Below are 55,827 nucleotides of genomic sequence, written 5' to 3'. Positions count from 1 at the left end.
CTGTTGCGATTGGGTACATTGCCCCAGATCGCGGGACCGACAGTCTGCTCCCTCGGGCCGAACAGCGTGTCGACGGTGAGGTCGAGGTCGTCGACTCGCCGAGGCGCGCGCCCCGGCAGCGGATACGGGTCGATGGGCGCCGGCGGACGCAGTCTCGGCCAGCCCGGGCCGGCCAAGTCGTCATCTCGTGGACCGGTCATCGTCCCGTCCCCTCTCCGCCCGTCCGGTCGGGAACCGGAGTCTTCGGGCTCTGGATCCGCAGCAGGCCCCGGTGCCGCGCCGTGTCGCCAGGGGTGTTCTCGACCGTGCGCGCCGGTCGGCTCCTGCGTAGAACCCGACGCCGATGCAGTGCTCTGATGCGGCGCGGTCCCCTCCTCCCATTCTGCGCCCTGATCGGTCGATTCGTCCCGCCCCGAAGCCGTCGAAGTACCGTCGTCACGGCTGTTTCGCAGCACGGTGACGGCGATCGAGTCGGCGAGGCGCTTCGCGTACAGGGTGTAAGGGCCCGACAGGGCGCGCAGCGCCGCGAGTTCGATCCGGGCCAGCGGCAGCGTCTCCGGGCTGAGCGTGAGAACCCCGTCGGGTTCCGCGGGGCCGAGCAGGGCGAGCGGGTCCAGGCCGCTGGCCGTGTGTCCGCCGTAGTGCACCGCGACGACCTGCAGCACCCGTGCGGTCTCGTCCCGCGTCAGCGCGGAGATCAGGACGTCGCGCACGCCCGCGCGGAAGTCCAGCCAGGTGCCGCCCGCCGGATCGTCGGTGCGTGAGACGAGGGGGCTGGTGATCACCTCGGCGAGGTGATGGGGCCGGGACTGAGGGAGCAGCGTGCTCTGCACCCGACGGGCCAGCGCCAGTTCGAGCGGAGCCGCGGCCAGCTGCGTGGCCAGCCGGAAGGAGAGCGACTCGGCCGAGTTCCGGAAGCGAAGCACCAGGTCCCACGCCGAGCTCGAAGCAGGCTCGTCCGTCGCCTCCCGGACCGCCCGTGCCCCGTCCGCGGACAAGAGCACGGCCTTCACCCAGGCATCCGGCGGCGCGGTGACCAGCTTCGCCCACCAGCCGATCCATCGGGCGTTGAGCTCGAGTACCGGCACCGGGAATTCCGGCCGGAGGCCGGGCTGCGCGAACGGGTCGTGATCGCGGTCCGCCTCACGGACTGCGAGACGAGAGTTGGGAGCGGCCGCTCGCGGCGACCGGACCAGTCCGCTGTACGGATCGAGGGTGCCGCGCCTCCAATACCGCTGTGGATACGGGTTGATCACCGCCAGCGGCCCGGACCGGCCCCACAACTGCAGCAGTCGGGTCATCTGGTCCCCGCGCCACACGCCGCCGCGCCCGTCGGTGAACACCAGAATGATCTGCCGCCCTGCGGGGTCGATCAGCTCCGCTGGATGCCGTATCGAGCCTCCCGGTCCCGCGCGCAGCAGCGGAGGACGGCCGTTCGAGCCGGAATGCAGCCGGAACTCCCGGTACCCACGGAACGAACCGTGCCGCTGAACCAGTTCGCGGAAGGCAGCCAGGGACGGCTGCCACACGTCCATGGTCGGGTCTGCGTCGGCGACCAGTGCCAGCGAAAGCCAACGACCGCGGCCCGGCCGCAGCTCGGGCAGCCACAGGCCGTCTTCGGCGGCCCGCTCCGCCGTGGCCTCCTCGTCCAGCTCGCAATCGGCCGTCGTGAGAACCCGGTGTTTGAAAGGCCTCAGCGCACGCTCGATCGCGCGGCTCCCCGCCAGAGCCGCCAAGCCGCGCGGCGCCGGTCCGGCGGCGGCCGAGACGGCCGAGCGGGACTCCGGATGCAGTACACGAAGGGGCCCGGCCGCGCGGGACCCTCCCTCGGTTCCGGACCTCTCCACGTTTCCCGCCACGTCCCCGGCCGACGGAGCGGCGGCTCGGCTCGCCGGAGGGACCGGGGCGTCGCGCGGGACCGCCGGGCGAGCGGGCTCATCGAGGCCGACTCCGACCACCGCTGCGAGCCACAGCGCGTCGCCAATCGCGATCCAATCGGGCGTTCCGCATTCCGCAGGTGCCCGGATCCGACTGGGGGGCCCGGTCACGGTGGCCACTGCGAGGCCAGGACATGCAGAACACTGTCGATGAGAGACTGCTGCGCTTCGAGATCCTCTGCATAGGCGCCTGCGGTGATCAGGTGCAGAGCGTTGAGCAACTGATCGCGGGCCAAGGGTCCGCGCTGTGCACGGGCCAGGAAGTCCTGGATCAGCGCCCCTGGGTCCGTGGCCAACTGCGGGAACTGGGCGTGCACCATGGCTGCCAGGTCGTCGGCGTCCGGAGGCGGCAGCTCGAGCGGCAGGCAGCGACGCAGGAACGCGGGCGGGAACTCTCGCTCCCCGTTGCTGGTGATCACGATCACCGGGAACGCGAGGCATTGCACCCGACCGCTGTCGATCCGGGCGACACGGTCGGGATCGTCCGTGTACACCTCCACGACAGGGTGCCGCTGCCGGGCGCGCACGAGTTCCGGAATGGAGTATTCACCGTCTTCGAAGATGTGCAGCAGGTCGTTCGGCAGGTCGATGTCGCTCTTGTCCAGCTCGTCGATCAGCAGCATGCGAGGTCGGACGTGCGGCAGCAGTGCCGTGCCGAGCGGGCCGAGGCGGACGAAGTCCCCGAGCCCGGCCCCGGGCGGCCCGTCTTGCGCAACTGGCTGAGCCGAGTTCGCGGACGCCACCGAGCGGTGTTCGGCGCGCGCCGAGGCGGCGTCCTGGGCCCGTCCGATCGCGTCGTAGTCGTAGAGCCCGGACTTCAGGGTGCCGCGACTGGTGACCGCCCAGGTCAGTACTCTGCCCAGGCCCAGTTCGCGGGCGATGCGATAGGCGAGGCTGGACTTGCCCGCCCCGGGTGGCCCGGTGACCAGCAGTGGTCGGCGAAGCCGCAGCGCCGCGTTGACCATGTCGCACTCGTTCCGGCCGGCCGGCCGGCCCCACCACGGGGCCGGTCGGCCGAGTTTGCGGTCGGCACCGTCGTCATCCGGATCAGGAGGCGGCTGCGCGGGCCCGCCGCGGAACATGCGCCACGGCGGCGGATCCGGCAGTTCGACGATCCGCCCCTGCTCGGGCGGCACACCGTCGCCGCGGTAGATCCACCAGGCCGGCCCGGCTCCGGCATGCTCCTGGCCGCTTTCCGGCCCGCTCACAGCCCCACCCCGTCGAGATTCACCAGTCGGTTCGGATCGTCCCACAACACGGCCAGATGCCTCCCGAGACTGGCGGCTCCGTCCGGCTCGGCGCTTGCGGCCTGCCTGCGCAGCTGTCGCAGAGACGAGAGCAAGGTGGCCGGGGGAGTCTCCGCCAGCATGCGCAGCGCTTCGCGTGCCGCGGGATCGGCCACTCCTCGCCTGTCCCAGAGGATCACGGGCACTCCCGCGCTCAGCGCCGAGACCAGCTCGCGCCGCGCGGTCGGCGCCCCAGGCGAGGAGCTCAGCACAACCATGGTGATGTCGGGGCTGAACCGGAGATCCGTGTTCCAGCGGTCTAAGTCGGTGGCGTCCGCCGCACCCCAAAGAACCTGCGGGGGCGCGTCGCCGTGCCAGAGCCGGTCCCAGCGGGCGCGCCACACACGATGCCGGTCTTCTGCCCTCATCCGGTCGAGATTGCGCAGCACGACCTCGTAGTCAGCGCACAGGGGTGCTGCCATGTCCGAGCCCCGGCGGGTGCTCCACCACTCGACCGCCAGGTTCAGCAATTCGGTCGGCAGCACGAATTCGACCGCGATCGGCGCCACGCTGTGCTTCCATACGCATTCCGCGCGCTCGATGAAACCTTCCAGTACAGGTTCCAGGGAACTGAACCACGTCTCGACACTCTCATCGCCGGGAATCGGGTTCCAAGGCCCGGAACCGGCCTGGATCCAGTAGTCGGCGACGCAGCGGCGCACGTCGATGCCGTCCGGCACGATCCGGATCAGCAGGCCGGGCCTGGCCGCGTCCGATTCGGCCGGCGGCGATTCACGCCCACGTCGCAGACGTAGCGGCTCGGCGGCCTGCAGCCGCTCGGCGAGAAAGTCCGCCCACCAGCGCAGCTTGCTCGCATACCGGTCGTCGGCGTCACGGGCGGCCTCCTCGAGCAATGCGACAGCGGGCGGCAGTCCGTCGTCGGCGTTCAGACCGCATAAGTGGTCGAACGCCTCACCCACCGTGCGCAGCCTCGCGGTCGGCGGCTGAACCAGAAGTCCGGCCGAACGGTGCCACAGATCATGCGGATCGAGGCCGGGGACGCTGTCGAGCAGCCTGACGATGTCGTCGCGCTCGGGGTCGGGAACCAATGCGAGCACGCCGCTACCCAAACCGGTGCGCCACACCGGGAACGGCCGGCACAGCCCCAGCAGTTCCTGGGTGTAGAGAGCCGCCATCATCGCCGAGTACGGATGCCAACGGTCGTTCTTGCCGCTGTTCTCGCAGTAGTCCGTGATACCGCGCACCATGAACCACTGCACGCCGCGCAGCCGCGCGCTGACCGCGATGCCGCAACCCTCCATCTCGACGCCCAGCAACCGGTGGCGCTCCGCCAACTCGTCTCGGCGCCGCTCGTCGCGCAGGAGCACGTCACCGGATCCGATCACGCCGTAGTGGACCTTCGGACGGCCCGGCACGTGTCCGCTCAGCTCAGGGTCCGGGTGCTCGGCGAGGTGGCCGCCGACAGTGAGCAGGTCGGTGTCCGCGGGAGGGCGGCCGAAACGGGCCAGCGGCCGTCCGGTCGGAGCGAGGGACAGCTCGCTCCACGAAGGCCGATCGTCGCGCTCGTCCTCGAACTCGCGCTGGCGCAGTTCGTTGCACGCGCGCAGCAGGTCTATCGAAACCCCATCGACCGGTCGGCGGACCGTTTCGCTGCCGTCGATCTGGCGGACGTGCCCGAAGTCGACGATACCCTCGGTGGCCACGACGACGTCGCCAAGCCGCACATGCTGTTCGGGCCGCCGTGGCGAGGGGATGCCACCGGCTATCCCGATCATGAGGACGCAGCGCACGCTCTGAAACGTGCGCAGCAGGTCGGTGCAGGTGGCAGCAGCGTTGCGGGTGTTGTCCTGAGGCATGGTGACCAGGGCGACTCGGTGCGGACGCGCCGTATCGCTGCTGCGCAGGTAGCCGACCCGGTACCGGTTCGGATCCTCGTCGATCGACACGATCTCCTGATGCATGATCAGGGTACTGACGGCGGCTCCCTCCACCGGCAGCGCGACGATGATTCCGATCGTGACGTTCTCTCGGAGTGAACGCAGCGATGAGCCGCCTGTCGGCGCGGGGGATATCGGCATCGTACCTCGTCGCTGTGGCGAACATTGCGGTTCGACGGTGGGTGTTACCTCGGAGAATCATGCTGCGGATGTTCTCGTGCACTGCTTCAGCCGTGCCAGTCTACTGCGATGCTCTGCGATCGGAAACCGTCCGGAGCCGGTTCGGCCTGCAGGTTCTCTGCAGAGAGCCTCTTGGACAGATTGATCAACACGAGCCACCAGGTGTTCATGAACGGCCCCAGCTTCCGGCCCGACAAGCGGCCCGAAGGACACCGTCGCGAAGGACGTAGCCCCCACCGCCAAGTAGAGGCAGCCGTCGAGCCGCCCGCTGACCAGGGCGGCTACAGTTCCCTCCATGACGGAACAGGGCAGACTCGACCTGATCCTCGCGACCGTCGCCGAGACGGCCGACTGCGAGGTCATGCCGCTTACCAGCGAGACCTTTCAGCCCGCCCGCGAGGAGGTCGAGCCCGCCGATCTGCACGAGCTGCGCAGATCGAGCGGCGGCCTGAGGCTCCATGCCAGCGGCGGCCATCCGTGGACAGTGACATCAACACCGGTGCCGGCCGGACCGGTGCTCCTGAGCGCGGCCGTCGCAGATCAAGTACGCGCGGAATCACCCGACGACCTCACGAACACCTGCCACGTGATCGCCACCGACAAGCCCGGCACGAGCACCGGCTTCAACATCGTCATCGACCTACATCACACCCGAGCGGGGCGCTGCTATCTGACAGCCTGGGACTCCTTCGGAATCGTCGGAGACATGCCCATAGTCGCTCACGGCGTGACAGGGCTGCTGGACTGGCTCCTCTCGCTCGGCGGAGCCAACCCGGCCGAGCGATTGCCGAACCTCGGCGACGCCTACGACGACTGGCAACGCTCCTCAGCGGCTTCCGTGAGTCGGGGTCATTCCGTGGGCCAACCCGGGTCAATTACGTAAGCGCCCACAGACTCGCTTGAGCTTGAGGCCCGAGGCCGTCAGTCGTCGTATTGGCGTACCACGCGGGCGGTAAGCTCGGCGCTGGCGAGCATGTATGTGACGTCGGGCGGAACTCGCTTGAGGTTGAAGTAGACGACGTCCATGGGCGAGACCTCGTACTCGCCCCCGTCGTAGCCGGTGGTCACCAGCATGTAGTTCGGGCCCCGAGAGTCTTGCCGCAGCCTCCAGTACGCGCCGTATCTGCGGACGAGGACCTCGGCGACGTACGCGGCGATCATCGTGTGCAGGTAGAGCCAGTCGTCCTCCTCGAAGCTGTCGTAGTCCTGATCGGCGACGAACCGGTTGAGAAAGGGCAGGAAGGCGAGTGGATCCGCAGCCAGGTCCAGGCCGCCCGCACCGAGTGCATCCATGAACTCGGCAAGCCCGACCTGCCGCTGCCGCTCCCAAGATTCCAACTCGGCCTCGTGCTGAGGCATGACCGCAACTCCGCTCTACTGGCTGGATGAAGATGATATTGGCCTTGCCGAGGTAATCGCGAAGCTCCTGGGACGGCCCGGCTCCCTGGAACTCCGAGCGAGGGTCGAAGCCGCTGTCCGCGTTGCGCAACGCGACATCCTTGTGTATCTGCACTTTTATTTGCGAGCCGAGCGGCACCTCGACCTTCACCGACTCGAACTTGCCACGGGCCACCTCGATAGGCCTGTATTGCTAATACATCTTCACTTCGACAGCGAGGGTGCCACCGCCCGGCAGATCGACAGAACAGTCGACCTTGCGAGTGGTCGGCTCTGCTATCGGGAAGTCGGGGTCGGAGTTCGCCGGCACCGGATGACTGCGCTCGTCTTCACCGCTGTAACGCTGCCTGGCAATGACCTCCGAGTTATGGCCGGTCACGCCGATGCGCACGGGATCTCCATTCAGAACATACGAGCCGCGACCCTACACGCTTGCTTGGGAGAAGCACGACGGCAAACCCAAACCGTCAACCTGTTCTTCCGGTGGGGCGACGACAGGTATCCGCGATCGCGACTCTACAACGAGCTGATCTGGCGGCCGGCTCTCGTCAGCGCCGGCCTGGCCCGCACCCACCATGGATAACTGCGGTCGGCTGCGCTATGCCAACGACCGGCGCGACGTCATGCACGCGCTCCGGCACTACTACGCCGGCGTACTCCTGGCCGACGGCGTCTCGATTCGAGAGCTCGCCGAGTATCTGGGCCACTCAGATCCCCGATTCACACTCCGCACGTACATCCACATGCTCCCGGACTCACACGAGCGCGCCATCAAAGCGATCAACGCCCGGCATCTCCGGCCGCAGCCGGTGGCCAACCGCGGCGACGCCTGGCGTTTCGTCCATTCAACGAGCACTGCGTTGGTTCTCGGGATTCGCACACCGGTCCGGAAAAGGGCTGTTTGCGCAACTTCACGCCGCGCGTCTGGGGAAGCGGACGGCCGAATTCGTCCCGAGGATACCGTGGGCGCCGGACGTCCTCGAGTCGCACGGGAAGGCAAAAAGCAGCTATCATCCCTCATGAAAATTAAGTGCTTGTTACAAAGCAACGATGATTATTGAGGCAGTTGGGACCGTCCGCTAGACGGTGGTCCCGGTCCGTCCCTGTCCGCGCTCTCACGAAACAGGGACGGAACAGGACCCAAAATGAGGGCAGATGAACCCACCACTGGGTAGCAAGCTATATGGCTTGCAAGGCTCTGATCAGCGGATATACCGGCCGGTGATGGCCCTGGCGATGACGAGGCGCTGGATCTCGCTGGTGCCCTCGAAGATGGTGTAGATCTTGGCATCGCGGTACATGCGCTCGACGGGGTGTTCGCGGCTGTAGCCGGCGCCGCCGAGGATCTGGACGGCTTTCTCGGTGGCGGTGACGGCGAGTTCGCCGGCGCGGAGTTTGGACATGGAGCCTTGGGCGGCGTCGAAGGGCTTGCCGTTGCGGCCCATCCAGGCGGCGGACCAGATCAGCAGCCTGACCATCTCGATCTCGGTGCGCAGGTCGGCGAGGGCGAAGGCGATGGCCTGGTTCTCGACGATGGGGCGGCCGAAGGCTTCGCGGTCGCCGGCGTATTCGAGGGCGTATTCGTATGCGGCGCGGGCGATGCCGAGGGCTTGGGCGCCGACGGTGGGGCGGCTGACCTCGAAGGTGGCCATCGCGGCCTGCTGGGCCCGGCCCTGCTCCTGGGCGCGGGCGGCGGCGGGCTGGTCGCCGGCCAGACGCTCTCTTGCCTTGGCGAGGCGGCGGTCGAGGCGCTCCTTGCCGCCGAGGAGGCAGTGGCCGGGTACGCGGACGTCGTCGAGGAAGACGTCGGCGGTGTGGGAGGCGCGCAGGCCGAGCTTCTTTATCTTGCGGCTGGCCGCGATCCCCTTCGTGCCCGGCGGGACGACGAAGGCGGCTTGGCCGCGGGCGCCGAGTTCGGGCTCGACGCTGGCGACCACGACGTGGACATCGGCGATGCCGCCGTTGGTGATCCAGGCCTTCTGGCCGCCGATCACCCATTCGTCCTTCGCCTCGTCGTAGCGTGCGCGGGTACGCAGGGCACTGACATCGGAGCCGGCTTGCGGCTCGGAGACGCAGAAGGCTGCGACCTTCGGGTCGTCCTGGTCGCCGAAGCACTGCGGCACCCATTCGGCGAGCTGCTCGGGGGTGCCGGCGGCGAAGATGCCGGCTACGGCGAGGGAGGTGCCGAACAGGGCCATGCCGATGCCGGCGTCGCCCCAGAACAGCTCCTCGTTGGCGATCTGGAGGGACAGGCCGCTCGGGTCGCCGAAGAGTTCGGCCAGCGATTCGAAGCCGTAGAGGCCGATCTTGGCCGCTTCCTTGATCACTGGCCAGGGGGTCTCCTCGCGCTCGTCCCACTCGGCCGCGGCCGGGCGGACCACGTCGCGGGCGAAGCCGTGCACCCACTCGCGCAGCTCCCGCTGCTCCTCGGTCAGTTCCAGCGAGAATCCGGACACTGCGATTCCTCTCAGGCCTTGGGGATGTCGAACAGGCGGGTCAGGCCGGCGGCCAGGCCCACGTCGCCGCCGATCCTGATCTTGCGCAGGACGAACATGGTGACCGGGTTCCCGTTGCCCGAGACCAGTTTGAGGAACTCGGCGTCGGTCAGGGCGAGGGTCACCCGCGGTTCGGCGGCCGAGGCGCCCTCGGTGGCGGTGCACCGGCCGGCGTCGATGGCGGTCTCGAACACGGCGGTGCCGTCCGCGGCCGAGCCCTCGACCTGCCACCGAATCAGTGCCCTGAGTGAGCCGGCGGCGTCCGGGCGGAACAGCCGCTGCATCCGGACGAAGATCTCGCGCAGCGCGCGCAGGCGCAGCTCGCCCTGGAACTCGGCCGCGATCTGCCGGCCGGACAGGCCCTTGACCAGCCGGGCGAACTCTTGCGGGCTCACGGCGGAGAAGTCCAGCCCGGCGAGCGCGGCGGCGGTCGGGGACTCCGACATGCCCAACTCCTGACTCTAGAGTAAGTTTACTGGTGAGTAAGTTACTCGGCGCGGCACTAAGGTGACAAGGGTGAACGAGGAGCGGACCCGAAGGCGGCTGCCCCGCGAGGAGCGGGAGCAGCAGATCATGGATTGCGCGATCCGGGTCTTCGCACAGCGAGGCTACAGCGCCGCCTCGGTGGACGAGATCGCGGAGCTGGCGGGGGTCTCCAAACCGCTGGTCTACCTGTATCTGGAGTCGAAGGAAGGGCTCTTCCTCGCCTGTCTGCGCCGGGAGGAGCGGCGGCTGGTGGCCGCCTTCCAGGGCGCGGCGACCGAGGTGGGCACCTCCGAGCTGCGGCTGTCGGCGGGGCTGCGCGCGTTCTTCGGCTTCGTCGCGGACCACAAGGACAGTTGGGCGGTGCTGCACCGGCAGGCGCCCGGGCTCGGCGAGAGCATCGCCGCCGAGATCACCCGCGCCCGCCGGTCCGTACTCACCGAGGTGCGCACGCTGGTGCGCGAGGGCATCGAGCTCGGCGGCGGGTCGGTGCGCCTCGGCGAGACGGACGCCGACTTCGTCGCGCACGCGCTGGTCGGCGCGGCGGACTCGCTCACCGACTGGATGAAGCGGCATCCCGACGAGAGCCCGGATCGGGTGACGCTGCGGCTGATGGGCATGGTGTGGGTCGGCATGCGGCAGGTGCTCGGCGGCGAGGTGTGGGCTCCGCCGGGGAGCGGGTTCGAGGACGTGGCGGGCGCGGCCTGACCGACGGCCGGCCGTCCGTCAGATCGGGGCCAGGTCTCCGTGCAGGTGGCGGCGGCCGCTGTCGGCGGAGGCCAGGCTGAAGTCGCGGATGCCGGTCATCCGCGTGGCGTGGAAGAGCACGGTACTCGGCAGCGGGACGGCGGCGTGGAACTCGACGCGCAGCCGGAAGCGGTCCGGCGGGTCGGGTTCGGCGAGCGCGGCGAGGCAGCGCGCGGCGGTCCACATGCCGTGCGCGATCGGGTGCCGGTAGCCGAAGGGGCGGGCGGTGGCCGGATACAGGTGGATCGGGTTGCGGTCGCCGGAGATCGCCGCGTAGGCGCGGCCGAGATCGGCGGGCAGCGGCCAGCGTTCAGCGTCGGACGGTGGCGGCACCACAGGGTACTGTCTCGCTGTGGACGCGTCCGGCGCCGGGCTCTTCTCCCGCCGCAGGTACGTGCTCGTGGCGCGCCAGACGATCCGGCCGTCGCCCGCGTCGTGCGCCTCGGCCAGCACGTCGAACGCGGCGCCCTTGGGGTGCTCGCGCGGCTTCTCGATCCAGACCCGGTACCCGAGCCGCTGGTCCTCGCTCATCGGCTCGAGTTGCTCGATCTCGTTGGCCAGGTGGATCAAACCGAGCACCGGGAACGGGAATCGGCGCCGCGTCATCAGCGCCATGGCCAGGGGGAACGCCGTCAGATGCGGGAAGGTCGCGGGCACCGGGCCGTCCGGCGCGAACCCGCACAGCCGCCGGTAGCGGGCCAGCGCGGCCACGTCCACGGCGACGGCGGCGCGTTCCATCCCGGCCTGCACCCAGGCGCCGGCCGGGCGTTTGGGAAACAGAGCTCTCACATACGAGCCGGTCAGGGAAGAGCTCATGTCAGGCTCCGAGCAGGGACTGGCCGCACACGCGCAGCGTCTGACCGTTGATATGCCCGCTGCCGGGCGCGGCGAGGAATGCGACGGCCTCGGCCACGTCGATCGGCTGGCCGCCCTGTCGCAGGCTATTGAGCCTTCGGCCCGCCTCGCGGACGAACAGCGGGACGGCGGCGGTCATCTGGGTCTCGATGAAGCCGGGCGCGACGGCGTTGACGGTGCCGCCGAGCTGGTCCGCGGCCCGGGGTGCGAGCGCTTCGACCAGGCCGATCAAGCCGGCTTTGCCAGCGGCGTAGTTGGTCTGACCGGCCGCGCCGGCGATGCCGTTGATCGACGACGTGCACACGATCCGGCCGCCGGGGCTCAGTAGTGCGCCGGCCGGTTCGAGCAGCGCCGCCGTGAGGTTCTCCACCGCACGCAGGTTGACGTCGAGCACGGTGTCCCACTGCGCGCGTTCCATCCTCCCGAGCGTCTTGTCCCTGGTCACTCCCGCGTTGTGGACGAACACGTCGATGCCGCCGAGGTTCTGCCGATCGAGCCTCGCCGCGAGGGTGTCGGCGGCCGTGGGCGAGGTGATGTCGAGTTCCAGCGCCTCGCCGCGCACGTTCGCGGCCACGTCGGTGAGTGCGGCGGACTGCCCGGGCACGTCGACGCAGAGGACGAATGCTCCGTCGCGGGCGAGGGTCTGGGCGATGACGGCGCCGATGCCGCGCGCGGCGCCGGTGACCACGGCCGTGCGCCCGGCCAGTGGCTTGCCCCAGCTCCACGTGGGGTCGAGGGCCGTGGGGTGGCCGTCGGAGCCGCTCGCGGGGACTGTGCCGATCTTGAGCGCCTGGCCGGAGACGTAGGCGGAGCGGGCGGAGAGCAGGAAGCGTACCGCGGACTCGATCGAATCGTGCGCTTCCGGGGTGACCTGCAGGAGATTCGCAGTCGCGCCGCGTCGCAGTTCTTTGCCGACCGAGCGGAGAAAGCCCTCGATCGCCTTCTGAGCCACGGCTTCCCGGGGTGTGGCCGCAGTCGCGGGCGGTGTACCGAGAATCAGGACTCGTCCACACTGGCGCAGGCTACGTATACGCGGATGGAAGAACTCGTAGAGCTCGGACAGTTGCGCGGTGTCGGTGATCCCGGTGGCGTCGAACACGAGCGAGCCTGGCGAGAACACGGAGGACGGGGCGGGAGTCTCTGCTTGCGCGCTTTCGAGCACGGCGGCTAGTTCCTTGCCGAGCCGCCCGGCACCGCCGGTTAGCACTGGGCCGAGACACGCGGGCTCGCCGGGCTGGAATCTGCGCAGGATCTCGGGACGGGGCAGGCCGAGCCGCCGCGCCGCGAGCCCGCCCACCGTCCCGCTCGTGAACTTCTGGTAGCGGTCGGCCATGGATTTTCTCCTTACTGATGGGTAAGTTGACTCCAGGGTAAGTACCCCACGACCCCCGCCACAAGGAGCCTGCGCCGATGACCGCCTCCGAGCCCGCTCCGACCGCGCGCCGCGTGGCCGTCCTCGGCGGCAGCCGGATCCCGTTCGCCCGCGCCGACGGGCCGTACGCGACGGCGTCGACCCAAGACCTGCTCGGCGCCGCGCTGGACGGGCTCGTGCGCCGGTTCGCGTTGGCCGGCACGGTGGTGGGCGAGGTGGCCGCGGGCGCGGTGCTCAAGCACAGCCGGGATTTCAACCTCGCCCGCGAGGTCGTGCTCGGCAGCGCACTCGACCCGCGCACCCCGGCATACGACCTGCAGCAGGCCTGCGGCACCGGGCTCGAGGCGGTCATCCTGGTGGCCAACAAGATCGCGCTCGGGCAGATCGAGTGCGGGATCGCCGGAGGCGTGGACAGCGCGAGCGACGCGCCGCTGGGCCTGAACGACGACCTTCGCAGGGTCCTGCTCTCGGCGCGGCGGGCCCGCGGCACCGGGGCGCGATTGCGCGCGCTCGGCGGGCTGCGCCCGGGCCAGGTCGTGCCGGAGATCCCCCGGATCGCCGAGCCGCGCACCAGCCTGTCCATGGGTGAACACGCCGCCCGGACCGCCGCGGCCTGGTCGATCGGCCGCGCCGAGCAGGACGAATGGGCGGCCATGAGCCACCACCGGCTGGCCGCTGCCTACGAAAACGGGTTCTTCGACGACCTCGTCGTGCCGTATCGCGGGCTCGCGCGCGACCAGAATCTGCGCCCGGACACCTCCGTCGAGAGGCTGGCGCGGCTCAAGCCCGTCTTCGGACTCGATCTACCCGAACCGGCCACGATGACGGCCGGCAACTCCACCCCGCTGACCGACGGCGCGGCCGTGGTCCTGTTGGCGAGTGAGGAGTGGGCCCGCGAGCGCGGCTTGCCGGTGCTCGCTTACATCGGCGCGTCGCGCACCGCGGCCGTGGACTTCGTGCACGGCGACCCGGGCCCGGACGGCCTGCTGATGGCCCCGGCTTACGCGGTGCCCCGGCTGCTCGCCGCGACCGGGCTGAGCTTCGCAGACCTCGACTTCGTCGAGATCCACGAGGCGTTCGCCGCGCAGGTGCTCAGCACCCTCAAGGCCTGGCAGGACCCTGAGTTCTGCAAGACCCGCCTCGGCCTCGACGCGCCGCTCGGGCCGCTCGATCCGGCCAAGGTCAACGTCCACGGCTCCTCGCTCGCGGTCGGGCATCCGTTCGCCGCCACCGGCGCCCGGATCACCGCCACCCTGGCCAAGCTGCTCGGGCAGGCCGCCGAAGACGGGAGACGTCATCGAGGCCTGATCTCGATCTGCGCGGCCGGCGGACTCGGCGTGACCGCGATCCTCGAGGCCTGATCCACCCGACCCTCCCCCGCGACCGTCGCACCCACCAGGCAGGCAAAGGAGCCGCGCATGGCAAGGACGTTCTACGGAAAGCTCAAGGCCGCCCGCAAACGCAAGGATCTGCTCGCGCTGGCCAAGGTCGCCGTGCACAGCGAATTCGGCGTCGTACGAGAGGCCGCGACCGCGCCACTCGCCGCGCCGCTCACCCGCGGATCCCTGGCCGACATACCCTTCGACAACGCCCGGCAGGTGCCCAAGCACGTGGCGCTGCGCCGGCGCACCGAGCAGGGCTGGATGCCGGTGACCGCGGCGGAGTTCGCCAAGCAGGTCGCCGAGACTGCCAAAGGCCTGATGCAGGCCGGGCTGCAACCGGGCGGCCGGGTCGCGTTGATGGCGCGCACCCGGTACGAGTGGGCGGTGCTGGACTTCGCGATCTGGGCCGCGGGCGGTCAGACCGTGCCGGTCTATCCGACGTCTTCCGCAGTGCAGCTCGAATGGATCCTGGAGGATTCCGGGGCGACGTTGGCGGTGGCCGAGGACGCGGCGACCGCGGGCGTGATCAAGCAGGCGATGACGATCGTGAACCGCGACCTTCCGGTCTGGGTGATCGAAGAGGGCGGCCTCGAGCAGCTGGCTCAGCTCAGCCTCGGTGTGTCGGACGAGGCGCTGGCCGAGCGTCGGGCCGGGCTGAACCCGCAGTCGGTCGCCACCATCGTCTACACCTCCGGCACCACCGGCCGGCCGAAGGGCTGCGTGCTCACCCATGCCGCGCTGCACTCCGAAGCGGCCAATCTGGTCGCGCTGCTGGTCCCGGCGTTCAAGGCGGCATCGCGTAAGGACCCTTCGACGCTGATGTTCCTGCCGCTCGCGCACGTGCTCGGCCGTGCGCTGGAAATCGTGTGCCTGCAGGGCCGGATCACCATCGGGCTGTGGCCCACGATCAAGCCGGACGAGGTGCGCCCGGAGCTAGAGTCGTTCAAGCCGACATTCCTCGTCGCAGTGCCCTACTTCTTCGAGCGGATCCACGACATCGCGCGCGCGACGGCCGAGAAGATCGGCCGCGCCTCGTCTTTCGACCGCGCCGACAGGATCGCGGTGAAGTACGGCGACGAGCAGATGCGCTGGCTCCTCGGCCGCGGCAAGGGTCCAGGGCTCGGCCTTCGGCTCGCACACGGTCTCTACGATCTGCTGGTCTACCGGCGGGTGCGCGCCGCGATGGGCGGCAACGTCCGCTACGTCATCAGCGGCAGCTCCCGGCTGGACGCGCGGCTCTCGTCGTTCTTCTTCGGCTGCGGCGTGCTGGTGTACGAGGGTTACGGACTGACCGAGACGAGCGCGGCCGCGACCGTGAACCCGCCGCTCGAACCGCGCGCCGGGACGGTGGGCGTGCCGATTCCGGGCGGCGGGGTGCGGATCGCGGACGACGGCGAGATCATGCTCAGAGGCCCGGAGCTCTTCTCAGGCTATTGGCTCAACGAGGCCGCCACCGTGGCCACCATGCAAGGGAACTGGTTCGCCACGGGCGACCTCGGCGCCCTGGACACGGACGGCTATCTGACCATCACCGGCCGCAAGAAGGACATCCTGATCACCAGCGGCGGCAAGAACGTCTCGCCCAGCCAGCTCGAAGACCGGCTGCGCAGCCGCCCGCCGGTGGGCCAGTGCATGGTGGTGGGCGACGGCCGCAAGTACGTGGTCGCCTTGATCACGCTGGAGGCCGAGGAGATGGAACACTGGCTCTCGGTCCGCAAGCGCCGGCTGGACCTGCCGTTCGCCGAGCTTGCGCAAGACCCGGAGCTGCTGCGGCAGGTGCAGGCGGCGGTGGACTACGCCAACGAGGCGGTCTCGCGAGCCGAGTCCATCCGTGCTTTCACCCTCGTCGAGGGTGATTTCACTGAGGAGAACGGCCTGCTCACCCCGTCGTTGAAGGTGAAGCGGTACGCGGTGGCGGAGGCCTACGCGCAGGAGATCGAGGACTTGTATGCCCAGTGAATACGACGTGATAGTGGTCGGCTCCGGCTTCGGCGGCTCGGTGGCCGCGCTGCGGCTGAGCGAGAAGGGCTACCGGGTACTGGTGCTCGAGGCGGGTCGCCGGTTCACCCGGGACAGCCTGCCGAAGACCTCGTGGGCGCTCAAGGACTACCTGTGGGCGCCGCGGCTCGGGCTCTACGGCATCCAGCGCATCCACGTGCTGGGCAACGTGATGGTGCTCGCCGGGGCGGGCGTGGGTGGCGGCTCGCTGAACTACGCCAACACGCTCTACGTCCCGCCCAAGCCGTTCTTCGAGGACCCGCAGTGGCGCGCGATCACGGATTGGGAGGCCGAACTCAGCCCGTATTACGACCAGGCGCGGCGAATGCTCGGGGTAAGGCAGAACCCGACGACGACCGAGGCGGACGAGTATCTGCGCGCCACGGCCGATGCGATGGGCGTGGGGCCGTCGTTCACGCTGACGCCGGTCGGCGTGTTCTTCGGCGACGGCAAGGACGCCGACGGCACGGCGAAGGCGGCGCCGGGCGCCGAAGTCGAGGATCCGTACTTCGGCGGCGCGGGGCCCAAGCGCCGGGCCTGCCTGGAGTGCGGCGAATGCATGACCGGCTGCCGCCATGGCGCGAAGAACACGTTGCCGGAGAACTATCTGTATCTGGCCGAGCAAGCCGGCGCCGAGATCAGGGCCATGACAACCGTCGTCGACGTGCGCGCGCTGTCGGGCGACGGTGAAAGCGGTGCGGACGCGGGCTACGAGGTGCACGTGGTGCCCACGGACAAGCGCCGCAAGGCGAAGCCGACGGTGATCCGGTGCGACCAAGTCGTGCTCGCGGCCGGGACCTACGGCACGCAGACCCTGCTGCACCACGTCAACGGACGCAATGGCCTGCCTCGGATCTCGGCGCAGCTCGGAGAGTTGACGCGGACCAACTCCGAAGCGCTGGTCGGGGCGCTGACGTTTCCGCGGCCGTACCGGCACAGGCGCGGCACCGGCGCGTCGCCGGACTTCACCAAGGGTGTGGCGATCACCTCGTCGATCCATCCGAATGCGAACACGCACATCGAGAACGTCCGCTACGGCAAGGGTTCGAATACCATGGCCCTGATGTGTGTGCCGCAGTACCGGGACGGCGGGAAGCTGCCCAAGGTGCTGGCGGCGACGCTGGCCTACCTGGCGCACCCGGTCATGGTGACGCGAACGGCCGCGACCCGGCATTGGTCCGAGCGCACGATCATCGGCTTGGTGATGCAGACGCACGACAACTCGCTCACCACCTACCTGCGCCGGCGTCGTCCGGGCCGCGGGCTGCTCACCGCACGGCAGGGCCACGGCGCGCCGAACCCGGTGCACATCCCCGAGGGCGCGCAGGCGGCTCGGATGCTCGCCGAGCAGATCGGCGGGCTGCCGGGCACGAATCTCGGCGAGCTGCTGGGAATGCCGCTGACCGCCCACTTCCTCGGCGGCTGCCCGATCGCCGCCGACCCGGAGCACGGCGTCATCGACCCGTATCAGCGCCTTTACGGGCATCCGGGCATCTCCGTGGTCGACGGTTCCGCGGTCTCGGCGAACCTCGGCGTGAACCCGTCGCTGACCATCACCGCGCAGGCCGAACGCGCGATGGCGTTGTGGCCGAACCGGGGCGAGCCCGATCCGCGGCCCGCGCAGGACGCCGCGTATCAGAGATTGGATCCGGTCGCGCCGCACGCCCCGGCCGTACCCGAAACGGCGTTCGGGCGGCTGGATCTGAGCCGCGGCTGACTTCCGACTCTGTTACGCATGCGCCAGGGCGGCGGACGAACGTGAGAAACGTTCGTCCGCCGCCCTGGCGCATCGCGCCGGTTGACGCCCGGCCACGCCGCAGGATCCGGGAATCAGAGCAATGCTCGTTCCCGCGCCTGCGCCAGCAGGTCGACCAGCTCGCGCGACCGCTGCACCGAGACCCGCAGGTCCTCGGTGGGCAGCGCCTCGGCCTGGGTATCCGTGCCGCCGTTCAGCATGCCGGTGCTGAGCTCGCTGCGCCGCCGCTCCAGGTCGGCGGTGAGGCCACGCAGCAGATCCTCGAGCAGTCCGTCGGCGTCCCGGGCGGCCTGGCGCGGGTCGTCGATGAACTCGAGCTGGATCTCGCGCATCCGCTCGCTGTACTCCGAACTCGCCTGCGCCGTCTCGGATCCCGGGTAGGTCGTGGTCGCCGGGGCGGCCACCGGGGCCACCGCCGGGGCCACGACCGGCTGCTCGGCCTCGGCCTCGTAAGCCGGAGTCGCCTCGTAGGCAGGCGTGGTCTCGTACTCGGGCGCCGCCTCGTACTCGGGCGCCGGCTCGGAGGTGAGGCCGGGTCCGATGTAGGGCTCGGCCGGGTCGCTCCACGCGGCCGGTTCCCCGGTCATGCCGGTCTGCTCGGCCTCCTCGGCCTCGTCGCGCTCGGTCGCCGACTCCGCCTCGTCGGCGTCATCGGCCTCGTCGGCGTCATCGGCCTCGTCGGCTTCCTCGGTTTCTTCGGCCCGCGCCGTCTCGGCGTCGGCCTCGGACTCGGACCCGAAGTAGTCGGTCCCGAGACGCTCCCGCGGGTCCTCCGACCCGGCGCGCTCCGCGGTCTCCGAGCGCTCCGCCGCGGATTGCTCGCGCTCCTCGGGCTCTTCGTATCCGTCGTAGGGGCTCGCCTCCACGCGCTCGTCCTCCTCGACGCCCGTTCCGGTGTTCCTGCTCATACCAGCGCCTTCCGATCCGTGTGCCGCTTGTCCGTCGAGCCGATCCCCTTGCGCGAGTCGCCGGTCAGATCGTCGAAGAACACGCGGAAGTGCAGCATCGCCTGACGCAGCTGCTCGGTGCTGTCGACGCCGGGGGCGGCGGAGTGGGAGCGGGTGAGCAGCTCGTGCCCGTCCCGGAACTCGGACAGCCCGTCGGCGTGGTCCACCGAGGCCAGCGCGAGCTGGCGCTCCGCGTCGCCGGCCGGGTAGCCGAGCTTGGCCAGGGTCTCGCCGACGATCTGCTCCGCGTTGCGCGCCGCCGAGCCCGGATCGTCCACGAAGCCGGTCTCCGCGGCCTGCCACGCGCTCGCCAGGCGAGCGCGCTCGTCGCCGGTCAGCGGCTTGATCTCCAGAGCGGCCCGGTCCTGCTCGCGCTGGGCGAGCTCCTGCCCGACCGCGTCGTGGTCCTCACCCTTCTGGGCGAGCAACCGGTCGTATTCGCGTCCGTACTTGCGCCGCATTCGCTGGCGGTCTCCGCCGCCGTGGCGGCTCCACGGAGAGAAGCGCACCAGGTAGAGGGCGGCGGCGAGCACGACCACGATGATGACGGCAACTATCAGGCCCATGATCCCCTTTCCCTTCACACGTATGTTCCACGACTTGCTGAATGCGGTCGGGTTACCGGGCTCTGGGGAGTTAAACGGCTCTCGCCGTCGCGCCTTCGTGCGACGGCGAGAGCCCGGAGTGGGGCCGGAAGGTACCGGGCCCACCGTGAGCTGGGCCTGCCCGGCTCAGCTCGCGGAGGCGGAGTACGAGTTGACGGTGAAGTTCTCCTGCACGTTTCCGGTGCCGCTGATCTCGAAGCCGTACTGGATCGTGGAGAGGGTCGGGTTGGAGAAGTAGCCCTTCGTGTTCTCCATCCACTTGAGCAGATCGAGGATGTTGACCGTGCCGCTGGTCTCGTTCGAGGTGCGCACGAACGAGTAGACGGCGTTGGAGCCGTTGTTGCCCACGTAGACGGTCCAGGTGTTCGAGTCCAGGGTCAGGTTGCCGATCGAGGAGCCGAGCGGGCCGACGTTGCCGACCTTGTCCGTCCAGACCATGACCTCGTACGTGCTCGAGTTGAGCCAGATGTCGTAGGCCGACTCGAAGTTGCCGGACGAGGGCAGCGTCTCGTTGAACGAGCTGGTGGCCTTCGACAGGGAGTTGATGGCCTTGCCGACCGAGAGCGAGGCGTTGGGGTAGGCCTTGACCCCGGAGGTGCTCGGCTGGGTCGAGTAGACGCCCCAGTTGCTGGCGGAATTGACCCAGAGGGTCTGCGAGCCGTGGCCGCTGCCCCACTCGTCGTTGTAGATCGTGTACGAGCCGCTGGTGCACGAGCCGTACTGGGCCGAGGTGGTGCACGTGGCGGCCTGGGCCGGTCCGACGGCGAGCATGGTGGCCGAGCCGACGACCGCGGCGGCCGCGACGGAGCGCAGCAGCCGGTTTCGGGTGCGCGTCATTGCGCTTCCTTCCTGTGTGGGTGGCTTCCGCGTGTGGGTGACACGTCGAAGCGCTTCGAATTCTGCGTCGAGTCCTATGAGCTGTCAATATGAGCGAGAGGAAATTTAAATTCGACGATTGTTCGATGAATGCGTCGAAGCGCTTCGACACCGTATCCTGAGATTATGATCACTGGAGGGCATGTCATCGTGTTCAGTCAGGACCCGGAGGCGGACCGCGCTTTCTTCGACAAGGTCCTGAAATTCCCATACGTGGACGCGGGTGGAGGCTGGCTGATCTTCCAGCTGCCGCCGGCCGAGCTCGCGGTCCACCCCGCCGAGGAGCCGGAGGCGGGCCGGCACGAGCTCTACCTCATGTGCGAGGACATCGAGGGGACGATGGCGGAGCTCACCGGCAAGGGCGTGCGCTTCACCCGTCCGCTCACCGAGCAGCGCTGGGGCAGGGTGACCGGCTTCCGGCTGCCGGGCGGCGGAGAGGTCAGCCTGTACCAGCCGAACCATCCCGGCGCGGCCAAGCTCTGAGGCAGGTGGGTGGCCGGTCGCGTGGCCGCGGGCTTAGTCGAGCGGGCGCTGCAGGAGCTGGCGGGTTGATGCGAAACCCAGCCGCTCGTAGACCGGTACGGCCCGGCGGCCGGAGTGAACGGTCACGCGAACGGCCCCGAGCTGCGTCGCGTGCTGCGCGGCCGCATCGACGACGGCCGAGCCGATCCCCCGGCCTCGGTGCTCCGGCAGCACGAAGACGCTCTGGATGTCCGCGGACAGCCGGTTCGCCGCTCCGGGCCTGGGCACGCGCGGGACGAGCGCGACCCAGGCCATTGCGACGATCTCCGGGCCGGCCAGTCGTGCGACGAAGGCGAAGTGCGCGTCCTCGCGGTCGGCCCACCACTGCGCGAGCTCCGACGCGAAGGCGTCGAGGGAAGACTGAGACGGCTCCTCATGACGGGTGTCCAGCCACTGCAGCCGGGCGAGTTCCGGCACGTCGTTAGTTGTCGCCTCGCTGATCCGCATGTCTCAGGCCCAGCCGTCGAGTGCGGTCATGAACCCGTCGAGGTCGTCGCGGTGGACGGTGTGTCCGGCGCCGGGCACGACACGCACCTCGAAGCCACGCTCCCGCATCGTGGCGGCCTCGTCAGCGGTCAGCATGTAGCTATCGTCGGCGAGCATGATGAGCGAGGGCACCACGGCCGACGCTGGGTGCGCGGCGCGACCGGCCAAGGGGTAGAGCGCGTCGGCGGTTCGGCGGTCCCAGCAGGCGAGCGTGGCGAGCTCGACCTCGACGTCTTCGGGCGCCCAGCGGGGATTCGCGGCGCTGACGGATTCCGCAGTGGCGTTGTCGGCGAACCGCACGAACACGCCCGGGTCGAACTCCTCCAGCGAGGCCCAGCGCCAGGCCGGATCCACGTAGACGGCACGCTCCGGGCGGAGCCCGTCCACGGCCAGCGCGAGCGCGAGGCCGCCGAGCGAGTGTCCGATGGCGAGCGCCGGGCGCTCAGCGAGGTCGTCCACGGTCTCGACGAGGTCGGCGGCGTAAGCGGCGGGCGAGTAGTCCTCGACGTGGGCTGACGCGCCGTGGCCGCGCAGATCCACCGCGACCACGCGGTATCCCCGCTCGGCGAGCGCGGGCCCGACCAGCCGCCACGTCCTGCCGTCGGACAGGATGCCGTGGACGAGCAGGACGACCGGTCCCCGCTCACCCCATTCGCGCGTCGCCAGCCGCATCCGTACTCTCCTCACCTGCTGAAACTCATGCCTCCACACGGAAACTACACCTCGGCGGCGGTTCCTGGCGGCAGCGTCTCATCCTCCAGCAGGTGCAGATCGGACGGCAGCAGGGCGGTGTTGTGAAGCAGGGACCTGATGAGCTGGTGGTTGAGCACACTGCCCTCGACCGCTCCGGCCTCCCCGATGCTGAGCCTTTCGCGGACCGCGTCGACCACGTCGGCGGCGGACCGTGGCGACCAATCCGCCCGCTGGCTCACCCGGTTGAGGTCCTCGGCGACCTGCTTCCAGGAGACCGGATGCGGGTAGCGCTCCTGCCGCAGATACCGTTGCGCCAGCACGACGAGCACGAGCCGCTCGTGCTCGGAGAGCAGGAAGAGCTCGGGCCGGCCGCCGAACCCGAGGGCGTGGGCCGCAGCGGGGTTTTCGCCGCCCCCGACGACGTGCACCTCGAGCAGATAAGAGATCTTACGCGGAGTGCGGATCAGCAGTGGTGTATAGCCGGCAGCGAGCGGCAGACAGCGTCCGGAGAGCACCATCGCGTTGTCGGGCAGACAGATCGGCAGCCTCCCCTCGTTGTGCAGCCACCACTCTCGTCCGTCGAATGTCAGCACGCCATGCAGCCTGCTGATATACGGATCGCGCACTCCGATGGCGACCTGCACCGACGCGCGTCCCCGGCCGAAGCGTACGGCCGCGGTTCCGGGCGGCGCCGCGTAGCCGCCCTCGGCGGCCAGCACGAAGATCGCCCCCGGCGGCCCTTCGGGCACCGCGCTGCGCAGGCGCGTCGTGGCGGCCGGCAGAGCCCGCGGCTCGAAATCCTCGAACTCCAACGCTGTGCTCCTTTCCCGGCCGACCTCTTGAGCAGCCTAAGGAAGGGCAGCGGGGACGGGTCCCCGGTCGGGGCTCTCAGAACTCTTCGTCCTCGCCCAGCAGAGCGAGGTCGAGCGGGGTGAGGGTGGCCGAGCGCAACAGGGCACTGATGAGGTTGTGGTTCAGCGTGTTGCCGACCGGCTCGGGCATCTCGCCGCGCAGGATGTTCGGGATCGGCGCGCGGCCGGTGGCCAGGCGCTGGCGGACGGCGGCCACCACGTGCTCGACCGCGCGGGCGGTCCAGCGGCGTCCGCCGGGGGCGCGGCTGAGATCCGCGGCGGCCTGGCCCCAGGAGACCGGTTGCGGAGCCGGATCCTGGCGCAGGTAGCGCTGGCCGATCGCGACCAGGGCGAGCCGCTCGGTGTCGCTGAGCTCGTATTCGTCCGGCGAGCGGGTCGGGCTCTCCGGCCCGACCTCGGCGCCGGGCCGGGCCGGCCCGCTGACGTGCACCTCGACCAGGTACACGCGGTGCACCGGCGCGCCCACCAGCAGCGGGGTGCAGCCGGTCTTGAGCGGCAGCTCGTGGCCGCTGAGCACCATGGTCTCGTCCACCAGCCGGATCGGCAGCCGGCCGATGTTGCGCAGCCGCCACTGGTAGCCGTCGCACAGCAGCAGGCCCTGGCGGCGGCTGACGTAGGGGTCGTCGACGCCGACGGCGAGGTGTACGTCGTCCCCGCCGCGGCCGAACAGGACCTCGCACTGCGGGCCGAGCTTCTTCTGGTACCGCCGCTCCTCGGCCACCACGAGGATCGTCCCGGCCGGCGTCGCCCCGCCGAATCCCTCGAACCCCATTTCGCTCTCCCTCGGGTTCCTTTGCGGCATCTCGCGCCCACGCTAACGCGCGCGAGGCGGGACCGGTCCCTGGCCGCGGCTGCTGCACTGGTCACGATATCGCCGACGGGAGGGGACGGACATCTGCGGTGTCTGCGACGATGTTTCGGTGCTTCCTGATCCCGCGCCCCGAAATACGAACACTGCCACGGTCATACTGGCGGTGCTGCACGGCGGGACCGGACGCAGCGAGTACGTGTTCGACGAACGTTCGACCTGCCTGATCGGCCGGGGCGAGGACTGCGAGCCGCGGCTGCCGAACGACGACACCCACAAGTCGGTCTCCCGGCACCACTGCCTGCTCGACATCAACCCGCCGGACGTGCGCGTGCGGGATCTCGGCAGCCGCAACGGCACCTTCGTCAACGGCCGGAAGATCGGCCAGCGCGAGGCGCACCACACCCCCGAGCAGGGCCGCGCGCTCGGCTTCCAGGAGCGGGACCTGGTCGACGGGGACGAATTGCGGCTGGGCAAGTCCGTCGCCTTCCGGATCGAGGTGAGCCTTCCGCCGCCCGAGGATCCGGCCACGGTCTTGACGATGATCCCGCCGGGCTGCTCGAAGTGCGGGCGCGAGATCACGCACGAGATCGGCACGAGGTTGGGCGAGTACGTCTGCGCGGACTGCCGGACGGAGCCGGACGCCGTACTCAGGCTGCTGATAGACCTGGCGCAGGACGGCGAGCGGGCGGAGCTCGCGCCGATCGCGCAGTACACGCTGCTTCGGGAACTCGGCCGGGGCGGAATGGGCGCGGTGTACCTGGCGCGGCACCAGCACACCGGGCACGAGGTCGCGCTCAAGCTCATGCTGCCGAAGGTGGCGGCGAACCCCAACGCCCGCAAGCGATTCCTGCGCGAGGTCGCGCTAACCAGGGTCCTGCGACACCCCAATATCGCCGCGCTCTACGAGGACGGGTTCGCCGACGGCGCGTTCTTCTTCACCACCGAATACTGCGCGGGTGGCAGTCTGGACCGGCTGCTGGAGTACCGCGGTGGGCGGCTGTCCGTAGACGAGGCGCTGCGCTACACCCTGGACGTCGCAGCCGGCCTCGAGTACGCGCACGGCCAGGGCGTGGTGCACCGCGATCTGAGCCCCTCGAACGTTCTGCTCGCCAACGGTCCGTGGACGTCGGGCGGCGGATCTGCCGGGTTCACGGCGAAAGTGGGCGACTTCGGCCTGGCCAAGGCCTTCGATCAAGCCGGGCTCAGTGGTCTGACACGCACCGGCACGACCGCCGGCAAGCCCTGGTACATGCCGAGGCAGCAGGTGGTGAACTTCCGGGACGTGCCGTTCGCGGTGGACGTCTGGGCGCTGGCGGCGTGCCTGTACAAGTGCCTGACCGGCGCGTACGTGCGGGACTTCGGAGTGCAGGACCACTGGCACGTGATCCTGCACTCCGCCCCGGTGCCGATCCGGCAGCGTGAGCCGAACGTGCCGGGCGCATTGGCCCAGGTGATCGACTACGCGCTGCAGGAGCAGCCTGCGATCGGTTTCGCGACGGCCCGCGAGTTCGCCGACGCGTTGCGCCGGGCTCGATCAGAGCTCTGATTAAAGCGACCGGCCGAGCTGCTGCGCGGCGGCGCGTACGGTCTGCTCGAGCAGCACGGCGATCGTCATCGGCCCGACGCCGCCAGGGACCGGGGTGATCAGCGATGCGCGGCGGGCGGCGGCCTCGAACTCGACGTCGCCGACATTGCCCGGGCTGTATCCGGCGTCGATCACGACCGCGCCGGACTTGACCCAGCCGCCGCGGATGAGCTCCGGCCGCCCTACCGCCGCCACCAGGACGTCCGCGGATCGGGTGATCTCGGGCAGGTCGACGGTACGTGAGTGGCAGTACGTCACCGTGGCGTCGCCGGCGAGCAGCAGCATGCCGATCGGCTTGCCGAGGATCGGGCTGCGGCCCACCACGACGGCGTGCCGGCCTGCGAGTTCGACCCCGTATTCACGCAGCAGCCGCATGACGCCGCCGGGGGTGCAGGATTGGAAGCCCGGCAGCCCGAAGCTCAACGCGGCGAAGGAGTGCAGGGTGACGCCGTCGACGTCCTTGGCAGGGTCGATGGCCTCGAACACGGCACGCTCGTCGACGGCGGCCGGCGCCGGGTGCTGGACCAGGATGCCGTGCACGTCCGGATCAGCTGACAGGGCACTGACGGCCTCGACCACCTCGGACGTGGTCGCGCTCTGCGGCAGCGCGACGTGGCGCGAGCGGATACCGGCCTTTGCACAGCGGTTCTGCTTCATCCGCACGTAGGTGGCCGAAGCCGGGTCGTCGCCGACCAGAACGGTGGCCAGACACGGCGTCACGCCGGTGTCGCGGGCGAGCGCGGCCGCGTCGCGGGTGGCGGCTTCGAGGATGCGGGCGGCGACGGCGGTGCCGTCCATGAGGCGGGCGGTGGAGGTGAGGGTCATCTCAGTGGCTTTTCCTGGGCTCGGCGCGGTCGCAGTGATCGCCCAGGCGCGCGGCAGGGCGGTGCTGAAACCCGCCGGGCCGCTCCCCGGTGGTAGCCCACCTCAGCGCCAGTCACGGCCCGCGCTCACGCTACCAAGGGCGACGGCGCGGATCGAGGGGATTTCGGTGGCCGACGCGCCGTCAGGCTTGTCAGGATCAACCTGACAAGCTAGCGTCAGCCGTGTCAGGGCGAGCCTGACACGCTGCCGAAGGAGAGCGACGATGACCCAGATTGACGAGGCCGAGCCGATCCGGTGCTCCTTCTGCTCCAAGCCGCACGCGGAGGTGGAGAAGGTCGTCGCCGGGCCGGGCGTCTACATCTGCAACGAGTGCGTGGGCCTGGCCGAGACGATCATCGCCGAGCACATGGGCCGGGCGTCCAGCCCGCGCATGCCGGAATGGGCCGACCTCACCGACGCGGAGATGCTCACCCGCCTGGCCCGGATGGCGCGCACGGCCCAGCAGGTGGAGGCCGGGCTGCGCGAGTGGGTCCAGGAACTGCGCCGCCGCGGGACGACCTGGGCGAAGATCGGCGAGTCGCTGGGGATCAGCCGGCAGTCGGCCTGGGAGCGATTCTCGGGCGAGGAGTGAGCGCGGCACCGGCCCGCAGAACCGGCCGGGTGGTCGATGATGGATCGTGGCCACAGTGAATCTGCGGAAGATGACAGAGATCGAATACGCGGCGGCGACGGAGCATCGCGAGGCCGAATCAGTACGAGTGCTGAGTAAGGTCATGCCGGAGGACCTCGCCGTGGAGCGGGTCCGCCGCGGCACGGCCAGATTCCTCCCCGACGGCCTCGACACCGCCGACCACTACCTCCTGACGGCGGAGAACGAAGCCGGTGAGGCCGTCGGCAACACCTGGATCGGCCCGGACCCCAGCAACGCGAGCGCAGCCTGGGTATACGACCTCAACGTCTTCACGCCCTTCCGGCGCCGCGGCTACGGAACCGCCATCCTCACGGCCGCGGAGGCGTTTCGCCGCCGGCGAGGGCCGAACGGCGTTGGGCCTGAGCGTCGACGGCGACAACGAGGCAGCGATCGCGCTGTATCGCGGTCGAGGGTTCGCCGTGACGTCCATGTCCATGCGGAAGAAGATCCAGGCGACGACGTGACCGGACTGGAGACCGCTATGTCGACAAATGAACATGACCCTATTACTCGAGACCTGATGCACACCTTCGAGGACATCCGTTCCCGCACGTTCGCACGGCTCGAGGGCATGACAGACGCCGAATACCTGTGGCAGCCCGTCCCGGATTGCGTGACCGTGCGCGCCCACTCCGACGGCGTGGTCCGCGCCGACCCTTGCCCGCCGGACTCCGCGGACCCGTCGCCCTTCACCACGATCGCGTGGCGCATGTGGCATATCGGCGCCGACTGCCTGCGCCATTACCGGGCGTTCTTCGAGGACACAGACCTCACCGACGTAAACGTCTGGCCCGGCACGGCGGACGAGGCCGTCCAGGCACTCGCCGACGACTGGGCAAACTTCGAATCCCGCCTCGCGGCCCTCGGCGACAAGCGCCTGCTCGAGCCCATGGGCCCGCGCGCCAAGGCGTTCGCCGAGAAGACCTACCTGCAGCTCGCGCTGTTCGCGCTCGACGAAGCCGCCCACCACGCCGCCGAACTCGGCGTTTTGCGCGACCTCTACGTCCACGGCTTCAAGACGGCTGCCTAGAGCGATTTGATGATCGGCTGAGTGTTGCTGGGAGGTGGTGGTCGGTCGGGTCGGGTGGTTGTTTGGGTGGGGGCGGCCGCTTCGCTTCGCCCGGTTCTTCTGTCCACCCACCCACCCGTTGCGTTGGCGGGGCGAGCTGCGGTTTCAAGACGAAAGTCGCCGCTGGCGGGCCCTTCCTCGGAGAGAGATGCCGGGCTTCGTGGGTGCCGGCGTTGGTGGGACGGGGTGACGTTGGGGGTGGTGGGGTGCCGGGGGTGAGTCTGAGCTGCGCTCGGGCCGAGTCCCGCCCGTGGCCCGGTCGCGCTTGATGCACGATCATGCATCGCCGTTCCGAGCTGCGCTTTTCTTCTCTACCCCTTTCAATGCCGGGAGAGCGCGCCCGAGTTCCCCGGAAATCTTCATGATTTTCGCTTATCCGGCATATACCGTATAAACGACTTTTGTCAGTGCTAGCAGCTAGCATGGAGTCGTACAGGGATCGGGGCTTGTGACGGGAGGGGCGGTGGACGCGGTGGCTGGGCAGATGGCGGCGGGGGCGTGGCCGAGAACGGTGCAGGAATTGTCCTCGTCGTGCGACCGAGCTACGCGATCGTGCGCGGTGCGTGGGCTCCGGGCCGATCGGACCAGGGTGATGCAGAAGCCTTCCGTATCGGGCACGGCCGGGCCTGCGGGATTGTGCCGCGAGATCCGGGATCGGGCTCGATCGCGCCGAGGCCATGCAGGATCTGACATCAAGCGCGACCCGAGCACGCCGACGCTTCGGGCGGATCGATGATTGGGATGGCCGGGTCTAGGTGATGCAGAATCCTTCCGCACCAAGCGCGACCAGGCCACGGGCCGGGACTCGGCCCGAGCGCAGCTCGCACCACTCCCCCAGGGGGTGGGTTCTCTCCTCGGTCGGGCAGGCGAAGCCCGATCAGGGTTCTGCCGGGAGGTCAAGCGGCGCCATGCAAGATCCAGCATCAGCGCAAACCACCGCCGCTTGACCTCCCGGCAGGTTCCTGATTGCCTCCGGGGAACCGACCGAGGAGAGAGCCCACCCCCGACACCCCACCATCCCGAACCCCAACCCGCCCCACCAACGCCAGCACCCACGCAACCCCGGCATCTCTCTCCGAGGGAAGGGTCCGCGCCGGAGGCGAGATCTTGAAACCCCAACCCGCCTCGCCAACGCAACGGGTGGGCGGGTGGTCAGAAGAACCAGGCGACGCGAAGCGCCCGCCCACACCCTGACCCGACATGTCATCCCACACCCCACCAGCGCTCAGTCGATCATCAAATCGCAACAAAGAGCGGTTTTCGGCACTAGTCCAGCGCCAACCGGTCAGCCAGCTTGGTTTTCGCCGCCGCCCACTCGGATCGGTGCATCGCATAGACGAGCAGGTCGCGCCGGGACCCGTCGAGCTTGACCGGCGCCCCGTCCCTGTGCTCCTGGAGTTGGGCTCCGATGCGTGCGAGCGCCGCCTGGGAGCGCGTATTGCCCACGTCGACGCGCCAAAGCACTTTCGCGAAGCCGAGAGTCTCGAACGCGTGCGTCATCGTCAACAGCTTGGTCTCGGTGTTCGCAGCAGTGCGCCACCAGCGTCGGCCGAACCAGGTGCCGCCGATCTCCACGCGCCCCTCCGCCACGTGCCAGCTATGCAGATTCGTCGTTCCGATCGCCGTGCCCTGTGCGCATTCGAATACTGTGAAAGCAATGCGCCGGCCCGCGCCGACTTCCCGCAACCGCTTCGCCACGATCGCAGCGAGCTCCTCTTCACTGACCGGCGTCGGCGCACTCAAATAGCGCCAAACCTCCTCGTCTCCGCCACCGGCCTGGAAGAGGGCTGGGACGTGGTCGAGGGCCAGCGGCTCGAGCCGCACGTGGCGCCCCTCGAGCACGATCGGCACCAGCGTCGCAGGCATGCTCCGACTTTACTCGGCACCACGGTCCCGGCTCAGATCGCCGCGAAGTTGGGGCTGGCAGCGGCGGAGTTCGGTGGGCGGCGTTCCGGTCGTCAACTCCTCCGCGATGAGGCGGCCGAGAGTGGGGGCGAGGGTGATCGCCGAGTGCGTGACGGCGACGTAGGCGGAACAGTCCGGCGCCACGTGGCCGACGATGGGGCCGTTGGCGGGCATCGGGCGTCCGGCGACGTGGTGGCTGAGCAGACGGTAGTCGCTTCCGCCGTCGAAATCCGCGGCCAGGCGCTGCACCGTGCGGCGAGCCTCCGCCGCGACCGACTCATCGGATCGGCCCGCGACGTGCGGGATCGTCAGCAGGAGCTCGCCGTCGCGGACCTCGCGAACCTCATAGTGCGGACCGGCCAGGACCGTCTTAACCAGCCCGGGCGGGGCGGCGACTCGGAGCAGGCAGGCTGCCGAGATGCCGAGAGGCAGTTCGACGCGAAGCGGCCGGCACAGCGCCGCGGTCGCGGGGCCGGTTGCGAGCACGGCGGTCTCGGCCGGAATGTGCCCGGCCGTGGTCGAGACTCCGCGGCCTTCCGGCGGGTCGAGGGAGATGACTTCGGCGCCGAAGATCACCCTGGCTCCGTGAGCTCTCGCACCCCGGATGAGGGCGGCGACCATCGCTGCGGGTTCGACGCCTCCGTCGGTCGCCGTGTGGACGGCTCGGCTCGGCACGTCGGCGAGACAGGGCTCCAGCCGCGCGATCTCCTCCGCCCCGACCAGGGTTTGGCCTGCGTACAACGTCGGCGTCGCACCGCCACCCGTCCACGCCAGCGAGCCGGTCCAGCGCACGGCGAACCCGGGCAGCTCGGCCTCGAGGCGGCGGAAATCCGCGCGCACGTGGGGGCGCAGGTCCTCGGCGCCGCCCGGCCACTCGCCGCCGCAATCGCCGATCCAGGCGAAGGAGTGGCCGGTCACGCCCGTCGCCGGCTCCTTCTCCTGCTCCACCAGAGTCACTGCGGCGCCGCCGCGCGCCAGATGGTAGGCCACTGACGCACCGACGATCCCGGCCCCGACCACGACGAAGTCAGCCATGGCGACGATCATAAGGCGGTTCATGCACCGCGGTACCCTGGCTCGTGGAGTTCACTTCCGGCGGCACCGACGGTCCGCTCTTCGACTTCGAAGCCTGCGACATCGACGGGCCCAACGCGTACGGCTCCCTGCTCGCGGTCGCCGACGCCTTGTCCGTCGCGCAGGCGTTCCACGAGGCGGGTTGGCGGGTCCGCAAGTCGAGCTGGACCGACTTCCAGGTTCAGCACACGTTCGCCGAGATCGAACTCCGCGGCGGGGGCGAGGGCCCGGTCGGCTTCAGCGGCTGCGTCGCGCCCGACCGCGTCGATGATCTCCTGGCCGCGTTCGCCGCGCTCAGCCCTTCCTACAATCTGGAGATCTACGACGAGGTGGGCGACCTCGTCGCCGCCTACTCGACTGCCGACGGATAGGGTCTGAGGCCATGCCGACGTTCGAGGAGATCACCCGTCACCACGAGCCGGATCCCGACGAGGATCCGTGGGTGCAGGGGCCGCCTCCGGCGACCGTGGTCGAAGTCGTGCCGTACGACGAGGACTGGCCGACCCGGTTCGACGCCTTCGCCGCCGGCATCCGGGCGGCCCTCGGGGTCGCAGCCCTGGACGTCGAGCACGTCGGGTCTACGTCGGTGCCCGGGCTTGCCGCCAAGAACGTCATCGACATCGTCCTGACCGTGCCCGATCCGGCGGATGAGGGCGGTTACGTCCCGCACCTGGAGCGGATCGGCTACGCGCTGAACATCCGGGAGCCGTCGTTCCACCAACACCGGTGCCTGGTCTGGGCGGACCCGAGGGCCAATCTGCACGTGTTCGGCCCGGACTGCCCGGAGACCATCAGGCATCGGATGTTCCGCGACTGGCTGCGGGCGCACCCAGAGGACCGCGACGTGTATGAGCAGGCGAAGCTGCGGGCGATTCCCGGCGGCGGCAACGTGATGGACTACAACCGGCGCAAGCAGGACGTGATCCGCGGCATTTACGACCGGATGTTCCGCGCGGCCGGGATGAAGTGACAGGCTGGCGCTATGGGGTCCTTGAAGTGCCGGGTGCTGCCCGCGCGGCCAGGCGACCTCCGGCTTGCCGGATCGTTACCAGCTGGTAGACAGCGCGGGACCGGGGCCCGCTTGGGCGGCGCCACTAGCATGTGACCCATGAGCCGCGCCGACTCCCCCACGGCCGCCGTGACCACGGCGGCGCGCGACGGCGCGGCCCAGGCCCGGGTCGCGGCGGGGCTGCGCACCGCGATCCAGTCCGGCGAGTTCTCACCGGGGGCGCGGCTGGTGGAGGCCGACCTGATGGACCTGTTCGGCGCCTCGCGGGCCGGGGTGCGCCTGGCCTTGGCCGAGCTCGCCGCCGACGGCCTGGTCGAGCGGGTGCAGAACAAGGGCGCGCGGGTGCGCGTCGTCGGGGTCGACGAGGCCGTGGAGATCGTCGAGTGCCGGATGGCGCTCGAGGGCCTGTGCGCGGCCAAGGCGGCCGAGCGGGCGGGCGCGGCCGAGCACGCCGAACTCAGGGCCCTGCTGGCCCGGATGAACGCGGCCACCGAGGCCGGGGACGCGCTGGGCGCCTCGGACCTTGGCCACCAGCTGCACCGGCGGATCCAGGAGATCTCCGGCCAGCACACGGCGCTGCGCACGATCGAGCGGCTGCGCGGGCAGCTCGTGCGCCATCAGTTCCGGCTGGCGCTGCGGCCGGGCCGGGCGCGGCAGTCGCTGGCCGAGCACGCCGCGGTGGTCGAGGCGGTGGCCTCGGGGGATCCGGCCGAGGCGGAGGCGGCGATGCGCGCGCACCTGCGCCAGGTGGCCCGCGAGCTCGGTCCGGGCTCGTCCGCGCGCTGACCGAACGGCGCTGACCGGGCCACACGGACCGAACAGCGCTGAGCGGCCCGAGCACGCGGCCGTCGCAGGCCCCTGCTAAAGCATCCCGAGCAGGATGATGAGCTCGATCACGTTGTAGGCCGTAGGGAAGTCGGGTGCGGAGTAGGCGAGCGTGCAGCCGTCCGCCGCGTCCTTGAACCGCATCCCCGGCACGAGCAGCGCCTGCTCGGCCATCCGCGTCCGGTGCACCCGCACCTCCAGCTCGACCGGCCCGTCGAAGCGGAGTGCGGAGACTTCATCTCGCGAGGCCAGCGCCAGAACCGCCGTCGATTCGATCCGATCGCAGGCCTCTTCGGGGTGCAGGCTGGACGCGGCCCGTGCGCCGAGAGCGCGCTTCACCGTCACCGCGTGGATCCCGGGGGCGACTTCGCCCGCCTCCCGCGCGACGCTCCCGTCGCCGGTGACGAGGACCGGCACGGCTCCGAAATGCGCGGCCAGCGCCACATTGAGGCCGATCTCGCCCAGTGAGCGGCCATTGCAGCGAATATCCCCGATCACTCCGCCGGAGACGGAGTGCGCCAGCACGGAATCCGGCGTGCCCGCCTTGCCGTGATATCCGACGAACAGCACCGCATCGACGCCCGTGTCGATCCCGGCGAGCATTCCGAACGGCTTCGGCGTGCCGCGCAGCAGCTCGCAACGCCGGTCGAGGAGCTCCGGCAGAATATTGCGATACCGCGCATGCGCGTCGCTGACCAGCACCTCCGCGGCGCGGTCGAACTGCAGCACCCCGCGCACCGCGGCGTTGGCCTCGGCCGTCATCAGCCGGCGGTTGCGCTCGTACTCCGGCTGTCCGGGGCTGATGTCGTCCGGGTCGACCACGCCGGCGACGCCCTCCATGTCGACAGATATCAGAACTCGCATATGCTGCCACCCCTCCCTCGTCAACCGCTGAGCCCGTGATCCGAGGCCATGGACCGGCTCGCCGTGCAGACTACCGTGAGCCACAACCACTGCCACGACATCCACACCGATCATCACGAAGCCGTCTGCCTCACCACAATCTGGGCGCTCGCGCCCTAGCCGAGTTCTAGCCATAGGACGGTCGCGGTGGCCGAGGCTGCACGCGCCGAACTGACCGTGCATCAGCTTCGGGCGCGCGAGCGCGCCGCGACGCCCGGCCCGAGGTGGCGACGCCCGGGGCAAGGGATTGGTACACACGGAGCGAAACTCTTGACAAGCCTTCAGGCGCGGGCCGATAGTACTGGACAGTTAGTAAGACTTCCTTACTAGACCCTTCCCCTGGAGTGTCCATGACCGAGTCGGACCGGATCCCTGCTGACCTCTCCCGTCGAAGCATCCTGCGGCGCTCCGCGGCCGTGGCCGCCGGCGGCGCGGCGGTGGCCGCGCTCTCCCCCGCCACCTCGGCGTTCGCCAGCTCGGCGGGGGCGGCGGACAGCGATACCGCCAAGCTGGGGGCGCTGCAGGTGTTCACGAACAACATCGGCTACGAGGCGAGCAGCCTCAAGCGGTTCGTGATCGGCGCCGGCGCGCGGCCTGCCACGTCCTCATCCGCCCTGGCCTACCAGATCTACGACACCGCGAGCGGCAAAGCCGTCTTCAGCGGCAAGGCCGCCTTCTCCGGCCCGGTCGAGCAGTGGGCCGACGAGAACTCCCCCGCCGTGCCCGCGTACTACTGGTCCGGCGACTTCTCGAAGCTCACGAAGGCGGGCCAGTACGTCATCGTCATCCCCGACGCGGCCGGCGCCCCGGGCATTTCCGGCGTCTCGATTCCGTTCTTGATCGAAACGGACCTCTACGAGCAGCACGCGCTCTCGCACGTCATCCACTACTTCAAGGGTTCGCGCAGCTCGGGCCAGTTCGACAAGGCCGACGCGCATCTGCCCATCGGGGCCGCGGACGGCACCGACTTTGTCGACGTCTCCGGCGGCTGGTACGACGCCGCGGGCGACTTCGGCATCCACTTCAGCCAGGTCTTCCAGGGACCGGCCGCGCCCTTCCTCATCACCACCTCGGTGCCGCTCACCGCCTGGGCGCTGTTCGCGTCCTACGAGGCGCTGAACGGCCGCAAGGACACCAACTTCACCCAGCTGTGCAACTGGACGCTCGACGAGGCGATGTTCGGCGCCGACTTCCTGGTCCGGATGAAGGCGCCGGACGGCTCCTTCTACTTCTCGATCCGGCAGAACGAGACCAACCGGCTGCAGCAGCCCGAAGCCCCGGCGCAGCGGTGGCTCGCCGCCAAGCAGACCGACACCGGCTGGGACCCCACGCAGGTGAGCTTCCGGATGGGCGGCGGCACCGCGATCGCCGCCCTCGCCGCCGCGAGCAAGTACAAGGTCTCCGGCGCCTTCACGAACGCGCAGTACCTGGCGGCTGCCGAGGACGCCTTCGCCTACCTGCAGGCCAACAACGTCGAGCTCAACGGCGGCCTGCCGGACAACATCCTCGACGACTGCGAAGCCCTGATCGCCGCCACCGAGCTCACCAAGGCGACGAAGAAGGCCGAGTACCGCACTGTTGCCAAGGCCCGCGCGAAGAGCCTCGCCGCACGCCTCGCTTCAGGCGACGGGCACAAGAACTACTGGAACGCCGACGGCGCCGGCCGCCCGTTCTTCCACCCCAGCAACGCCGGGCTCCCCGTCGTCAGCCTCCTGAACTACCTGAAGGTGGCCAGCAGCGCCGAGCGCACGACGCTGCTCGACGCGGTGCGCAAGTCCCTGGCCTTCGAGCTGGCCACCACCAAGGAAGTGGCCAACCCGTTCGGCTACGCCCGGCAGCTCGTGCAGCTGTCCGACGGCACCCGGTTCACCACCTTCTTCTACCCGCAGGACGTCTCGCCCTCCACCCAGGCGGGCGGCTGGTTCCAGGGTGAGAACGCGCGAATCGCCTCCCTCGCCGCTGCGGCGCGCCTGGCGGCCACCTTCTTCCCCGACGACGCGTTCGCCGTGCAGCTCCAGTCCTACGCCGACGACCAGCTCAACTGGATCTGCGGCTTGAACCCGTACGCGTCGTGCATGCTCAACGGGTCCGGGAGCAACAACCCGGCCTACTACGACGCGCTCGGCACCTGGCAGTTCCTGCCGCAGGCCGGTGGCATCAACAACGGTATATGCGGCAAGACGACTGAGGGCCTCGGCATCATGTACGAGCCCGGATACCGTGCGGACGGCTTCGAGAAGGACTGGGCCGAGGACTGGCGCCGGATGGAGCAGTGGCTTCCGCACTCCACCTGGTTCCTCTACGCGGCCGCGCTCGGCGGCGCCGCCTAAGCCGCACCGTCAGACGCGTCAGACGTGTCAGACGTGTCAGAAACGTTAGACACGTCGGACACTGATCGGGGCGCGGTGCCGCGGCACCGCGCCCCGATCTGTGCCGAGCGCTCAGCATCACGCCAGGTCGCCGCGCGGGGAGAGGCGGGAACCCGCGCGCGTCACCCATCCCCGTGTGCGAGGATCGGGGCATGAGCGAGTCAGCGGCCAAGCACGTCACGCTGCGGCCGATCGAGGCGGCGGACTGGCCGGCCGTGCACGAGTGGGCGAGCCTGCCGGAGACGTGCCGCTTCCAGCCGTGGGGGCCGAACACCGAGGACGAGACGCGCGCCTTCGTCGCCGCGGCGGCTGCCACTGGGGATGCCAGGCCTCAGACGCGCTACTCCTACCTCGCGCTGACCGACGGCCGGGTGATCGGGGCGGGCGAGGTCAAAGTGCGCAACGCGGAGCACCGCCACGGCGAGATCAGTTACATCCTGCACCCCTCCGTCTGGCGGCAGGGCTACGGGACGGCGCTGGCTCGGGCGCTGCTCGGGGTCGGCTTCGACGAACTCGGGTTCCACCGGATGATGGCGACCTGCGACCCGCGCAACCTCGGATCGGCCGGCGTGCTCACCAACGCAGGACTCGTCTACGAGGGACGGATGCGCGAGGCGCTGCTGCTCGACTCCGGTTGGCGCGACTCGTCGTTCTACAGCATCCTCGAGTCCGAGTGGACGGCGCGATGACGCTGCCTCCGGTGCCTCTCGGCGTCGCCGAGTTCCAGCTCGTCCTGCTTCGGCGGATGGCCGACTACCAGCCCGAGCTGGTCGAGTCGGCGCGCAAGTCGCTCGGCTTCTCCGCCACCGACATGCGTGCGGTCAACGCGCAGTGGCAGCGCATGCTGCGGTCCCGGCACTCGCGCGGGCCGGTCGGGATGCTGCGCGGGGTGCTCGGGGAGCCGGTGGCGAGGGTGCAGCGGCATATCGGGGATCTGACCTGCCCGGCACTGCAGTGGACGCTGCCCCTGTGGCCGACGCTTCGGTTCGAGGCGCTGACCGGGCCGGGCGGCATGCTGCTGACCGAGCACCTGGTGCGCGGCCCGGGCTCGCCGCGGCCGACGCTGCGCCACCTCGGCGACCTGCGGCCGTGGTCGTGCGTGCTCGGCGACGTCGCCACCGCGTTCGGGCCGCTGCGGCATCTCGAGGGCTCGGCGCCTACCCGCGATCTCGCCCTCGCGCGAGTGCCGGACGAGCCGGACGAGCAACCCGGCACCCCGAGTTCGATGATCGCGTGCGAGTTCGTCTACGGGCTGTTGCAGCTCGCGCGAAAGCACGATGTGCGCCCTTGAGCCAGAGGCTTTATGCTCCTGTCTCAGCGTCGCGCCACTCGGCGACGGAATGGTGTCGTTCGGCTTAGCCACCACGGCTCTCCCGTTCCCACATCGGGGCAACGGGGAATAATGCCCCTGTTTTCCGCGTGAGCGGACTTATCAGGGAGGGTATATGGACCTTACCAAACTCGGGCGCACCGAACGGGTGCTCTCGGCGGCCGGACTGCTCGCGTTCATCTTCAGTTTCCTGCCCTGGTGGGGCGGCACCGTCGACGGCTACTCCGGCTCCGAGAACGGCTGGAGCACCCCGAGCGGCTTCAACGACTGGTTCCCAGTCCTGCTGCTGCTCGTCTACGGCGTCATCCTGGCCCTGCCGGCGCTCGGCGTACAGGTCAACCTGCCGTTCCTGGCTAGCGCGGCGAACCGGGCGTTCGTCGGCCTGGTGCTCTCCGCGCTGGGCGTGCTGCTCTGGGCGATCCAGGGCCTGACCTACCCGAGCCTGCACGACATCGCGGGGGTCGCCCTCTCCGGGTCGGTGGGCCCGGAGTGGGGCTACTACGTCACCCTGGTGATCGGGCTGGGCGCGCTGGTCCAGAGCTACCTGGGCTTCACTCAGGCGGGCGGTTCGCTCGCGCAGGTGGGCGCGATGTTCAAGGCCCGCACGCAGGCCATCCAGCAGCAGCAGGGGCAGCCGTACGGGGCGGCGCCGCAGCAGGGGCAGCCCTACGGCCAGCCGCAGCAGCCGTACGCGCAGCCGCAGGCCCCCTACGGCGACCAGCCGCCGCAGCAGCCGCCGGCCGGTTCCTGACCTTCCGTGGGCGAACGCCCTTCACGGCCCGGCCGTGAAGGGCGTTCGCGTTCTTCCATCAGCTCTTTCCCATCAGCTCTCTTCGACCAGCGTGCCGGCCAGGTGGTCGGCCGCGACGTGCGCGTGCAGACGGACGCCGGCGACGAGGGTGTCTTCGTCCACGTAGAAAGCCGGATCGTGGTTGTACGCCACGCCTCGGCCGCCGGTCGTGGGCACCGGCGTACCGTCCGAGCCGAATTCGAGGTCTTGCACGCCGAGCATGACGCAGAGCCCGCCGAAGCGGTTGATGAACTCTGATACGTCGTCGTAGCCGAGGGTCGCCGGGGTGGGCACGACCTTCTCCTCGCCGACGACGCGGCAGAAGGTGGGCAGCGCGGCCCGCACCCACTGCGCGCTGTTGTGCACGGCCGGGACGTCCTGCAGGTACTCGACCGCGGCCGTGCAGTGGTAGGCCTCCGCGCTGTGCTGTGCCAGGGTCCGCAGACGCCGCTGCGCCTCGGCCATGTCGGGCTCGGCCGCGCAGCGGATCGTGCCCCAGAGCGTGACCGTCTCCCCGATGACGTTGAACCGGCCCGCGTCCTCGACGTGCCCGATGCTGACCGTCACCGGGTCGAAGGCGCTCAGCTGCCGGTAGATCTGGCCGATGCCGGTGAGGATCGCGCCGGCGGCGGGCATCGGGTCCACGCCCTGCCACGGGGCCGAGCCGTGCGCCTGCACGCCGGTGATCAGGATCCTGACGAGGCAGGAGGCGCCGAACTGGTCGCCCACCCGGTAGCCGAGCACGCCCTTGGGCAGCGGGGCCACGTGCAGCCCGAACACCATCGTCGGCCGCGGCTCGGCCAGGGCGCCTTCGGCGAGCATCGCACGGGCACCGCCCTGCTCGGCCACCGGCGGCCCCTCCTCGGCCGGCTGGAAGACGAACAGCACCGTGCCGGAGAGCCGGTCGCGCGCCCCGGCGAGCACGGTCGCCGCGCCGAGCAGCATCGCGGTGTGGGCGTCGTGGCCGCAGGCGTGCGAGACCGGGAACGGGCCGCCGGGATAGTCGAGGTCGATGACGTGCGAGGCGAAGTCCTGCCCGCACAGGTCCCGCACCGGCAGCGCGTCGATGTCCGCCCGCAGCGCCACCACCCGGCCGGCGGCCGCGCCCGGGCCGTGGGCGCCGCCGCGCAGCACGCCGACGACTCCGTGGCCGGCGATGCCGGTGCGCACCTCGTCGAGGCCGAGGGATTCGAGTTCGCGGGCGATGAGCGCGGCAGTCTCGACCTCGCGGTTGGGCAGCTCCGGGTGCTGATGCAGGTGCCGGCGCCAGCCGATGACCCGGGCGGCGACGTCCGCGGCGGCCCGGTCCAGCGCGGCGTGCAGCTCGTCGTCGGCCATGGCAGGACTCCGCTTCGTCCGGTCCGTCAGATCGTGGCGAGGCGGGGTGGGCCTCGGTGACGACGGTAAGCGCCCGGCCGCACCGGCCGCGCCCGGGGTGCGCCGGACGGGCTACCGGCCGGGCTTGCCGGCCGGCGCCGTGCCCAGGGCACGCCGCCCTACTCCGCTTGCATCGCGCGGCTCAGGCTCAGGATGGCGATGTCGTCGACCTGGCCGCCGTCGGAGAACAGCCTCAGGTCGTCGCGCAGCGCCTCGGGCACCTGATCGGGCGTCAGGTGCTCGGCGGTACGCACGGCGCGCTCGGTGGGGTAGAACTCGCCGCTGCTGGCCCGGGCCTCGGTCAGGCCGTCGGTGTAGAGCAGCAGCGACTCGCCGGGCAGCAGTTCGAACTCGCTCGGCGCCCGCGGGCGCCGGGCCAGGTCGGACATGCCGAGCGGCAGGCCGTTGTCGGGGAACTCGACGACCCGCGGTCCGCCGGTCCGGCCGAGCAGGATCGGCGGGAGGTGGCCGCAGTTGATCGCGGCCACGCCGGGGCGGCGGTCCGCGTCGAGGTGCAGGATGAGCGCGGTGGCGTAGCGCTCGTCGCGGCCGGAGCGGGCGGCGAAGACGTTGTGGCGGACCACGGCCGACTCGAGCGCGTCGACCACGCCGCCGAGCTCCGGCTCCCGGTAGGCCGCTTCGCGGAAGGCGCCGATGATGCCGAAGGCGGTGCCGATCGCGGGCAGGCCCTTGCCCTGTACGTCGCCGATGAGCACGCGGGTGCCGTACGGGCTGGCGACCACGTCGTACACGTCGCCGCCGACCAGTTTGTCCTCGTGCATGGGTTCGTACACGCCGCCGACCACGGCCTCCGCGGTGCGCTGCGGCAGTGGCGCCAGAATCTCCCGCTGCATGGCGGTGGCGGTGATGCGCAGCCGCATCATCTCCCGGTCGCGCGCGGTGCGGCGGTGGCAGACGTACACGGCGGCGAAGCACAGCAGCAGGGTCAGGACGATCATGAAGGTGGAGTCGGAGCGCCGCGGATCGGGAAAGTAGAGTACGGAGGCGATGGTGGCCCCGAAGACCCAGGAGGCGACGAACACGGTCTGGCGCACCGTGCCGAGGCCGGCCACGATGCCCGGCAGGAAGGCGAGCAGCCCCACCAGCCGCAGGTCGTTGCCCACCGTGACGCCCAGCCCGAGCAGGACCGTGGTCAGCACGATCGTCCAGGTCAGGAAGGTCGGCAGGGCCGGCGGCTGGGCGGCGACTGGTTCGGACATAACGTACGGATGGTAGCCGACCGGACACCGCGGCGAGTCGAGTCCGCCGGCCGCCGCGTGTCGGACGGCTTATCATCGGAGGCTGATTCACGTGCGGCGTCGAGGTGGTCACGGAACCGCAACGCCGCCGCGCCGTGGGGGCGCGGAGGCTTGACGCACAGAAATGTTTGCGTTATCAATTCTCCCATGCAGTCCACAGGGAGCGGCCGAGCGCCGGTGATGGCCGATGTCGCCCAGGCGGCCGGGGTCTCGCACCAGACGGTCTCCCGGGTGCTCAACGACCACCCCAACGTCAAGCCGGCCACCCGCGACCGCGTGCTCACTGCCATCAGGGAGCTGGGTTACCGGCCCAACGTGGCGGCCCGCGCGCTGGTCACCCGGCGCACCCGGACCCTGGGCGTGGTCAGCTTCAACACCACGCTCTACGGGCCCGCGTCCATGCTCTACGGGATCGAGCAGGCGGCCAAGGACCTCGACTACTTCGTCGCGGTGGCCGCGCTCGCCGCGCTGGACCGGCGCTCCGTGCTCGACGCCGTGGACCGGCTGCGCGACCAGGCGGTCGAGGGGCTGATCGTGATAGCCCCGCAGACCAGCGCGGTCAACGCGCTCTCCCAGGTGCGCTCGGACCTGCCGCTGGTGGCGGTGGGCTGCGGCACGCACGCGGCGCTGTCCTCGGTCGCGGTGGACAACGAGGCCGGCGCCGAGCGCGCCACCTCCTACCTGCTCGACCTCGGCCACCGCACCGTGCACCACGTGGCCGGGCCGCGCAGCTGGCTGGACGCGCAGGAGCGCGAGGTCGGCTGGCGCCGGGCGCTGGCCGCCCGCGGCGCCCGCGAGCCCGAGCCGTTCATCGGCGGGGACTGGTCCTCGCGCACCGGCTACGAGCTCGGGCGGGAACTCGCCGCCCGGGTGCACGACGAGGAAGACCCGATCACCGCCCTGTTCTGCGCCAACGACCACATGGCCCTCGGCCTGCTGCGCGCCGTGCAGGCGGCGGGGCTGCGGGTGCCCGAGGACCTGAGCCTGATCGGCTTCGACGACATCCCCGAGGCCGAGTACTTCGGCCCGCCGCTGACCACCATCCGACAGGACTTCGACGAGCTCGGCCGGCGGGCGCTGGCCACGCTGATCGAGCTGGTGGACCTCAACGCCGGCGGAGGCCCGGCCCCGCGCACCGCGCCGCGGGTGACCGTGGGCCCGAGCCTGGTGGTGCGCGCCTCCACCGCCCCGCCGCGGCCCGAGGCGGCCTGACCGGCCCCCGCCGGACCCACGCCGCGCCGCGCGCCGGCGCCCCGCTCGTCGGCGGACCCGTTGCGGGCCGCCGGAACCACCGACGCACGCTCCACCACTGAGAGGACCTGCAGGATGAGAACGGCCGGTCATGATTGTTAACGCTCACACTCAACCCGTTGATGAAAGTATTGACATCGCGGACGGCGCCTGCGTGGTGGGCGTGGACTACGGCACGCTCTCCGGCCGGGCGCTGGTGGTACGGGTGGCCGACGGCGCTGAGCTGGGCAGCGCTGTGCAGGAGTACCGGCACGGGGTGATCGAGCGCGCCCTGCCGGCCAGCGGCGCGGCGCTGCCGCCGGACTGGGCGCTGCAGGACCCGGACGACTACCGCGACGTGCTGCGCCGCGCGGTTCCGGCCGCCCTCGCCGCCGCCGGTGTGAGCCCTGAGCAGGTCATCGGCATCGGCGTGGACTTCACCGCGTGCACGGTGCTGCCGACCCTGGCCGACGGCACCCCGCTGTGCGAGCTGACGCCCTATCGGAACCGGCCGCACGCCTACGTCAAGCTGTGGAAGCACCACGCCGCCCAGCCGCAGGCCGACCGCATCAACGCCCTGGCGCACGAGCGCGGCGAGGAGTGGATCGGGCGCTACGGCGGCAAGATCTCCTCCGAGTGGGAGTACGCCAAGGGCCTGCAGCTGCTCGAGGAGGACGCGGAGCTCTACCGCGCCGCCGACCGCTGGATCGAGGCCACCGACTGGATCACCTGGCAGCTGACCGGCGAGGAGAGCCGCAACGCCTGCACCGCCGGGTACAAGGGCATCCTGCAGGACGGCGCGCGTCCGAGCGCCGAGTACCTGGCCGCGCTCAACCCCGATTTCACCGACTTCACCGCCAAGCTGGAGTTCCCGGTCTCGGCGCTGGGCGAGAAGGCCGGATCGCTGTGCGAGACCGCGGCCGAGTGGACCGGGCTGCCGGCCGGGATCGCGGTGTCCGTCGGCAACGTGGACGCACACGTCACCGGCCCGGCCGTGCAGGCGGTCGAGGCGGGCCAGATGGTCGCCATCATGGGCACGTCCACCTGCCACATCGTCAACGGCGGCCCCAGCGGCCGAGATGTTAACGCGAACGGTCCGGCCGACGTGGCCGGGATGTGCGGCGTCGTCGACGGCGGCATCATCGCCGGGCTGTGGGGCTACGAGGCCGGACAGTCGGGCGTCGGCGACATATTCGCCTGGTTCGTCGAGCGCTACAGCTCCCCCGCGCTGACCGCCGAAGCCGCCGAGCGCGGGATCAGCCTGCACGAGCTGCTCACCGAGCAGGCCGCCGAGCAGGAGGTGGGCGCGCACGGACTGGTCGCGCTGGACTGGCACAGCGGCAACCGGTCGGTGCTGGTCGACCACCACCTCTCCGGCGTGATCGTCGGGCTGACCCTGGGCACCGAGCCGCACGAGATCTACCGGGCGCTGCTCGAATCCACCGCCTTCGGCACCCGCGTGATCGTCGAGGCGCTGGAGGCCGGCGGAGTGCCGGTGACCGAGTTCATCGCGGCCGGCGGCCTGATCAAGAACAGCTTCCTGATGCAGATGTACGCGGACGTGCTCCGCCGCCCGGTCAGCCTGGCCGGTTCCGCGCAGGCGCCGGCCCTGGGCGCGGCCATCCACGCGGCGGTGGCGGCCGGCGCGTACCCGGACGCGGTCAGCGCCGGTCACGCCATGGGCAGCCGGGTCGCCGCGGCGTACCTGCCGGACGAGGACCGGGCCAAGGCGTACGACGCCCTGTTCGCCGAGTACGACGAGCTGCACGACTACTTCGGCCGCGGCGGCAACGAGGTGCTGCACCGGCTGCACGAGATAAAGGCGGGCGCACGATGACGGCCGATCAGTTCTCCGCCGAGGTGCGCGCTGCGATCCAAGCGGCCCGGGCCGACGTCTGCGCCCTGCACGCCTACCTGCCCAAGTCCGGCCTGGTCTCCTGGACCTCGGGCAACGTCTCGGCCCGGGTGGCCGGCGCGGACCTGATGGTGATCAAGCCGAGCGGCCTCGAGTACGAGGAGCTCACGCCCGAGTCCATGGTCGTGTGCGACCTGGACGGCAACGTCGTCGAGGGCGCGTACAAGCCCTCGAGCGACACCGGCTCGCACGCGTACGTGTACCGCGAGCGGCCGGACGTGAACGGAGTCGTGCACACCCACTCCCCCTACGCCACCTCGTGGGCGGCGCGCGGCGAGGCCATACCGTGCGTGCTCACCGCCATCGCGGACGAGTTCGGCGGCGACATCCCGGTCGGGCCGTTCGCCCTGATCGGCGACGAGTCCATCGGCGCGGGCATCGTCGAGACGCTGGCCGGCAGCCGTTCTCCGGCCGTGCTGATGCGCAGCCACGGCGTGTTCACCGTCGGCAAGAGCGCGCGGGCCGCGGTCAAGGCCGCGGTGATGGTGGAGGACGCCGCGCGCACGGTCCACCTCGCCCGCCTGCTCGGCCCGGTCATCCCGATCGACGAAGCCGACATCAAGGCCCTGAACGACCGCTACACGAACGTCTACGGCCAGCCGGGCCGTGTCCAGACCGCGGAGAACGGTGACTCATGACTCAGCGCACTGACAGCGTCCTGTGGTTCCTGACCGGGAGCCAGTCCCTGTACGGGGAGGACACGCTCCGGCAGGTGGCCGAGCAGTCGGGCCGAATAGCCGGCCTGCTCGACGACGCGGGGCTGCCGGCGAAGGTGGAGTGGCGCCCGGTGCTCAAGGACGCCGAGTCGATCCGCCGGGCCTGCATCGAGGCGAACGCGGACGAGCGGGTCGCCGGCGTGATCGCCTGGATGCACACCTTCTCCCCGGCGAAGATGTGGATCGGTGGCCTGGACGCGCTGGACAAGCCGATGCTGCACCTGCACACGCAGGCCGACGCGCCGCTGCCGTGGTCGAGCATCGACATGGACTTCATGAACCTGAACCAGGCCGCGCACGGCGACCGGGAGTTCGCGCACATCCAGACCCGGCTGAACGTGCCGCGCAAGACGGTGGCCGGGCACGCCTCCGACCCGGCCGTCATCGCCGGAGTGGACGCCTGGGCCCGCGCCGCCCTGGCCCGCGCCGACCTGCGCTCGCTCAAGCTCGCCCGGTTCGGCGACAACATGCGCGACGTCGCGGTGACCGAGGGCGACAAGGTCGAGGCCCAGATCCGGCTCGGCGCGTCGGTCAACACCTACGGCGTCAACGACCTCGTCGCCGTGGTCGACGCGGTGGACGACGCCGCCATCGACGCGCTCACCGCCGAATACGAGGACGTCTACACCGTGGACGCGGCGCTGCGCCGCGGCGGCGAGCGGCACGAGTCGCTGCGCTACGCCGCGCGGATCGAGGCGGGCCTTCGCAGTTTCCTGACGGACGGCGGGTTCGGCGCGTTCACCACGAACTTCGAGGACCTCGGCGGCCTGCGCCAGCTGCCCGGCCTGGCCGTGCAGCGGCTGATGGCCGACGGCTACGGCTTCGGCGGCGAGGGCGACTGGAAGACCTCGCTGCTGCTGCGGGCGCTGAAGACCGCGTCGGCCGGGGCCGCGGGCGGCACCTCCTTCATGGAGGACTACACCTACCACCTCGAGCCCGGCAAGGAGCTGATCCTCGGCGCGCACATGCTCGAGGTCTGCCCCTCGATCGCCGCGGCCACCCCGTCCTGCGAGATCCACCCGCTGGGCATCGGCGGCCGCGAGGACCCGGTGCGCCTGGTCTTCGACGCCGCCCCCGGGCCCGCGGTCGTGGCCGGGCTCTCCGACCTCGGCGACCGGCTGCGGATCACCGCCAACGTCATCGACGTGGTCGCCCCGCCCGAGCCGCTGCCGGCCCTGCCGGTGGCGCGCGCGGTGTGGAGCCCGCGGCCGAACTGGCGCACCTCGGTCGAGTCCTGGCTCACGGCGGGAGCACCGCACCACACGGTGCTGACGACCGCGATCGGCATCGACGTGCTGACCGACCTCGCCCGCCAGCTCGGCGTCGAACTGCTCACCATCGACGCCGACACCACCACCGCCCGGTTCGAGCAGGAGATGCGCTGGAACCAGGCCTACTACCGGCTGGCCCGCGGCTTCTGAGCCCGGCCGGCCCCACGAGCGGCCCGCCGTCGCCGCATCGGCGGCGGGTCGGTACCACCCACGCACCACACCGCAATACCCGCACCACCCACGCACCACCGCAAGGCCGCACCACCGCACCACCGGTACCACGGCACCACCGCAACGAGAAAGAAGAACACGCACAACACCAAGCACCATCAACCCTCACATCGAAGGGCACGATCAATGAGGATCACACGCACCAAGGCGATGGCGGCGGCCACCGCCGCGCTGCTCGCCGTCAGCGCTTCGGCCTGTTCGAAGTCGGGCGGGTCAAGCTCGAACACTTCGGCGCAGAGCACTGCGAGCGTCGCGGCCAACTGTCTCGCCACCCCCAGCCCGCTCCCGTCTTCCACCGGTGACGCGCTGCAGGGTTCGGTCACCTTCAACGACGCCAACCTGACCGCGCTGGACAACTCGCTGGCCTGCGCGCTCAAGGGCAAGGACCTGTCCTCGGCGAACATCGCCATGGTGGTCAACGTGGCGGCGGACTACTGGAAGGCCGGCCAGGTCGGCTTCGAGGCCGCTTGCAAGGCGCTGAACATCAGCTCCTCGAACTGCAACTACTTCGCTCCGCCGGACGGCACCCTGACCGAGCAGGACACCGAGCTCGAGTCCCTGCGCGGCAAGGGCGTGACCGGCTACTCGATCTCCGCGATCGACCCGGCCTCGGCGAAGAACGCCATCGCCACCGACGTGGCCGGCGGCCGGTTCGTGCTCGCGATCGACTCGCCGCTGCCCGGCACGGATGCGGCCGGGCTGTACCTCGGCACGCCGAACACCGAGGCCGGCTACAACGCCGGTCTGGCCATGAAGGCGGCCCTGAACGGCACGGGCGATGTGGCCGTGCTGGTCGGCTCGCTCACGGCGGCCAACGCGACCGAGCGCATCGCCGGGTTCAAGCAGGCGCTGGCGGGGACGAACATCAAGGTCACGGTCACCGAGAACGACAACCTCTCGGCCGCCACCGCCCAGTCCGACGCCGAGTCGATCCTGGCCAACAACCCCGACGTCAAGGGCCTGTACGGCGTCTACTCGTACGACGGGCCGGCGCTGGCCCAGGCCGTGAGCACGGCGAAGAAGACCGACATCAAGATCGTGTGCGACGACACCGACCCGGCCACGCTCAGCGCGGTCCAGTCCGGCGCCATCTCCGCGACCGTGGTGCAGATGCCGTACTACCAGGGCTACACCGGGGCGTACATCCTGGCCGCGATGAAGGTCCTGGGCAAGACCGCGACGATGAACCTGATCCAGCCCTTCCTGGAGTCGGACGGTTCCACCCTGAGCTCCGGGGTCGGCGTGGTCACGCAGGCGGACTACTCGGCCTACACCTCGCTCGAGAGCCAGCTGGGAATCGGCTGACGATGATCGTGGAACCGACTCCGCAGAAGTCGGCGCCCGCCCTCAGCCGCGCGGTCATCGCGCGGCTGAGGGGGGTGCACAAGACCTATGGCCCGGTGCGCGTGCTGGACCTGCCCGAGCTCGACCTCTACGCCGGGCAGATCGTCGGGATCGTGGGCGAGAACGGCGCGGGCAAGTCCACCCTCATGGGCACGCTGGCCGGATCGGTCCGCCGCGACGGCGGCGAGATCGAGATCGACGGGCACCCGCTCTCCCCGGGCTCCACCGCGGAGTCGGCACGGCTCGGCGTCGCGCTCGTCTCGCAGGAGTTCCCGCTGGTCGGGCAGCTCTCGGTGGCCGAGAACCTGCTGCTCGGGACCCGGCCCGCCGCCTCCCGGCGGCGGGTGCTGGTCGACCGCGCGGCCCAGCGCCAGGCGGCCGAGGCGATGCTGACCGGGATCGGCCTGGCACCCGGGGCGATCCCGGTCGGGCGCGAGGTGCGCACGCTGCCGGTCCCGACCCGCCAGCTGATCGAGATCGCCAAGGGCTGGGGCCGGGCGCCGCGGCTGCTGATCCTGGACGAGCCGACCTCCTCGCTCGGCCCCATCGAGGTGCAACTCGTCCTTGACCTGGCCCGCCGCGCGGCGGATCAGGGTTCGAGCGTGCTGTTCATCGGCCACCGGCTCGACGAGGTCCGCGCCGTCTCGGACCGGATCCTGGTACTGCGCAACGGAAAGCTCGTGGCAGACCTCGAACCGGCCGAGGCCTCCGAGGAGCGCCTGATCCGCGAGATGGTGGGCTCCGAGGTGGCGCACAGCGCGCCCAAGACCTTCACCGCCGCGAACCCGGAACTCCTGCGGGTCCAGGCCCTGACGGCCGAGGGTCTCGGCCCGGTCGACCTCACGGTGCACGAGGGCGAGATCCTCGGCATCGCCGGCCTGATGGGCTCGGGTCGCAGCAGGCTGATCCACACGGTGGCCGGCGCACAGCCGTCCACCGGCGGCGCGATGAGCCTGGGCGGCGCCCCCTACGCGCCGCACCGGCCGAGCGACGGCACCGACGCGGGCATCGCGATGATCCCGGAGGACCGCAAGCAGCAGTCCCTGGTGCTGTTCGCCTCGATCAAGGACAACGTGACGCTCGCCGTGCTGCGCCGGATCAGCCGCCGCGGCATCCTCTCCCCGCGCCGGATGCGGGCCGAGGCCAAGTCCATCACCGGCAACGTCAAGGTCCGGATGCAGTCGGTGGACCAGCCGATCGGGTCCCTGTCCGGCGGCAACCAGCAGCGGGCGATCTTCGGGCGTGCGTTCGCGACCGAACCCAAGCTGCTGCTGCTCGACGAGCCCACCCGGGGCGTGGACATCGGCGCCAAGGCCGAGATCTACGAGCTGATCGACCGCGCGGCCGAGTCCGGCATGGCGGTGATCGCCGCCTCCTCGGAACTCGAGGAACTGCTGTGGATCTGCCACCGGATCGCGGTGATGCACCGCGGCCGGGTCGCGGCCGTGTTCGACCGCGCCGAGGCCACCAAGGAGAAGATCATGACCGCCGCGGCCACCGGTGCCGCGCCCGCCTCCCCGACCGATTCCCGAACGAACGGACCCCAGCCGTGAGCGCCCCGACCCTCTCTCCAGCGCCGGCTCCGACCGGCGGCGCCGGCCTCGCGAGCGCCGCGAACCGGCTGCGCCGCCTCGCCTCCACCCCGGAGGCCGGCGTCGTACTGGCCTGCGTGGTCACCTTCATCGTGTTCGCGCTCGCCGCCAAGACCTACTCGAGTACCGCCAACATGCAGGTGATGGGCCGGGACCTGGCCCAGGCCGGCATCCTGGCGATCGGCGAGTCCTTCGTCATCCTGACCGGCGGCATCGACCTGTCCGTCGGCGGACTCGCGGGCCTCGCCGGCATGATCACCGGCTGGCTCGCCGTCAACAACAACATGCCCGCGCCGCTCGCGATCCTGGTCACGCTGCTCTTCTGCGCCGGGGTCGGGTACTTCCACGGCGCCATGATCAACCGGCTCGACGTGCCGCCGTTCATCATCACCCTGGTGACCTTCACCATCGCCAAGGGACTGGCCACGCACATCACCGCCGGCACCCCGATCGCCAACCTGCCGAACCTGTTCGGCGACATCTCGCTCTACTACGTCGGCCCCGTGCCGGTGACCACGGTGCTGTTCGCCATCGTGGCCGTGGTGGCCTGGTTCGTGCTCGAACGCACCTACATGGGCCGGCAGATCTACGCGCTCGGCGGCAACCCCGAGGCCGCCCGGCTCGCCGGCATCCCCGTGGGCCGCCGGCGCACCACCACGTACATCACCAGCTCGGTACTCGCCGGCGTGGCCGGCATCCTGATCATGGGCCGGCTCGGGGTGGCGGACGCATCCGTGTCCACCACCGGCTACGAGCTGACCGCGATCGCCGCGGCCGTCGTCGGCGGCGTGTCCCTGTTCGGCGGCGAGGGCCGGATCCTCGGCATCGCGGCCGGCGCGATCCTGCTCGAGCTGATCGGCGGAGGACTCAACTCCCTCAACGTCAGCAGCTACGACATCATCATGATCCAGGGCGCCGTGCTCGGCGTGGCGGTCATCGCCGACCGCGTCCGGGCCAAGTACTTCGGCGCCAGTCGAAGGTAGGCACCACCCTCCCTTCTCCACCACTATCCCCTATCCACCACCTGATATCCGACCATCCACCACACGTATCACCCCCACCCACGTACCACCCCATCCACAAGCGACAAAGAGGTCTGCTCATGGCTGGTTCGATCACAGAGAACGAATTCCCCCTCGGCAGCGGCGAGGGCGCGGTCGGTCGCCGCTCGCTGCTGCGCACGGCCGGGCTCGGCGGCGGCGCTGCACTGGCCGCCTCCGTGCTCGCCGCGTGCTCGAGTTCCCGCACCTCCACCAGTTCCTCCGGCGCGGGCGACTTCCCCAAGACGCCCGCCTGGAAGTTCGCCTTCATCAACCACGTCACCACCAACTCCTTCTTCGCGCCCACCCAGAGCGGGATGAAGGACGCGGCCAGCCTGCTCGGGCTGGCCGCGCCGACCTGGACCGGCTCGGAGAACGGCGTCGTCTCCGAGATGGTCAGCGCCTTCGAGACCGCGATCAGCGCGAAGGCGGACGGCATCGCCATCCCGCTCACCGACGCCAACGCGTTCATCGCGCCGACGAAGGCGGCGCTGGCCGCGGGCATCCCGGTGGTCGCCTACAACGCCGACGCCGCCGGCAACTTCGCGCTGACCTACGTCGGCCAGGACCTGTACCAATCCGGCTATCAGATGGGCCTGAAGATCGCCTCCGATGTCACCTCCGGCGACATCCTGGTCGGCATCTCCCAGCCCGGTTCGCTCAACGTCCAGCCGCGCCTCGACGGGATCAAGGCCGCGCTCAAGGCCCAGGCCCCGAGCGTGACCGTGCACACCGTCGACACCGGCGCGGCCCAGGCCGACGAGCTCAACGCCATGGAGTCGGCGTACCAGGGCCTGAAATCGGCGCAGGGCGTCTACGCGGTGGACGCCGGCTCCACGGCGTCCATCGCACAGATGATCACCAAGTACGGCATCACCGGGAAGGTGCACGCCGGCGGGTTCGACCTGCTGGCCGACTCCATCACCGGGGTGAAGTCGGGCGCGCTCGACTTCACCATCGACCAGTCCGCCTACCTGCAGGGCTTCCTGCCGGTGCTCTACCTCTACCTGTACCGGCTGACGGGCACGCTCGTGTTCCCGCCGGCCACCGACACCGGACTGACCTTCGTCACCTCCTCGAACGTCGGCCCGTACGCCAGCGCGGACAGCTGGATCGAGGGCGGCAAGAGCAAGGCGCTGGTGAACATGCCGAGCTCGATCGGGCTGCCCGCCGCGTCCACCGTGCAGGGCTAGAGACGAAGAGAACCATGGCATCGGATACCGAACTGCGCACACGGCCGGGTACCGAGCCGCGCCGCGCGGCAGGACGCGGGTTCGCCCGCGCCCTGCTGCGCCGTCGCGAGCTGAGCATCGTCCTGGTCGCCGCCGCGGCCATCGCCTATTTCTCGGCGGGTAGCCACGGCGCGGATTTCAACACCACCGCCAACTACCACATCATCATGCAGTACCTCGCGCCGTGGGCGATCATCGGCGCGGGCGAATCGCTGCTGCTCATCTGCGGGGAGATCGATCTCTCCGCCGGATTCGCGTTCAGCTTCATCCCGTTCGTCTACTCCTCCTTCTACAACCAGGGCCTGGACGTCCCGCTCTCCCTCGTCCTGGCCCTGCTCGTCGCACTCGGAATCGGCCTGGTCAACGGCGTGATCAGGACCATGTTCAACCTCAGCTCGTTCATCACCACCCTCGGCATGGGCTTCTTCCTCGAGGGGATGACCTACATCCAGTCCAACGCCGAACCGACCCCGGTCGGCGCCTCGCTCAGCGGCGGCCTGTTCGACGTGCTCGGCGGCTGGCGCTGGGCCGAACTGGTCTGGGCCGTCGCGATCATCCTGATCATGCAGGCGATGTTCAGCTATACCAAGTACGGCATCTACACCCAGGCCGCCGGCGGAAACCCGCTCAGCGCCGCCGAGACCGGCATCAAGGTCAACCGGGTCAAGATCGCCACATTCATGCTCACCAGCCTATTCGCCGGGCTGGCCGGCCTGATCGACCAGATCCGGGTCGGCTCCTTCGACCCGACCAGCGGCGGCTCGGACATGATGTTCAAGGCCGTGGCCGCCGCCGTCATCGGCGGGACGGCGCTGCTCGGCGGCTCCGGCACCGTGATCGGCGCGCTCTTCGGCGCGCTGCTGCTCGCCGTCATCCAGAACGGATTCACCCTCAGCGGCGTGAACGCCTACGCCTTCGACGTGGTGATCGGCATCGCGGTGGTCGTGGCCATGCTGCTCAACGTGTACATCTCCCGGCTGCGAAGGAAGTACCTGCGATGACGGAGGAGGTCAACGCGGCTCCCGGCACCGAGGTGCTCCGAGTCGAGAACATCGCCAAGCGCTTCGGCCCGGTGACCGCCCTGCGCGACGTCACCCTCAGCGTGCGCACCGGAGAAGTCCTCGGCCTGCTCGGGGACAACGGCGCGGGCAAGTCCACCCTGATCAAGATCCTGACCGGGTTCCATCGTCCGGACTCCGGCAAGATTCTGATGGACGGGCGGGAGGTGACGCTGCGGTCCGTGGCACATGCGCGGTCGCTGGGCATCGAGACCGTCTACCAGGACCTGGCCCTGGTCGACGAACTCCCGGTGTACCTGAACTTCTTCCTCAACAAAGAGCTCACCACCGGGCCGTTCCTGCGCCACGGCGCGATGCGGCGGCAGGCGGCCGAGGCGCTCGGCGAGATCGGCATCGACATCCCGTCGGTCGGCGCCGAGGTCAGGGCCCTGTCGGGCGGACAGCGCCAGGCCATCGCGGTGGCCCGGGCGGTCAACACCGCGGCGAGGGTGCTGCTGCTGGACGAGCCCCTGGCCGCCATGGGCGCCCGCGAGGGCGGCCAGATCCTGCGGCTGATCGACCGGCTGCGCCAGCGCGGCGACCTGGCGATCATCCTGATCGCGCACAACTACAGCCAGGTGATGGACGTGTGCGACCGGGTGAATCTGCTGCAGCACGGCGAGATCACCTTCGACCGTCCGTCCGCCGAGACGTCCGTGACCGAACTGCTCGAACTCGTGCACGCGGAGTACCGCACGGCGTGATAGATCAGTGCGCGGACATCGACACCGCGGCGGCCGGGATCGGATCGGGGGAAGGCTCCGATCCGATCCCGGCCAACGTCTCCAGCGGGATCTCCAGCGCCCGCGCGATCGCGGCGACGGTGAAGAAAGCCGGCATGGGGACGCGGCCGGACTCGATCTTGCGCAGGGTCTCGACCGGGATGCCGGCGGCCTCGGCCACCTCGGCCTGGCTCCGCTCGCCGCGCAGGGCGCGCAGCAGGCAGCCGAGCTGCTCGCCGCGGGCGCGTTCGGCAGGGCTCAAGGGCGGTCGGACCATGAAGAGATGATACCCCTCTTGAGCGGGATAGAAATCCCGGTATAGTTATCCCGCACGGATGGCCGTGCGCAGGATGACAGGGAGCGGACGATGGTGGAACTCAAGACCCGGGCCGAGATCGAGGCGATGCGCGCGGCCGGCCAGGTCGTCGCGCGCGCCCTGGAAGCGGTGCGGCGGCAGGCCGCGGTCGGGGTCAGCCTGCTGGAACTGGATCAGGTCGCCCACGCCGTCCTCGACGACGCGGGCGCGAGCTCGCCCTTCCTCGGCTACCGCCCCCACTTCGCCGACATCGCGTTCCCGGCCGTCATCTGCGCCTCCGTCAACGACGCGGCCCTGCACGGAATCCCGGACGGCTACCGGCTGCGCGACGGCGACCTGCTCAGCGTCGACTGTGGCGCCACCCTCGACGGCTGGACCGGCGACTCCGCGATCTCGTTCGTCGTCGGCACGCCGCGCCCCAAGGACGAGCAGCTGATCGCGACCACCGAGGCAGCCCTGAACGCGGGCATCGCCGCCGCGAAGCCCGGCGCCAAGCTCGGCGACATCTCCGCCGCCATCGGCGCCGTCGGCCGCGCCGCGCACTACGGCATCTGCATCGACTTCGGCGGCCACGGCGTCGGCCGCACCATGCACGAGGACCCGCACGTACCCAACGAGGGCCGGCCCGGCCGCGGCCTGACCCTGCGCCCCGGCCTGGTGCTCGCCATCGAACCCTGGTTCCTGGCCGGCGGCAAGGACGAGTACTTTATCGACGACGACGGCTGGACCATCCGCAGCGCCGACGGTAGCCGGGCCGCGCACGCCGAGCACACCATCGCCGTCACGGAAGACGGCCCGCGGATCCTCACCGCGCCCTAGAAGAACGCTGGAACCGGCTCTTATCAGCGAATATCCGGATCGGGACGCTAGCCTCATCCGTTCGTTTACCAGGACCAGCTCGTGGTCTTGACAGAGCAAAGCGTCGTCTGGCCTGGGATCGTTTCGACATGACTTCGGTCGTGATCATCCTGCGAGAGTGCACCTTCGAGGCGATCTCTGGCGGGTCGTGTGCCCGGCTCGTTGTCTCCTCCCACGGCCCGGCTGCTGTGTGCTGGTGGTCGAGGGCGGGCGCGCTCCAGCGGGACGGTTGGGTTCTCGGCGTCTGCTGCGGCGTCATGGATGACAGGGCCGCCTGCCCGCAACCGTTTGATCAGGGCGCCACGTCTGTCAGGCATGCAGCGAAGTCGTATCAGTCGAAGGCTGCTCATTTGCTCCCTCGTGTTCGCCAGCTTGATCACGGGAGTCGCCGTGTCACTGGTTTGGTCAGCCCGGGACAACGCTGACTGCCCTTACCTCGATGACGCGCGGGCCTACGCCCAGCCTCAGTGCTCGGACGGCACGTCAACGTCCTTCACCACCCTCGACGAGGGCCTCTCGACCTTCAACCTTCCGCTGCCCAAGGATGCGCAAGACGTGCGCTTCTACATCGATCCCGGGTCGTTCAGAGACGGCTACGCCTTCTTCCTGCACTTCACCGCTCCGCCACCCGAGGTAGCCGCGCTCCTAGCCAAGCTCGGCTCAGCGCAGGCCACCACGACAGCCGAGGCTACCTGGCGAAACTGGAGTGTGGAGCCGGTCCCGTGGAGATTCGATGACTCCAACCGGTATGCGGTCTACAACTTCACGGCGACAACGGGCGAAGACGTAGATCAAGGCGTCGCCATCGTCGACAAGGCCGCGGCCGAACCAGCCGTCTACCTCTATATCTACGCGTTCTAGTGACAGTGCCGCCGACGTCGTCCGAACGTGGTCCTGATACGCGAAGCCTCCCGAATAGGCCCTTTCCGGCATCCTGCGCCTTGGTCGGGCCGGCGAGAAGGTCGAGATAGCCGGGCTGACTGGACCGCTCCTACGGGTACGGCGTGAACCTGCCAGCCGGCACCCGCATCCTGGTGCGGCGCGATCGCCCGCACCCCCGCGCCCCACCTGAACCTGTTCGACACCATCGAGGGCTACCGCCACCAGATGATCGCAGCACGCATCAACTAATCGACCAAGCGCACGCCGCACGTCGCCGAGAACTGGCCCTGGGCGAAACACCTGGCCACGGCTTTCGAACGGCTCACCGTCCTGCCCCGGCCCTTGAGCCCAGCACATCAATCGGCCAACGACCCGCAGAGTCAGGCCACGAACTCGCAGCCTTTGCGAAAGACGGAGGCTAGTGCGGATTGATGACCGGCTGAGTGATCGTCGTTGGGTTGGGCGGGCGCTTCGCTTCGCCCACGGTTTCGTTTGCCCACCCAGCCCACCCGTTGCGTTGGCGGGGCGGGCTGCAGTTTCAAGACGAAAATCGCCGCTGGCAGGCCCTTCCCTCGGAGAGAGATGCCGGAGTCTGTGGGGTGCTGGCGTTGGCGGGGCGGGCTGGGGTTCGGGGTGGTCGGGTGCCGGGGGCGTACTCTCTCGCCGGAAAATACAACTGTTCGAGGGCATGGCGAAGCGCCCCGGCTGGCCCCGGGGGTTTAGTGTTCGTGTCCTGTTATGCCCGGGTGAGGGTGACGGTGTAGCCGAGGTTTTCCAGGGCGCGTTGGTGGTTGCGGGTGGCGCGGGCCT

General features: G+C 70.1%; 52 protein-coding genes, 1 pseudogene and 1 riboswitch (1 of these 54 cut by a window edge). Of the genes and pseudogenes, 30 read left to right on the top strand and 23 right to left on the bottom strand.

Going from position 1 to position 55,827, the window contains the following annotated elements; all coding sequences use genetic code 11:
• The 3 genes in view from fxsT to ACTRO_RS42405 are tightly spaced (each overlapping or abutting the next) and all read right to left on the bottom strand, a layout consistent with a single transcriptional unit that may run on beyond the window.
• A protein-coding gene (fxsT, locus tag ACTRO_RS42415) for an FxSxx-COOH system tetratricopeptide repeat protein (protein ID WP_281177952.1) crosses the window boundary here: on the bottom strand, positions 1-2,048 show its beginning. It extends 2,446 nt beyond the left edge of the window; only the first 2,048 of its 4,494 coding nucleotides appear in the window; it begins with the start codon at positions 2,046-2,048; its stop codon lies beyond the left edge, outside the window.
• A complete protein-coding gene (locus ACTRO_RS42410; protein WP_034272250.1) occupies positions 2,045-3,145 on the bottom strand; it encodes an AAA family ATPase in 1,101 nt (366 codons plus the stop codon). The genes fxsT and ACTRO_RS42410 overlap by 4 nt, the downstream gene beginning before the upstream one ends.
• The gene (locus tag ACTRO_RS42405; RefSeq protein WP_245594729.1) at positions 3,142-5,145 is read right to left on the bottom strand and encodes a VMAP-C domain-containing protein; all 2,004 of its coding nucleotides are present in this window, start codon (positions 5,143-5,145) and stop codon (positions 3,142-3,144) included. Before ACTRO_RS42405 ends, ACTRO_RS42410 begins: the two co-directional genes overlap by 4 nt.
• A gap of 276 nt (positions 5,146-5,421) precedes the next feature.
• Between ACTRO_RS42405 and ACTRO_RS51255 the strand changes: the two are divergent.
• Both ACTRO_RS51255 and ACTRO_RS48470 read left to right on the top strand, forming a co-directional pair.
• Positions 5,422-5,508 (top strand): annotated as a pseudogene (locus tag ACTRO_RS51255) (ATP-binding protein); the annotation flags it as partial.
• 88 nt (positions 5,509-5,596) lie between these two features.
• On the top strand, positions 5,597-6,184 hold the full coding sequence (locus ACTRO_RS48470) for a hypothetical protein (RefSeq protein ID WP_051452240.1): 588 nt from the start codon (positions 5,597-5,599) through the stop codon (positions 6,182-6,184).
• A 38-nt stretch (positions 6,185-6,222) separates the two neighbouring features.
• Here ACTRO_RS48470 and ACTRO_RS44685 read toward each other — a convergent pair whose 3' ends face one another.
• Together ACTRO_RS44685 and ACTRO_RS42390 are read right to left on the bottom strand one after the other, a co-directional pair.
• A complete protein-coding gene (locus tag ACTRO_RS44685) occupies positions 6,223-6,660 on the bottom strand; it encodes a hypothetical protein (protein WP_051452239.1) in 438 nt (145 codons plus the stop codon).
• A gap of 232 nt (positions 6,661-6,892) precedes the next feature.
• Complete coding sequence (locus ACTRO_RS42390; RefSeq protein ID WP_034272245.1) at positions 6,893-7,090, bottom strand: hypothetical protein; 198 nt, start codon at positions 7,088-7,090, stop codon at positions 6,893-6,895.
• A gap of 184 nt (positions 7,091-7,274) precedes the next feature.
• Between ACTRO_RS42390 and ACTRO_RS51250 the strand changes: the two genes are divergently transcribed.
• Positions 7,275-7,760 (top strand): tyrosine-type recombinase/integrase, encoded by a 486-nt coding sequence (locus ACTRO_RS51250; protein WP_084316958.1) that lies wholly within the window; start codon positions 7,275-7,277, stop codon positions 7,758-7,760.
• A 141-nt stretch (positions 7,761-7,901) separates the two neighbouring features.
• Here ACTRO_RS51250 and ACTRO_RS42385 read toward each other — a convergent pair whose 3' ends face one another.
• Positions 7,902-9,155, bottom strand: a complete 1,254-nt coding sequence (locus ACTRO_RS42385) for an acyl-CoA dehydrogenase family protein (protein WP_034272242.1) — start codon at positions 9,153-9,155, stop codon at positions 7,902-7,904.
• 11 nt (positions 9,156-9,166) lie between these two features.
• Positions 9,167-9,640: an SCP2 sterol-binding domain-containing protein gene (locus ACTRO_RS42380; protein WP_034272239.1), complete on the bottom strand. Its 474-nt coding sequence runs from the start codon at positions 9,638-9,640 to the stop codon at positions 9,167-9,169.
• A gap of 70 nt (positions 9,641-9,710) precedes the next feature.
• Here ACTRO_RS42380 and ACTRO_RS42375 point away from each other — a divergent pair, with 70 nt between their 5' ends.
• On the top strand, positions 9,711-10,385 hold the full coding sequence (locus tag ACTRO_RS42375) for a TetR/AcrR family transcriptional regulator (RefSeq protein WP_211244621.1): 675 nt from the start codon (positions 9,711-9,713) through the stop codon (positions 10,383-10,385).
• An 18-nt stretch (positions 10,386-10,403) separates the two neighbouring features.
• Here ACTRO_RS42375 and ACTRO_RS42370 read toward each other — a convergent pair whose 3' ends face one another.
• Complete coding sequence (locus tag ACTRO_RS42370; protein WP_034272235.1) at positions 10,404-11,240, bottom strand: MaoC family dehydratase; 837 nt, start codon at positions 11,238-11,240, stop codon at positions 10,404-10,406.
• 1 nt (position 11,241) lies between these two features.
• Positions 11,242-12,612: a 3-oxoacyl-ACP reductase gene (locus ACTRO_RS42365; protein ID WP_034272232.1), complete on the bottom strand. Its 1,371-nt coding sequence runs from the start codon at positions 12,610-12,612 to the stop codon at positions 11,242-11,244.
• Positions 12,613-12,689: 77 nt separating this feature from the next.
• Here ACTRO_RS42365 and ACTRO_RS42360 point away from each other — a divergent pair, with 77 nt between their 5' ends.
• Genes ACTRO_RS42360 through ACTRO_RS42350 form a run of 3 tightly spaced genes read left to right on the top strand, consistent with a single transcriptional unit; the run spans position 12,690 to position 17,748 of the window.
• The gene (locus tag ACTRO_RS42360) at positions 12,690-14,012 is read left to right on the top strand and encodes an acetyl-CoA C-acetyltransferase (RefSeq protein ID WP_034272229.1); all 1,323 of its coding nucleotides are present in this window, start codon (positions 12,690-12,692) and stop codon (positions 14,010-14,012) included.
• Between the two features lie 57 nt (positions 14,013-14,069).
• A complete protein-coding gene (locus tag ACTRO_RS42355) occupies positions 14,070-15,992 on the top strand; it encodes an AMP-dependent synthetase/ligase (RefSeq protein WP_034272227.1) in 1,923 nt (640 codons plus the stop codon).
• Positions 15,982-17,748, top strand: a complete 1,767-nt coding sequence (locus ACTRO_RS42350) for a GMC oxidoreductase (protein ID WP_034272225.1) — start codon at positions 15,982-15,984, stop codon at positions 17,746-17,748. The genes ACTRO_RS42355 and ACTRO_RS42350 overlap by 11 nt, the downstream gene beginning before the upstream one ends.
• Positions 17,749-17,861: 113 nt before the next feature.
• On the opposite strand, the gene ACTRO_RS47865 is transcribed toward ACTRO_RS42350, so the two are convergent.
• From ACTRO_RS47865 to ACTRO_RS42335, 3 genes are all read right to left on the bottom strand, one after another.
• Positions 17,862-18,695, bottom strand: a complete 834-nt coding sequence (locus tag ACTRO_RS47865; protein ID WP_034272222.1) for a hypothetical protein — start codon at positions 18,693-18,695, stop codon at positions 17,862-17,864.
• Positions 18,692-19,300 carry a hypothetical protein gene (locus ACTRO_RS42340; protein ID WP_034272219.1) on the bottom strand — a complete coding sequence of 203 codons (609 nt, stop codon included), beginning with the start codon at positions 19,298-19,300 and terminating at the stop codon, positions 18,692-18,694. The genes ACTRO_RS47865 and ACTRO_RS42340 overlap by 4 nt, the downstream gene beginning before the upstream one ends.
• A 165-nt stretch (positions 19,301-19,465) precedes the next feature.
• Complete coding sequence (locus ACTRO_RS42335) at positions 19,466-20,176, bottom strand: GH12 family glycosyl hydrolase domain-containing protein (protein ID WP_034272217.1); 711 nt, start codon at positions 20,174-20,176, stop codon at positions 19,466-19,468.
• A 165-nt stretch (positions 20,177-20,341) separates the two neighbouring features.
• Here ACTRO_RS42335 and ACTRO_RS42330 point away from each other — a divergent pair, with 165 nt between their 5' ends.
• Complete coding sequence (locus ACTRO_RS42330) at positions 20,342-20,698, top strand: VOC family protein (protein ID WP_034272215.1); 357 nt, start codon at positions 20,342-20,344, stop codon at positions 20,696-20,698.
• A 33-nt stretch (positions 20,699-20,731) separates the two neighbouring features.
• Here the strand turns inward: ACTRO_RS42330 and ACTRO_RS42325 are convergent, their stop codons facing one another.
• The 4 genes from ACTRO_RS42325 to ACTRO_RS42310 all read right to left on the bottom strand — a co-directional run bounded on the left by ACTRO_RS42325 (position 20,732) and on the right by ACTRO_RS42310 (position 23,560).
• Positions 20,732-21,184: a GNAT family N-acetyltransferase gene (locus ACTRO_RS42325; protein ID WP_034272213.1), complete on the bottom strand. Its 453-nt coding sequence runs from the start codon at positions 21,182-21,184 to the stop codon at positions 20,732-20,734.
• A gap of 3 nt (positions 21,185-21,187) precedes the next feature.
• Complete coding sequence (locus ACTRO_RS42320) at positions 21,188-21,895, bottom strand: alpha/beta fold hydrolase (protein ID WP_034272209.1); 708 nt, start codon at positions 21,893-21,895, stop codon at positions 21,188-21,190.
• Positions 21,896-21,939: 44 nt separating this feature from the next.
• Entirely contained in the window at positions 21,940-22,728 is a 789-nt protein-coding gene (locus ACTRO_RS42315; RefSeq protein ID WP_051452238.1) for an FHA domain-containing protein, read from the bottom strand.
• 76 nt (positions 22,729-22,804) lie between these two features.
• Positions 22,805-23,560 (bottom strand): FHA domain-containing protein, encoded by a 756-nt coding sequence (locus ACTRO_RS42310; protein WP_034272206.1) that lies wholly within the window; start codon positions 23,558-23,560, stop codon positions 22,805-22,807.
• A gap of 148 nt (positions 23,561-23,708) precedes the next feature.
• On the opposite strand from ACTRO_RS42310, the gene ACTRO_RS42305 reads away from it, so the two are divergent.
• Positions 23,709-25,145 carry a protein kinase domain-containing protein gene (locus tag ACTRO_RS42305; protein ID WP_084316956.1) on the top strand — a complete coding sequence of 479 codons (1,437 nt, stop codon included), beginning with the start codon at positions 23,709-23,711 and terminating at the stop codon, positions 25,143-25,145.
• On the opposite strand, the gene ACTRO_RS42300 is transcribed toward ACTRO_RS42305, so the two are convergent.
• The gene (locus ACTRO_RS42300) at positions 25,146-26,009 is read right to left on the bottom strand and encodes a bifunctional 5,10-methylenetetrahydrofolate dehydrogenase/5,10-methenyltetrahydrofolate cyclohydrolase (RefSeq protein ID WP_034272202.1); all 864 of its coding nucleotides are present in this window, start codon (positions 26,007-26,009) and stop codon (positions 25,146-25,148) included.
• 33 nt (positions 26,010-26,042) lie between these two features.
• Positions 26,043-26,135: riboswitch (ZMP/ZTP riboswitch) on the bottom strand.
• 136 nt (positions 26,136-26,271) lie between these two features.
• Here ACTRO_RS42300 and ACTRO_RS42295 point away from each other — a divergent pair.
• Positions 26,272-26,640: a ClpX C4-type zinc finger protein gene (locus tag ACTRO_RS42295; protein ID WP_034272200.1), complete on the top strand. Its 369-nt coding sequence runs from the start codon at positions 26,272-26,274 to the stop codon at positions 26,638-26,640.
• A 70-nt stretch (positions 26,641-26,710) separates the two neighbouring features.
• Positions 26,711-27,730: a GNAT family N-acetyltransferase gene (locus ACTRO_RS50160; RefSeq protein ID WP_245594644.1), complete on the top strand. Its 1,020-nt coding sequence runs from the start codon at positions 26,711-26,713 to the stop codon at positions 27,728-27,730.
• Between the two features lie 1,305 nt (positions 27,731-29,035).
• On the opposite strand, the gene ACTRO_RS42285 is transcribed toward ACTRO_RS50160, so the two are convergent.
• Positions 29,036-29,635 carry a GNAT family N-acetyltransferase gene (locus ACTRO_RS42285; protein WP_034272198.1) on the bottom strand — a complete coding sequence of 200 codons (600 nt, stop codon included), beginning with the start codon at positions 29,633-29,635 and terminating at the stop codon, positions 29,036-29,038.
• A 9-nt stretch (positions 29,636-29,644) separates the two neighbouring features.
• The gene (locus ACTRO_RS42280; protein ID WP_157436751.1) at positions 29,645-30,709 is read right to left on the bottom strand and encodes an NAD(P)/FAD-dependent oxidoreductase; all 1,065 of its coding nucleotides are present in this window, start codon (positions 30,707-30,709) and stop codon (positions 29,645-29,647) included.
• Positions 30,710-30,753: 44 nt separating this feature from the next.
• Here ACTRO_RS42280 and ACTRO_RS42275 point away from each other — a divergent pair, with 44 nt between their 5' ends.
• From ACTRO_RS42275 to ACTRO_RS42265, 3 genes are all read left to right on the top strand, one after another.
• The gene (locus ACTRO_RS42275) at positions 30,754-31,119 is read left to right on the top strand and encodes a hypothetical protein (RefSeq protein ID WP_034272195.1); all 366 of its coding nucleotides are present in this window, start codon (positions 30,754-30,756) and stop codon (positions 31,117-31,119) included.
• Positions 31,120-31,130: 11 nt separating this feature from the next.
• The gene (locus ACTRO_RS42270) at positions 31,131-31,718 is read left to right on the top strand and encodes a GrpB family protein (RefSeq protein ID WP_034272193.1); all 588 of its coding nucleotides are present in this window, start codon (positions 31,131-31,133) and stop codon (positions 31,716-31,718) included.
• Positions 31,719-31,856: 138 nt separating this feature from the next.
• A complete protein-coding gene (locus tag ACTRO_RS42265; protein ID WP_084316955.1) occupies positions 31,857-32,543 on the top strand; it encodes a GntR family transcriptional regulator in 687 nt (228 codons plus the stop codon).
• A gap of 75 nt (positions 32,544-32,618) precedes the next feature.
• Here the strand turns inward: ACTRO_RS42265 and ACTRO_RS42260 are convergent, their stop codons facing one another.
• A complete protein-coding gene (locus tag ACTRO_RS42260) occupies positions 32,619-33,560 on the bottom strand; it encodes a M55 family metallopeptidase (RefSeq protein ID WP_084316954.1) in 942 nt (313 codons plus the stop codon).
• Between the two features lie 275 nt (positions 33,561-33,835).
• On the opposite strand from ACTRO_RS42260, the gene ACTRO_RS42255 reads away from it, so the two are divergent.
• The 4 genes from ACTRO_RS42255 (at position 33,836) to ACTRO_RS42240 (ending at position 37,935) form a co-directional block, all read left to right on the top strand.
• A complete protein-coding gene (locus ACTRO_RS42255) occupies positions 33,836-35,815 on the top strand; it encodes a glycoside hydrolase family 9 protein (protein WP_051452236.1) in 1,980 nt (659 codons plus the stop codon).
• Positions 35,816-36,006: 191 nt separating this feature from the next.
• Positions 36,007-36,543 (top strand): GNAT family N-acetyltransferase, encoded by a 537-nt coding sequence (locus ACTRO_RS42250; RefSeq protein WP_034272189.1) that lies wholly within the window; start codon positions 36,007-36,009, stop codon positions 36,541-36,543.
• A complete protein-coding gene (locus ACTRO_RS42245; RefSeq protein WP_034279098.1) occupies positions 36,540-37,145 on the top strand; it encodes a hypothetical protein in 606 nt (201 codons plus the stop codon). Before ACTRO_RS42250 ends, ACTRO_RS42245 begins: the two co-directional genes overlap by 4 nt.
• 154 nt (positions 37,146-37,299) lie before the next feature.
• Entirely contained in the window at positions 37,300-37,935 is a 636-nt protein-coding gene (locus ACTRO_RS42240; RefSeq protein WP_034272187.1) for a hypothetical protein, read from the top strand.
• A gap of 72 nt (positions 37,936-38,007) precedes the next feature.
• On the opposite strand, the gene ACTRO_RS42235 is transcribed toward ACTRO_RS42240, so the two are convergent.
• Together ACTRO_RS42235 and ACTRO_RS42230 are read right to left on the bottom strand one after the other, a co-directional pair.
• The gene (locus ACTRO_RS42235) at positions 38,008-39,312 is read right to left on the bottom strand and encodes a M20 metallopeptidase family protein (protein WP_034272185.1); all 1,305 of its coding nucleotides are present in this window, start codon (positions 39,310-39,312) and stop codon (positions 38,008-38,010) included.
• Positions 39,313-39,470: 158 nt separating this feature from the next.
• Positions 39,471-40,571 carry a PP2C family protein-serine/threonine phosphatase gene (locus ACTRO_RS42230; protein WP_051452235.1) on the bottom strand — a complete coding sequence of 367 codons (1,101 nt, stop codon included), beginning with the start codon at positions 40,569-40,571 and terminating at the stop codon, positions 39,471-39,473.
• Between the two features lie 186 nt (positions 40,572-40,757).
• Here ACTRO_RS42230 and ACTRO_RS42225 point away from each other — a divergent pair, with 186 nt between their 5' ends.
• From ACTRO_RS42225 to ACTRO_RS42180, 10 genes are all read left to right on the top strand, one after another.
• On the top strand, positions 40,758-41,822 hold the full coding sequence (locus ACTRO_RS42225; protein ID WP_084316953.1) for a LacI family DNA-binding transcriptional regulator: 1,065 nt from the start codon (positions 40,758-40,760) through the stop codon (positions 41,820-41,822).
• 130 nt (positions 41,823-41,952) lie between these two features.
• On the top strand, positions 41,953-43,677 hold the full coding sequence (gene araB / locus ACTRO_RS42220; protein ID WP_051452234.1) for a ribulokinase: 1,725 nt from the start codon (positions 41,953-41,955) through the stop codon (positions 43,675-43,677).
• A complete protein-coding gene (locus ACTRO_RS42215) occupies positions 43,674-44,393 on the top strand; it encodes an L-ribulose-5-phosphate 4-epimerase (RefSeq protein WP_051452233.1) in 720 nt (239 codons plus the stop codon). The genes araB and ACTRO_RS42215 overlap by 4 nt, the downstream gene beginning before the upstream one ends.
• Positions 44,390-45,892: an L-arabinose isomerase gene (gene araA, locus ACTRO_RS42210; protein WP_034272183.1), complete on the top strand. Its 1,503-nt coding sequence runs from the start codon at positions 44,390-44,392 to the stop codon at positions 45,890-45,892. The genes ACTRO_RS42215 and araA overlap by 4 nt, the downstream gene beginning before the upstream one ends.
• A 207-nt stretch (positions 45,893-46,099) precedes the next feature.
• Positions 46,100-47,278, top strand: coding sequence for a substrate-binding domain-containing protein (locus ACTRO_RS42205; RefSeq protein WP_034272182.1), 1,179 nt, complete (start codon positions 46,100-46,102; stop codon positions 47,276-47,278).
• A 2-nt stretch (positions 47,279-47,280) separates the two neighbouring features.
• On the top strand, positions 47,281-48,870 hold the full coding sequence (locus ACTRO_RS42200; protein ID WP_051452232.1) for a sugar ABC transporter ATP-binding protein: 1,590 nt from the start codon (positions 47,281-47,283) through the stop codon (positions 48,868-48,870).
• Entirely contained in the window at positions 48,867-49,892 is a 1,026-nt protein-coding gene (locus ACTRO_RS42195; RefSeq protein WP_034272180.1) for an ABC transporter permease, read from the top strand. The genes ACTRO_RS42200 and ACTRO_RS42195 overlap by 4 nt, the downstream gene beginning before the upstream one ends.
• Positions 49,893-50,011: 119 nt before the next feature.
• On the top strand, positions 50,012-51,142 hold the full coding sequence (locus tag ACTRO_RS42190; protein WP_211244619.1) for a substrate-binding domain-containing protein: 1,131 nt from the start codon (positions 50,012-50,014) through the stop codon (positions 51,140-51,142).
• 14 nt (positions 51,143-51,156) lie between these two features.
• The gene (locus ACTRO_RS42185) at positions 51,157-52,182 is read left to right on the top strand and encodes an ABC transporter permease (RefSeq protein ID WP_084316952.1); all 1,026 of its coding nucleotides are present in this window, start codon (positions 51,157-51,159) and stop codon (positions 52,180-52,182) included.
• Entirely contained in the window at positions 52,179-52,943 is a 765-nt protein-coding gene (locus tag ACTRO_RS42180) for an ATP-binding cassette domain-containing protein (RefSeq protein ID WP_034272178.1), read from the top strand. Before ACTRO_RS42185 ends, ACTRO_RS42180 begins: the two co-directional genes overlap by 4 nt.
• 4 nt (positions 52,944-52,947) lie before the next feature.
• Here ACTRO_RS42180 and ACTRO_RS42175 read toward each other — a convergent pair whose 3' ends face one another.
• Positions 52,948-53,238: a helix-turn-helix domain-containing protein gene (locus ACTRO_RS42175; protein WP_034272176.1), complete on the bottom strand. Its 291-nt coding sequence runs from the start codon at positions 53,236-53,238 to the stop codon at positions 52,948-52,950.
• Between the two features lie 90 nt (positions 53,239-53,328).
• Here ACTRO_RS42175 and map point away from each other — a divergent pair, with 90 nt between their 5' ends.
• Positions 53,329-54,096, top strand: coding sequence for a type I methionyl aminopeptidase (map, locus tag ACTRO_RS42170; RefSeq protein ID WP_034272174.1), 768 nt, complete (start codon positions 53,329-53,331; stop codon positions 54,094-54,096).
• Positions 54,097-54,525: 429 nt separating this feature from the next.
• Entirely contained in the window at positions 54,526-54,996 is a 471-nt protein-coding gene (locus ACTRO_RS42165) for a hypothetical protein (protein ID WP_157436750.1), read from the top strand.
• The last annotated feature ends 831 nt before the right edge of the window (positions 54,997-55,827 follow it).

The sequence above is a fragment of the Actinospica robiniae DSM 44927 genome (assembly GCF_000504285.1).
Taxonomy (GTDB): Bacteria; Actinomycetota; Actinomycetes; order Streptomycetales; family Catenulisporaceae; genus Actinospica; species Actinospica robiniae.
Note: the sequence above shows the minus strand (reverse complement) of the source record. Positions and strands in the feature narration are given on the sequence as shown.

Coding starts and splice junctions, on each gene's coding strand:
- ACTRO_RS42405 (WP_245594729.1), bottom strand. CDS start 5,145: ATGCATCAGGAGATCGTGTCGATCGACGAGGATCCGAACCGGTACCGG.
- ACTRO_RS48470 (WP_051452240.1), top strand. CDS start 5,597: ATGACGGAACAGGGCAGACTCGACCTGATCCTCGCGACCGTCGCCGAG.
- ACTRO_RS44685 (WP_051452239.1), bottom strand. CDS start 6,660: ATGCCTCAGCACGAGGCCGAGTTGGAATCTTGGGAGCGGCAGCGGCAG.
- ACTRO_RS51250 (WP_084316958.1), top strand. CDS start 7,275: ATGGATAACTGCGGTCGGCTGCGCTATGCCAACGACCGGCGCGACGTC.
- ACTRO_RS42380 (WP_034272239.1), bottom strand. CDS start 9,640: ATGTCGGAGTCCCCGACCGCCGCCGCGCTCGCCGGGCTGGACTTCTCC.
- ACTRO_RS42370 (WP_034272235.1), bottom strand. CDS start 11,240: ATGAGCTCTTCCCTGACCGGCTCGTATGTGAGAGCTCTGTTTCCCAAA.
- ACTRO_RS42365 (WP_034272232.1), bottom strand. CDS start 12,612: ATGGCCGACCGCTACCAGAAGTTCACGAGCGGGACGGTGGGCGGGCTC.
- ACTRO_RS42360 (WP_034272229.1), top strand. CDS start 12,690: ATGACCGCCTCCGAGCCCGCTCCGACCGCGCGCCGCGTGGCCGTCCTC.
- ACTRO_RS42355 (WP_034272227.1), top strand. CDS start 14,070: ATGGCAAGGACGTTCTACGGAAAGCTCAAGGCCGCCCGCAAACGCAAG.
- ACTRO_RS42350 (WP_034272225.1), top strand. CDS start 15,982: ATGCCCAGTGAATACGACGTGATAGTGGTCGGCTCCGGCTTCGGCGGC.
- ACTRO_RS47865 (WP_034272222.1), bottom strand. CDS start 18,695: ATGAGCAGGAACACCGGAACGGGCGTCGAGGAGGACGAGCGCGTGGAG.
- ACTRO_RS42340 (WP_034272219.1), bottom strand. CDS start 19,300: ATGGGCCTGATAGTTGCCGTCATCATCGTGGTCGTGCTCGCCGCCGCC.
- ACTRO_RS42335 (WP_034272217.1), bottom strand. CDS start 20,176: ATGACGCGCACCCGAAACCGGCTGCTGCGCTCCGTCGCGGCCGCCGCG.
- ACTRO_RS42330 (WP_034272215.1), top strand. CDS start 20,342: ATGATCACTGGAGGGCATGTCATCGTGTTCAGTCAGGACCCGGAGGCG.
- ACTRO_RS42325 (WP_034272213.1), bottom strand. CDS start 21,184: ATGCGGATCAGCGAGGCGACAACTAACGACGTGCCGGAACTCGCCCGG.
- ACTRO_RS42320 (WP_034272209.1), bottom strand. CDS start 21,895: ATGCGGCTGGCGACGCGCGAATGGGGTGAGCGGGGACCGGTCGTCCTG.
- ACTRO_RS42310 (WP_034272206.1), bottom strand. CDS start 23,560: ATGGGGTTCGAGGGATTCGGCGGGGCGACGCCGGCCGGGACGATCCTC.
- ACTRO_RS42300 (WP_034272202.1), bottom strand. CDS start 26,009: ATGACCCTCACCTCCACCGCCCGCCTCATGGACGGCACCGCCGTCGCC.
- ACTRO_RS42295 (WP_034272200.1), top strand. CDS start 26,272: ATGACCCAGATTGACGAGGCCGAGCCGATCCGGTGCTCCTTCTGCTCC.
- ACTRO_RS50160 (WP_245594644.1), top strand. CDS start 26,711: ATGACAGAGATCGAATACGCGGCGGCGACGGAGCATCGCGAGGCCGAA.
- ACTRO_RS42285 (WP_034272198.1), bottom strand. CDS start 29,635: ATGCCTGCGACGCTGGTGCCGATCGTGCTCGAGGGGCGCCACGTGCGG.
- ACTRO_RS42280 (WP_157436751.1), bottom strand. CDS start 30,709: ATGGCTGACTTCGTCGTGGTCGGGGCCGGGATCGTCGGTGCGTCAGTG.
- ACTRO_RS42270 (WP_034272193.1), top strand. CDS start 31,131: ATGCCGACGTTCGAGGAGATCACCCGTCACCACGAGCCGGATCCCGAC.
- ACTRO_RS42265 (WP_084316955.1), top strand. CDS start 31,857: ATGAGCCGCGCCGACTCCCCCACGGCCGCCGTGACCACGGCGGCGCGC.
- ACTRO_RS42260 (WP_084316954.1), bottom strand. CDS start 33,560: ATGATCGGTGTGGATGTCGTGGCAGTGGTTGTGGCTCACGGTAGTCTG.
- ACTRO_RS42255 (WP_051452236.1), top strand. CDS start 33,836: ATGACCGAGTCGGACCGGATCCCTGCTGACCTCTCCCGTCGAAGCATC.
- ACTRO_RS42250 (WP_034272189.1), top strand. CDS start 36,007: ATGAGCGAGTCAGCGGCCAAGCACGTCACGCTGCGGCCGATCGAGGCG.
- ACTRO_RS42245 (WP_034279098.1), top strand. CDS start 36,540: ATGACGCTGCCTCCGGTGCCTCTCGGCGTCGCCGAGTTCCAGCTCGTC.
- ACTRO_RS42240 (WP_034272187.1), top strand. CDS start 37,300: ATGGACCTTACCAAACTCGGGCGCACCGAACGGGTGCTCTCGGCGGCC.
- ACTRO_RS42235 (WP_034272185.1), bottom strand. CDS start 39,312: ATGGCCGACGACGAGCTGCACGCCGCGCTGGACCGGGCCGCCGCGGAC.
- ACTRO_RS42230 (WP_051452235.1), bottom strand. CDS start 40,571: ATGTCCGAACCAGTCGCCGCCCAGCCGCCGGCCCTGCCGACCTTCCTG.
- ACTRO_RS42225 (WP_084316953.1), top strand. CDS start 40,758: ATGCAGTCCACAGGGAGCGGCCGAGCGCCGGTGATGGCCGATGTCGCC.
- araB (WP_051452234.1), top strand. CDS start 41,953: ATGATTGTTAACGCTCACACTCAACCCGTTGATGAAAGTATTGACATC.
- ACTRO_RS42215 (WP_051452233.1), top strand. CDS start 43,674: ATGACGGCCGATCAGTTCTCCGCCGAGGTGCGCGCTGCGATCCAAGCG.
- araA (WP_034272183.1), top strand. CDS start 44,390: ATGACTCAGCGCACTGACAGCGTCCTGTGGTTCCTGACCGGGAGCCAG.
- ACTRO_RS42205 (WP_034272182.1), top strand. CDS start 46,100: ATGAGGATCACACGCACCAAGGCGATGGCGGCGGCCACCGCCGCGCTG.
- ACTRO_RS42200 (WP_051452232.1), top strand. CDS start 47,281: ATGATCGTGGAACCGACTCCGCAGAAGTCGGCGCCCGCCCTCAGCCGC.
- ACTRO_RS42190 (WP_211244619.1), top strand. CDS start 50,012: ATGGCTGGTTCGATCACAGAGAACGAATTCCCCCTCGGCAGCGGCGAG.
- ACTRO_RS42185 (WP_084316952.1), top strand. CDS start 51,157: ATGGCATCGGATACCGAACTGCGCACACGGCCGGGTACCGAGCCGCGC.
- ACTRO_RS42180 (WP_034272178.1), top strand. CDS start 52,179: ATGACGGAGGAGGTCAACGCGGCTCCCGGCACCGAGGTGCTCCGAGTC.
- ACTRO_RS42175 (WP_034272176.1), bottom strand. CDS start 53,238: ATGGTCCGACCGCCCTTGAGCCCTGCCGAACGCGCCCGCGGCGAGCAG.
- map (WP_034272174.1), top strand. CDS start 53,329: ATGGTGGAACTCAAGACCCGGGCCGAGATCGAGGCGATGCGCGCGGCC.